The following is a 54,797-nucleotide window of genomic DNA, read 5'->3' on the forward strand; positions in this document are numbered from 1 at the left end:
GCCCTCGCAGTGGCAGCTGCGTTGGGTGTTTCTGCGTTTGCTCAGGCCGACCTCAAGATCGGCGTAGCGGGTCCCATGACAGGCGCCAACGCGGCATTTGGCGAGCAGTACATGAAGGGTGCACAGGCAGCGGCTGACGAGATCAACGCCAAGGGCGGCGTCAACGGCGAGAAGATCGTCCTGGTCAAGGGCGATGACGCCTGCGAACCGAAGCAGGCCGTGGCCGTGGCCAACCGCCTGGTGGACCAGGACAAGGTGGCCGGTGTGGTCGGTCACTTCTGCTCGTCGTCGACCATTCCGGCTTCCGAGGTTTACAGCGATGCGGGCGTGATCGCCATCACCCCGGGCTCCACCAACCCACAGGTCACCGAGCGCGGCCTCTCCGCCATGTTCCGCATGTGCGGGCGTGACGACCAGCAGGGCATCGTCGCCGGCGACTACATCGTCGACGTGCTCAAGGGCAAGAAAGTCGTGGTCCTGCACGACAAGGACACCTACGGCCAGGGCCTGGCGGATGCCACCAAGGCCCAGTTGAGCAAGCGCGGCGTGACGCCCGTGCTGTACGAAGGCCTGACCCGCGGCGAGAAAGACTTCAGCGCCGTGGTCACCAAGATCCGCGCTGCCGGTGCCGATGTCGTCTACTTCGGCGGCCTGCACCCGGAAGCCGGTCCGCTGGTACGCCAGATGCGCGAGCAGGGCCTCAAAGACGTCAAGTTCATGTCCGACGACGGTATCGTCACCGACGAACTGGTGACCACCGCCGGCGGTCCGCAATACGTCGATGGCGTGTACATGACCTTCGGCGCCGACCCGCGCCTGCTGCCGGACAGCAAGACCGTGGTCGACGCTTTCCGCAAGGCCGGCACCGAGCCTGAAGGCTACACCCTGTACGCCTACGCCTCGGTCCAGGCACTGGCCGCCGGCTTCGGCGGGGCCAAGTCCAACAAGGGCGAGGACGCCGCCAAGTGGCTCAAGGCCAACCCGGTGAAAACCGTGATGGGCGAGAAGACCTGGGATGCCAAGGGCGACCTGAAAGTCTCCGACTACGTGGTTTACCAGTGGGACAAGGACGGCAAATACCACCAGCTGGAAAAACAGAAGTGACATGAGCGTCTGGGCAGGCCGGCCCTTCCTCCAGGGGAGGGCGCAGGCCTGCTGCATGCGTGTCCGTGCAGTACCTGTCTTTTCTCGTAGAGCTGCACAACTGTCGTGTTGCGCGGGTGGGTGAACCCCAAGGCCGTCGTATCCGCTGTGTGCAGTCTCTCAAATGCGTGAGATTGCGTTATGGATGGTATTTTCCTGCAGCAACTGATCAATGGACTGACCCTCGGGTCCGTCTATGGTCTGATCGCCATCGGCTACACAATGGTCTATGGCATCATCGGCATGATCAACTTCGCCCACGGCGAGGTTTACATGATTTCCGCTTACCTCGCGGCAATCAGTCTGGCTCTGCTGGCCTACTTCGGCATCGAATCCTTCCCGCTACTCATTCTCGGCACCCTGGTCTTCACCGTCGTCGTGACGGGGATCTATGGCTGGGTCATCGAGCGCGTCGCCTACAAACCCCTGCGTAACTCCACCCGCCTGGCGCCGCTGATCAGCGCCATCGGTATCTCGCTGATCCTGCAGAACTACGCGCAGATCAGTCAGGGCGCCAAGCAACAAGGTGTACCGACGCTGCTGGCCGGCGCCTGGAAGGTCGACATCGGCACCGGTTTCGTCCAGCTCACCTACACCAAGATCTTCATCCTGGTGGCGGCATTCGCCGGCATGGCGGTGCTCACCTACATCATCAAGTACACCAAGCTCGGCCGCATGTGCCGCGCCACCCAGCAAGACCGCAAGATGGCCTCGATCCTCGGGATCAACACCGACCGGGTGATTTCCTACGTGTTCATCATCGGCGCCGCCATGGCGGCGCTGGCGGGCGTACTGATCACCATGAACTACGGCACGTTCGACTTCTATGCCGGCTTCATCATCGGCATCAAGGCGTTCACCGCGGCGGTACTCGGCGGCATCGGCTCGCTGCCGGGCGCGATGCTCGGCGGGATCATCCTCGGGATCTCCGAGTCGCTGTTCTCCGGTCTGATCAACTCCGACTACAAAGACGTGTTCAGTTTCTCGCTGCTGGTGCTGATTCTGATCTTCCGTCCCCAAGGCCTGCTGGGTCGCCCACTCGTGGCGAAGGTATAAGTATGTCTGCTGCCAATAAACCGATTGATATCAAAAAGAGCCTCATCGACGCCGTACTGGCCGGGCTGATCTCGCTGATCGTGTTCGGTCCTATCGTGGGCGTGGTACTCGAGGGCTACAGCTTCAACCTGCAACCAGCCCGCGTCGGCTGGCTGGTGGCGATCGTGATGATCGGCCGTTTCGCCTTGAGCCTGTTCCTGCAGACGCCCAAAGGGTTGAAGATCCTCCAGGGTTTCGAAAGCACCGGTTCCGGTGTGCATGTGCTGGCGCCGGACTACAAGTCGCGGCTGCGCTGGATCATCCCGGCGCTGATCGTGATCGCCATCGTCTTCCCGTTCTTCGCCAACAAGTACCTGCTGACCGTGGTCATCCTCGGCCTGATCTACGTGCTGCTCGGCCTGGGGCTGAACATCGTGGTCGGCCTGGCCGGGCTGCTCGACCTGGGGTATGTGGCGTTCTACGCCATCGGTGCCTACGGCCTGGCGCTGGGCTACCAGTACCTCGGCCTGGGTTTCTGGACCGTGCTGCCCCTGGCGGCCCTCGCCGCGGCGCTGGCGGGATGCATACTCGGCTTCCCGGTGTTGCGCATGCACGGTGACTACCTGGCCATCGTGACCCTGGGCTTCGGCGAGATCATCCGCCTGGTTCTCAACAACTGGCTGTCCTTCACCGGCGGCCCGAACGGCATGCCGGTGCCGTCGCCGAGCATTTTCGGCCTGGAATTCACTCGGCGGGCGAAGGATGGCGGGGTGCCGTTCCACGAGTTCTTCGGTCTGGAATACAACCCCAACCTGAAGTTCCTGTTCATCTACATCGTGCTGTTCATCGTTGTACTGCTGGTGCTCTACATCAAGCATCGCCTGACCCGCATGCCGGTCGGCCGGGCCTGGGAAGCGCTGCGCGAAGACGAGATCGCCTGCCGCGCCATGGGCCTGAACCACGTGCTGGTGAAACTCTCGGCCTTCACCATCGGTGCCTCCACCGCGGGCCTGGCCGGGGTGTTCTTCGCCAGCTACCAGGGCTTTGTGAATCCCTCGTCCTTCACCTTCTTCGAGTCGGCGCTGATCCTGGCCATCGTGGTCCTGGGCGGCATGGGGTCGACCGTGGGCGTAGTGATCGCGGCGTTCGTCCTCACCGTGGCGCCGGAACTGCTGCGCAGCTTCTCCGAGTACCGGGTGCTGCTGTTCGGCATTCTCATGGTGTTAATGATGATCTGGCGGCCGCGAGGCCTGATTCGTATCAGCCGTACCGGGGTGACCCCGCGTAAAGGTGCCTTGGTCGAGAGGAGCGCGCCATGAGCGATGAAGTCATTCTCAAGGTAGAGAACCTGATGATGCACTTCGGTGGCATCAAGGCCCTGAGCGACGTCAGCCTGGAGGTCAAGCGCAATTCCATCTTCGCCCTGATCGGCCCCAACGGCGCCGGCAAGACCACGGTGTTCAACTGCCTGACCGGTTTCTACAAGGCCACGGGCGGGCACATCGCTCTCAATACCCGGGGCAAGCCGACCAACGTCATCAAGCTGCTGGGCGAGCCGTTTCGCGCGACCGACTTCGTGTCGCCCAGGCGCTTTGCCAGCCGGCTGTTCTACAAGATGTTCGGCGGTACCCATCTGGTGAACCGGGCGGGCCTGGCGCGGACCTTCCAGAACATTCGCCTGTTCAGGGAAATGTCGGTGCTGGAGAACCTGCTGGTGGCCCAGCACATGTGGGTCAACCGCAACCTGGTGTCCGGCATCCTCAACACCAAGGGTTACCAGAAGGCTGAAAGCGACGCCCTGGACCACGCCTTCTACTGGCTGGAGGTGGTGGACCTGGTGGACTGCGCCAACCGCCTGGCCGGCGAGTTGTCCTACGGCCAGCAACGCCGCCTGGAAATCGCCCGCGCCATGTGCACCCGGCCGCAGATCATCTGCCTCGACGAACCGGCCGCCGGCCTCAACCCCCAGGAAACCGAAGCGCTCAGCGCGATGATCCGGCTGCTGCGCGACGAGCACGACCTGACCGTGGTGCTGATCGAACATGACATGGGCATGGTGATGAGTATTTCCGACCATATCGTGGTGCTCGACCACGGCAACGTGATCGCCGAGGGCGGGCCCGAAGCGATCCGCAACGACCCGAAAGTGATTGCTGCCTATCTGGGTGCGGACGAAGAGGAACTGGTATGACGACTGCGCCTATCCTCGAACTCAAGGACCTGGACGTGTACTACGGGCCGATCCAGGCCCTGAAGAAAGTCTCGCTGCACATCAACGAAGGTGAAACCGTGAGCCTGATCGGCTCCAACGGTGCCGGCAAGTCCACGCTGCTGATGTCGATTTTCGGCCAGCCGCGGGCCGAGTCCGGGCAGATCATCTATCGCGGTGTGGACATCACCCACAAGTCCTCGCACTACATCGCCTCCAACGGTATCGCCCAGTCGCCGGAAGGGCGCCGGGTGTTTCCGGACATGACGGTGGAAGAGAACCTGCTGATGGGCACCATCCCCATCGGCGACAAGTACGCCAGCGAAGACATGCAGCGCATGTTCGAACTGTTCCCGCGGCTCAAGGAACGTCGAACCCAGCGGGCCATGACCATGTCCGGCGGCGAGCAGCAGATGCTCGCCATCGCCCGCGCGCTGATGAGCCGTCCCAAGCTGCTGTTGCTGGACGAACCGAGCCTGGGGCTGGCGCCGATCGTGGTGAAGCAGATCTTCGCCACCCTGCGCGAGCTGGCCTCCACCGGCATGACCATCTTCCTGGTCGAGCAGAACGCCAACCACGCGCTGAAGCTGTCGGACCGCGCCTATGTGATGGTCAACGGCGAGATCCGCCTGAGCGGCACCGGCCAGGAACTGCTGGTCAACGAGGAGGTGCGTAACGCGTATCTGGGCGGTCACTGAGCCTGAGTACCGTGGATAAGACATGCCCCGCCGGTTCGCGCCGCTGGGGCATTTTTTATCTCCTTGATCTTGTAGGAGCGAGCTTGCTCGCGATGCTCGTCAACGGTGACGCTGGCTGTCTGGATATACGCGTTGTTCTCGGGTTCTTCGCGAGCAAGCTCGCTCCTACAGAGGCTGGATGACCTTCTCCACAGCAGAAAACGCAAATTGTGGAAAACATTCTGCGCAAGCTGGCAAAGCGCGGCATAAAGACGCTGCAAATAGTTGTTTTGCCACGGTTTTGACTTGTCCCCGTTTGCTGTGGAACTGGCTGTGGGTAACGTGGGAGTAGCTGGCTGGACGCCTTGAATGGCGTGGCCTGCAGGCCGGCGATCGTTTTTTGATCAGACGTTTTTGCCTGACCTTGAGCGGCCGTTGTCAACCTTTTTATTGTCGCAGGCAAAGGGCGGAAATCCCCTGGGCAAGCCTGTGGATAAGTCTGTGATTAAACTCTGGAAAGACTCGCCGAGGCAGCGTCGTTACTGGCTTGAAGCCATCCCTTGCTTGACCGTCCGGTCGCCTGTATCGGCCGGGGCTGCATGGACGCCATGCCCAGGTCAAGCAAAAAACTTTCTAAAATCGCCTGCAGCCCCTGTGGATAGCGGCTTGCGGACTTTTGCACTTGCCCCCAAAGACTGTGGAGCGTCCTGTGGATAAGGTGCGTGCATGTGGCTGCGGGCCACGATTTGCCTGGCTTGGCGGTGGTTGGTTGTTTTTTGTACAGTTGCGTCTCTGTAGCCGCTGCCGAAGGCTGCGATAAGGCCCGGAGGGCCTTTCAACGATCTTGAAGAGCACGCCCTCTTCGAACGGAATGCCGCCCAGACCGATCGCAGCCTTCGGCAGCGGCTACAGGGGAGGCTGATAGCCTGGCTCGCACAACCTCCGGTTGCCGCTGCGATTCAGGCCGGGCATGCTGCGAAACGATTTTTCATTTCCACGGCGGTTCGACGCCCAGCAAGGAGAACACCATGACTTCCACCCTGTTTATTACCGGCGCGACCTCCGGTTTTGGCGAAGCCTGTGCCCGTCGTTTTGCCGAGGCCGGCTGGTCGCTGGTGCTGACCGGTCGCCGCGAAGAGCGTCTCAACGCCCTGTGCGCCGAGCTGTCGAAGCAGACCGAGGCGCACGGCCTGGTGCTCGATGTGCGGGATCGCAAGGCCATGGAAGAAGCGATTGCCAACCTGCCGCCGTCCTTCGCCAAGCTGCGCGGGCTGATCAACAACGCCGGCCTGGCCCTGGGGGTCGACCCGGCGCCCAAGTGCGACCTGGACGACTGGGACACCATGGTCGACACCAACATCAAGGGCCTGATGTACAGCACCCGCCTGCTGCTGCCACGGCTGATCGCCCATGGCCGCGGCGCCGGCATCGTCAACCTCGGCTCCATCGCCGGTAACTACCCGTATCCGGGCAGCCACGTGTATGGCGCGAGCAAGGCGTTCGTCAAACAGTTCTCCCTGAACCTGCGTTGCGACCTGCAAGGCACCGGTGTACGGGTGACCAACATCGAGCCGGGCCTGTGCGAAAGCGAGTTCTCCCTGGTGCGCTTCAAAGGCGACCAGGAGCGTTACAACGCTACCTACGCCGGTGCCGAGCCGATTCAGCCGCAGGACATCGCCGACACCATCTTCTGGGTGCTCAACACCCCGGCCCACGTCAATATCAACAGCCTGGAGCTGATGCCGGTGAGCCAGACCTGGGCCGGTTTCGCCATCGAGCGCAACGCCAAGGGCTGAATGCTCCGCCTGTAGCCGCTGCCGTAGGCTGCGATGGTCCGGGCCACGTTGGTCGCAGGACCTTCAGCGATCTTGAGTCCTGCGACCGGTTCCCGGTCGATCGCGGCCCGCGGCAGCGGCTACACTCCGCGTGCCGATGCGTTTGGCAACACAGCCGTTCAGGCCTGAATCAGCCCGTACAAGGTAGACTCCCGCTCCGCAACCCACCGCAGCCTTGCATCAAGGCCGCGAATTCAAAGGTTCTCGAGGAGGAAATGTGAGTAACCGAGGTGAGCAGGTACTGCTCAAACAATCGACCGTCCTGATGTTCGCCGTGGCGATCGCCGCTATCGTCACGGGGTTTTTTTCCGGTTCCCAATCGATTCTGTTCGATGGTTTTTTTTCGCTGATCGCGACCGTCATCAAGGTCTTGATGCTGATCACCGCCAAGCTGATCGCCAAGGAAAGTAACCAGCGTTTTCAGTTCGGCTTCTGGCACCTGGAACCGATGGTGCTGCTGATCGAAGGCAGCTTTTTGTTGCTGATTGCGATCTACGCCTTTCTCAGCGGTATGTTCGGCATTATCAACGGTGGCCGCGAGATCGAACTGGGCCTGGTGATCCCTTTTGCGATGGTGCTTAGCGTCGTCTGTTTCGCCTATTTCTTCTACGTCCGTTATCGCAATCGCACATTGAAATCCTCGTTGATCCAGTTCGACAACATCAGCTGGCTGGTGGACGCGATGCTCTCGGTCGGCTTGCTGGTGAGCTTTCTCATCGCGTTGCTGCTCAAGACCCAGGGGTATGGCCAGTGGGCCGCTTACGTCGACCCGTCAATCCTGATCCTGCTGGCCCTGAGCATGCTCGCGCCGGCCTTCAATATTCTCAAGCCAGCGTTACGCGATGTACTGGGAATTGTCCCGGACCAACTGGATGACAAGGTTCGCCAAGTGATGGACGAGGCGAAAGTCGAGCACGGCTTTGCCGACTACGTCTCGTATGTGCAGAAGCACGGACGGGCGCGGTTTATCGAGATTCACATTGTGCTGCCGCAGGACTATCCATTGCAGGGCGTGGCGACGCTGGACAAGCTGCGCGAGGAGATATCCACACAGCTCGGCAAGGCGGATGCGGCGCGCTGGCTGACCATCAGCTTTACCGGCGATCGCAAGTGGATTGCCTGAGGCCTTCCTGAGCGCAGGCGCGCAATCGCGAGCTTCGCTCCTACAGAGGCATGCTCGTTTTTCTGTAGGAGCGAAGCTTGCTCGCGATAGCGATGTAAAGATCAGCCGAAGTATTCAGCCAGGCCGAGATAACAGGTCGCCAGGTGATAAGGCGTGGTCGACGGCATGTCCCGGCGGCTGAGCACGCCATGGGCGTCCAGGCATTCGTTCCAGCCCTTGGCATGCAGGAAGTGTTGTTGCAGCGCCAGCAATTGGTGTTGCAGGCGTTCGGCGTTGTCCTGGCGCAAGGTCAGGGCGCGCAGGTATTCGGCCTGGGCCCAGATGCGTTGGGTCGGGTCGAGCACATCGCCATCGACACTCAGCATCCCGCTCACCGCATCGCTGGAGTTATCCACACCAACCTGCTCGGCATAGGCAAAGGCCCGCTCCAGCGAGGCGTGCAGCGGGCAGCCACGCAGCAAGGCCGAGGATTGCAGCAGGAAGAACCATTCGAACTGGTGCCCCGGCTCGAACCAGTTATCCACAGCCCCCAGCGGTTTCTCCATCATCAGCCCATGCCGTGGCTCGATGAAGCGCTGCTGCATGGCCGTGCACAGGGCCAGCAGTGCGCTTTGCACGGCGGCGTCGTCACGCACGGCCAGGGTGGCGAGGAAGGCCTCGGCCAGGTGCATCAGCGGGTTCTGCAAGGGGCCGCAAGCCAGGGACGACCAGTCCTCGGCGAGGGCCGCTTCGTACAAGCCATCGCCGCTGGCAAAACGTTCGGCCACCACTTTCAGCGCGGCATTGAGCACCGATTCCACCAGCGGCTCGCGGACCTTGGCCCAGTAATGGGCGCAGGCAAAGACGATGAAGGCGTGGGTGTAGAGGTCCTTGCGCCTGTCCAGCGGCGCGCCCTGGGCATCGATGCTGTAGAACCAGCCGCCGTGCTCGGCGTCGTGGAAGTGCCGTTGCAGGGAACGGAACAGCGCCGCGGCGCGCTCTTCGGCAAGCGGTGTACGGCCATCGCCGATCAGGCTGGAAAACAGGTACAGCTGCCGGGCGCAGGCCATGGCCCGATAACGCTGAGGCGGCAGCGGGGCATGCTCGGCGTCCAGCGCCTCGAAGGGCAGCGCCAGTTCCGGATTCCAGCCCGGCCCCTGCCAGAGCGGCACGATCACGCTGTGGAAATGCTGTTGCACGGCCGTAAACAGGGCGGTCGATTCAGACGGGGAAGTAGGGCTGGAAACATCGGGCATTGGCTGGCGTCGTCACGGCAGGGTGGAATGCGCGACATGGTAGCAGAGAAGGCCCTGGGGATCGTGGTTGGGCCGGAGCCCTTAATCGCGAGCAAGCTCGTTCCTACAGTGGCGGCGTTGTTCCTGCAGGAGCGAGCTTGCTCGCGAAAAAAAGCCTCAAACGACGTGCATCAGCCGGCCAGCAACCACACGCCAGTCGCAGCGGACGCCGCGCCCGCCAGGCGCACCAGCGGCGCAGCGGCTTGTGGCAGGAGCCGGACCACGGCATAACCGACCGCGTGCAGTGCCGCGGTGGCAGCGACGAAGCCTGCGGCATAGGTCCAGGGGCTGGACATGTCCGGCAGTTCCAGGCCGTGGGCCACGCCGTGGAACAGGGCGAACAGCGCGGTGGCGGCCACCGCCAGGCTCAACGGCGGACGCACCGCCAGGGCCACGGCCAGGCCGAGGGCCAGGACCGAGGCGGCGATCCCGCTTTCCAGGGCCGGCAGGTTCAGCCCTGCAAAACCCAGCACGCCGCCGATCAGCATGGTGCCGACGAAGGTGCAGGGCAGTGCCCAGCGCGCCGCGCCTTGCTGCTGCGCGGCCCACAGGCCGACCGCAACCATCGCCAGCAAGTGGTCGAGGCCACCGATCGGGTGGCTGATGCCGGCCATCAGGCCGTTGTCGCCGTGGCCCGGGTGAGCGAAGGCCAAAGCTGGAGTCAGCAGCAGGGCGAGGGTGCCGAGAATGCGTTTGAGTGTCATGGACAGGCTTCCTTGTTGAGCTTTTTGAAAAGAGCGATCAGGCCGCGATCAGCAGTCCCTGGCGTTCGATAAAGGCGATGATTTCCTCCAGGCCCTGGCCGGTCTTCTGATTGCTGAAGACGAACGGCTTGCCACCGCGCATGCGCTGGGTATCGCCGTCCATCATCTCCAGCGAAGCGCCAACCAGGGGGGCCAGGTCGATCTTGTTGATCACCAGCAGGTCGGACTTGCAGATGCCCGGGCCACCCTTGCGCGGCAGCTTGTCGCCCGCCGACACGTCGATCACGTAGATGGTCAGGTCGGACAGCTCGGGGCTGAAGGTCGCCGACAGGTTGTCGCCGCCGGACTCCACCAGAATCAGGTCGAGGCCGGGAAAACGCCGGTTCAGCTGATCCACCGCCTCGAGGTTGATCGAGGCGTCTTCGCGAATCGCTGTGTGTGGGCAGCCGCCGGTTTCCACGCCGATGATGCGCTCGGGCGCCAGGGCCTGGTTGCGCACCAGGAAGTCGGCGTCTTCGCGGGTGTAGATATCGTTGGTCACCACCGCCAGGTTGTAGCGTTCGCGCAGGGCCAGGCACAGGGCCAGGGTCAGGGCGGTCTTGCCGGAGCCCACCGGGCCGCCGATGCCGACGCGCAGAGGTTGTGCGTTCATGTGACTCTCCACAATAAAAGGCACCAAGTAAAAGGCGCCAAACTAAAAGGACCTAGGAACGGAACAGGCGGCTGTACTGGCGCTCATGGGCCATGCACGCCAGGGACAGGCCGAAGGCGGCGCTGCCGTAATGTTCGGGGTCGAGGTTCGAGGCATTGCGCTGGGCCTCTTGCAGCAACGGCAACAGTTCGCTGGTCAGGCGCTGAGCAGCCTGCTGGCCCAGGGGCAGGGTTTTCATCAGCACCGCCAGCTGGTTTTCCAGCCAGCTCCACAGCCAGGCGGCCAGGGCGTCCTGCGGGCTGATCCGCCAGGCCCGCGCGGCCAGGGCCCAGCCCAGGGCCAGATGCGGCTCGGCGATCTGCGCGAGAAAGGCGCGGGCCGGCGGATCCAGCTCCGGCAGGCCGTTCAGCAGCTGTTGCAGGGAATAGCCCATTTGCCGGCTTTCCTGGTGCAGCTCGCGGGTTTCGCGGCTGGCGCGATGTTCCTGGCACAGCTGCAGCAATTGCGCCCAGTCCTCGTCCGCGGCCGCCTGACAATGGGCCAGCAACAGCGGTGCTTCGAAGCGCGCGAGGTTGAGCAGCAACTGGTCGCCGATCCAGCGTCGGGCGCTGTGCGGATCGTTGACCGTGGCCTGTTCCACGGCCATTTCCAGGCCCTGGGAATAGCTGTAGCCGCCAATCGGCAGCTGTGGGCTGGCCAGGCGCAGCAGGGCCCAGGCCGGGTTCATGGGCGCACGCCAAACTGGTGCAGCCGCGGCGCGTAGTTGAAGTCCTCGTCGCCGTGGCGGGAATGATGATGGCCGCCGCCGTAGGCGCCGTGTTCCGGCTGGAACGGCGCCTCGATGGTTTCGGTATTGGCGCCGAGCTGTTCGAGCATGGCCTTGAGTACATAGTCGTCGAGCAGGCGCAGCCAGCCATCGCCGACTTGCAGCGCGACGTGGCGGTTGCCCAGGTGGTAGGCGGCGCGGGTCAGTTCGAAGGCATTGCGGCAGGTGACATGCAACAGGGTTTCCGGACGCGCGCAGACCCGCACGATCCGGCCATCCTCGGCCTGCAGGCATTCGCCGTCGTGCAGCGGCGGCTGGCCACGCTCCAGAAACAGCCCGACGTCTTCGCCGTCGGCACTAAAACAGCGCAAACGGCTTTTGCTGCGGGCTTCGAAGGTCAGGTGCAACTCGGCGGACCAGTCGGGTTGCGGCGCGATTCTGCGATGAATCACCAGCATTGGAAGGCTTCCAGCTATGAGCGATGCAGGGTGTAGAGCAAGTGCCTTGCCAATCGCCCGGTCTGATCGGAAACGGGTGGAAAGCGCCTGAAAATGGGGCGGGCTTATGTTTTATTTTGTTACAAATTCAGGGTGTGCGCTGATTTATAGCACTGACTTGGTGCGTTGTGCTGTTTTTTGATGCGCGGCGAAGCGCCGCTCTGGCGCAAGCCATGGCGGGCAGATGAGGCGGTGGAGGAGGCTGTGCGGTTGAGCACAGCGGCGGGGGGTTATTCGGTGCTGCCCAGCCCTTGCCAGTGCTTGAGGCCGATAAAGATGAAGCGCAGCTGCTGGGTGATTTTCGCCTGCGGCGTAAGGTGCTCGGGCAGGGCTTGCGCGGGCGGGTCGATGATGTCCGGCAAGGTGGCGAACACACTTTTGACGATCAGGTCGGCCATCACCGTCAGGTCGGCGATGTTCAGGTGTTGCAGCTTGGGCATCAGGGTCAGGTCGGCCGCCAGGTCGGCGCTGATGTTTTCCCGCAGGCTGGCGATCGCTTGGCGCACCGGCAGCGAACCGCCGTACTGCTCGCGGGCGAGGAACAGGAACTGCGAGCGGTTGGCTGCCACTACATCGAGGAAGATCCGCACCGAGGCATCGATGATGCCGCCCATGACAAATTCGTTATGGCGCACCAGGCGGATGGTTTCGCGGAAGGTCTGGCCGACTTCGCTGACCAGTACCAGGCCAAGTTGGTCCATATCGTCGAAATGCCGGTAGAAACCGGTCGGCACTATGCCGGCGGTTTTCGCCACTTCGCGCAGGCTCAGGCTGCCGAATCCGCGGCCGCATTCCATCAGGTGGCGGGCAGCGTCCATCAGAGCGTTGCGAGTCTGTTGTTTCTGTTCGGCGCGGGGCAGCATCGGCGGGCTGGTTTTCTGATCAAGAGAGCGGCGCACTCTAGCAAATCAACTTTGCCGGCGTCGAACCTGGTGGGGGCGGTGAGCTGAAGGCGAGACCTGGATCGGAGCGGTGGACGCAGAAAAAAACGGCGCGGCTCAGGAAAAAACAAAGCCCGATCCAGGGACCGGGCTTTTCTGTAGAGGCATCATAGGCTTGACTCACAGCTGGGTTGCGTTAGGCCAAACGGTCGTTGCCGTCTTAAACCAGACCTTTCTCTTCCAGGCGATCACGGCCGCCTTCGGCTACAGCCTGGCCCAGGGGAGTGCGATCGAAGCCGTCTTCAGCCAGGGTCTGACCTTGTGGGGTACGGTCGCCGCCATCGGAAGCCAGGGTTTGGCCTTGTGGGGTGCGGTCGCCGCCATCGGAAGCCAGGGTCTGACCTTGTGGGGTACGGTCGCTACCGTCGGAAGCCAGGGTCTGGCCTTGTGGAGTGCGGTCGCTGCCATCGGAAGCCAGGGTTTGGCCTTGTGGAGTGCGGTCGCCGCCATCGGAAGCCAGGGTTTGGCCTTGTGGAGTACGGTCGCCGCCATCGGAAGCCAGGGTTTGGCCTTGTGGAGTGCGGTCGCCACCGTCGGAAGCCAGAGTCTGGGTGAATACCGAGGTGCTGGCTTTGACTTGTGGGGTAGCCTGTTCAGCGGCTGGCAGGGCGAAAGCGTTGGCTGCCAGGATCGAGAGGGTCAGGCTAAGCAGTAATTGGCGTTTCATGATGGGTTGCTCCTTGGGAGGGCGATAAAGTGGGTACGGAGCCAATGTTACGCGCGCAAAATCGATATAAAAGTTCATAAAGACAATGGTAATAATCAACAGAATTGATTGTTCTGCCCGAGGGCTCTAGAACGGGCGTTTCCGAAGAGAGGTTTTGCACCGGGGTGGGTATTTTCGACCCATCTGCGCCTCGCAAAAGTGCGGCGGCGGTAACGCCAAGCTGGCGCTTCGGTCAGGAAAAACCGTGCTTTTGTGTCTGATTCGCGGCTTTGGGTTAAACCTGCGGGCCGTTTGTCAGTCCTAGTTTTCATGACCGGTGGATTTCAACCCCGGCCGTTCACAGGGGCGTCGTTATCCCGGCGTCCTTCAGTAGTCAGGAGCCCTGTGCATGACGCGCACTCGTAAAATTCTCGCCTGGACAGTCGGTAGCCTTTTCCTGCTGCTGGCCGTGCTGGTACTGATCATCGCGTTCTTCGATTGGAACCGGATCAAGCCGCCACTCAATGCCAAAGTCTCCGAAGAACTGCGTCGCCCCTTCGCCATCAACGGCAACCTGGCGGTGATCTGGCAGCGCGAGCCCGACGAAGGCGGCTGGCGGGCCTGGGTGCCGTGGCCGCATGTGGTGGCCGAAGACCTGACCCTGGGCAACCCCGACTGGTCCAAGGCGCCGCAGATGGTCAGCCTCAAGCGCGTCGAGTTGCGCATTTCACCCCTGGCATTGCTGGCGCAGCGCGTGCGCATTCCGCGTATCGACCTCACCGAGCCGAACGCCGCCCTCGAACGCCTGGCCGACGGCCGCGCCAACTGGACTTTCCAGTTCGACCCAAAAGACCCGAACGCCGAACCCTCCAACTGGGTGGTGGACATCGGCGCCATCGGCTTCGACAAAGGCCATGTCATCCTCAATGACCAAAGCCTGAAAACCCGCCTCGACCTGCTGATCGACCCGTTGGGCAAGCCGATTCCGTTCAGCGACATCGTCGGCGACAAGGCAGCGAAGAAAGCCGAGGAGAAGGGCGCAGCTCCCCAGTCCTACGCCTTTGCCTTCAAGGCCAAGGGGCAATATCACGGCCAGGCGCTCACCGGCTCCGGCAAGATCGGCGGCTTGCTGGCGCTGCAGGACGCGAGCAAGCCGTTCCCGCTGCAAGTCCAGGCAACGATCGGCGATACCCGCGTCGAACTGGCCGGCACCCTGACCGACCCGCTCAACCTTGGCGCGCTGGATCTGCGCATGAAGCTCGCCGGCACCAGCCTGGGCAACCTGTACCCGCTGACTGGCGTGACCCTGCCGGACTCGCCGGCCTATGCCACCGATGGCCACCTGAGCGCGCAGTTGCGCGACCCGGCCGGGGCGAAGTTCCAGTACCAGGATTTCAACGGCAAGATCGGCGACAGCGACATTCACGGCAACCTGACCTACGTCGCCAGCCAGCCGCGGCCCAAGCTGACCGGTGCGCTGGTGTCCAATCAGTTGCTGTTCAGCGACCTGGCGCCGCTGATCGGCGCCGACTCCAACGCCGAGCAGAAGGCCCGTGGCGGCGACAGCAAGCAGCCGGCGGACAAGGTGCTGCCGGTGGAAGAGTTCCGCACCGAGCGCTGGCGCGACATGGACGCCGATGTCGAGTTCACCGGCAAGCGCATCGTCCACAGCGCCGATTTGCCCTTCACCGACCTGTACACCCATCTAGTGCTCGACGACGGGCGCCTGAGCCTGGAGCCGCTGCGTTTCGGTGTGGCCGGCGGCAAGCTGGATGCGCAGATTCGCCTCAACGGCCAGGCCACGCCGCTGGAAGGCCGGGCCAAGCTGACCGCGCGCAACTTCAAGCTCAAGCAGCTGTTCCCGACCTTCGAGCCGATGAAAACCAGCTTCGGCGAACTCAATGGCGATGCCGATATCGCTGGGCGCGGCAACTCGGTGGCGGCCCTGCTCGGCAGCGCCAACGGCGAGCTGAAGATGCTGATCAACGACGGTGCCATCAGCCGCAGCCTGATGGAGATCGCCGGGCTCAACGTCGGCAACTATGTGATCGGCAAGATGTTTGGCGACAAGGAAGTGAAGATCAATTGCGCCGCCGCCGACTTCGGCATCAAGACTGGCCTGGCCACCACTCGCCTGTTCGTGTTCGATACCGAGAACGCGATCGTCTACATCGACGGCACCGCGAACATGGCCAGCGAGCAGCTGGACCTGACCATCACCCCGGAATCCAAGGGCTTGCGCCTGTTCTCCCTGCGCTCGCCGCTCTATGTGCGAGGCAAGTTCATCAAGCCGGAGGCCGGGGTCGAGGCCGTGCCGCTCATGTTGCGCGGCGCCGGCATGGTGGCGCTGGGGGTGATCGCCGGGCCGGCGGCCGGATTGCTGGCGCTGGTGGCGCCGAGCGGCGGCGAGCCGAACCAGTGCGCGCCGCTACTCGAGCAGATGCGTTCGGGCAAGGCGCCGGTGGCGGTCAAACCGACGCGTTGAGAGCAAACGGAGTTTTCCTGTAGGAGCGAGCTTGCTCGCGATAGCCGCGAAGCGGCGACCTGTCTGCCAAAACTGGTCATCCTTGGCGATCTTTTCGCGAGCAAGCTCGCTCCTGCCTGGTCCCTGGGGCATTAGCCAGCGGCGAGCATCGGATGCCCGGCTGCCTGGGCCTCTTCGCGCAACCACTGGAAAAATGCCCGCACCGGCGGATGCCGTTCGCGCCCGGGCACGCACAAGGCGCTGTAGCCCGCGCCGTCGACATGGATCTCCGGGTGATACGGCAGCAGCAGGCCGCTGGCCACGCTTTCCGACACCAGGATATTGCTGGCCAGCACCAGGCCCTGGCCGGCAATGGCCGCCTGCAGGGCGTAGTGTTCCTCGTCGTATTCACGAATCACCGGACGGCCCTGCATCCAGCTTTCCTGCGCCTTGTCGCACCAGGCCTCCCAGCCATGGGCGTAAAGCTTGGAATTGTGCCAGCGCACGCTGATCAGTGTCGGCGTTTGCTCGCGGGCCAGGGCCACCTGCTCCGGCGAGCCGTAGACCGCGAAGCACTCGTCGAACAGGCACAGCCCATAGAGATTCGGGTAGTCGTCCAGGCTGTAGCGGATCACCAGGTCGACGCTGGCATCCTGCTGCAGGTCGATGACCTCGCAGTTAGTGTCCAGGCGCAGGTTGATGTTCGGGTGCCGGGCATAAAAACGCCCCAGGCGCGGCACCAGCCACAGCGCGGCGAAGGCCGGCGTGGTGGAGATCATCAGGTTCGCGCCGCTGCGTTGCGGGCGCAGGCTGTCGACGCTCTGCGCCACTTCCAGCAAGGCGCCGTGCAGGCTGTGGAACAGCCGTTCGCCGCATTCGGTCAGGCGCACCTGGCGCGGCAGGCGCTGGAACAGCGGCACGCCCAGCCAGCTTTCCAGGGAGCGGATCTGGTGGGAAATCGCCGTGGGTGTAACCGACAGTTCCTCGGCGGCGGCCTTGAAACTCAGGAGCCGGGACGCCGATTCGAAGGCGCGCAGGGCGGTCAGCGGCAGGTTGGCAAACATACTGGGTCACCTTATGGGTGAAATGGATTCATCCTGATCAACTATTGCTCATTTGTTCCAGGGGGCCTGCATCAATAGCTTTATTCCTCGCCCAGGAAGGCTTTTACGGTCTTCCAGAATGATCCAGGATGAGGAATGACAGATGAGCAGAATTCTAGCAGTACATGGCAGCCCCCGTGGCGAACGCTCCCATTCGCGGCGGCTGACGGAGCGCTTTCTCCAGGCCTGGCTCGAGGCCCATCCCCAGGGCCGGTTGACCCGTCGGGAAGTCGGCCGTGCCTCGCTGCCCCACGTCAGCGAAGCCTTCGTCGCCGCGGCGTTTTATCCCGAACCCCAGGCACGGCCCTTGTCGATGCAGGCCGACCTGGCCCTGAGCGACGAGCTGGTGACGGAGTTGCTGGAACATGAGCTGCTGGTGATCTCGGCGCCGATGTACAACTTCAGCGTGCCCAGCGGCCTCAAGGCCTGGGTCGACCAGATCGTGCGCCTGGGCCTGACCTTCAATACCGTCCAGGACAACGGTGTCGCCCAGTACGAGCCGCTGGTGCGGGGCAAGAAAGCGCTGATCGTCACCAGTCGCGGCGGCTTCGGCTTCGGCCCGGGCGGCGAACTGGAAGCCATGAACCATGCCGATCCATGGTTACGCACGGCGCTGGGCTTTATCGGTATCGACGATGTCACGGTGATCGCGGCCGAAGGCGAGGAATCGGCCGAGCGCACGTTCCAGGTGTCCTGCGCCGAAGCCGAGCAGCGCCTGCTGGCACTGGCGCGGACCTTCTGAGGAGGCGACATGGCCTGGCTGTTCTTGCTGATCGCCGCCGCCTTCGAAGTCACCTTCGCCATGGGCATGAAGTACGCCGAGGGGTTCACCCGGCTCTGGCCGTCGCTGCTGACGGTGGTGGCCGCGCTGGGCGGCATCTACTTCCTGACCCTGGCGATGCGTGAACTGCCGGTGAGCATCGCCTACCCGATCTGGACCGCCATCGGTTCCCTGGGCACGGTGTTCCTCGGTTTCGCCTTGCTGGGGGAGAGCCTGACGCTGGTCAAGCTGCTGTCGGTGGGGCTGATCGTGGCCGGGGTGGTGGGGTTGAAGTAGAAGGGATGGAGCCCGGGGAATGTCATACAGTGGTCGTGAAGCTGTCATCTTGGCTGTCGATGCTCTTGGCTGCTGTCTGCATCCAGCCTTGGGCGCCGCGGTCCCTGATACAAGTCCGATCACAAGGATGTTCCCATGTCCCAAGAGCTTGCCACGCGTTACCCGCTGGTCCTGGTCCCCGGCATGCTGGGGTTTATCCGGCTGGTGCTGTACTCCTACTGGTTCGGCATCGAGTCGGCGTTGCGCCGCGGCGGGGCCACGGTGATTGCCGTGCAGGTCTCGCCGCTGCACTCCACCGAGGTGCGCGGCGAGCAATTGCTGGCGCGGATCGAGGAGATCCGCCGCGAAACCGGCGCCGACAAGGTCAACCTGATCGGCCACAGCCAGGGCTCGCTCACCGCCCGCTATGCCGCGGCCAAACGGCCGGACTGGGTGGCCTCGGTGACTTCGGTGGCCGGGCCCAATCATGGCTCGGAGCTGGCCGACTACATCGAACGCCACCATTCCATCGACACCCTGCGCGGGCGCGTGCTGAGTTTTATCCTGCGGGTGATTGCCGTGCTGATGAGTTGGCTCGACACCGGCTATCGTGGGCCGAAGCTGCCGGCGGATATCCATGCTTCGCACCGCTCGCTGACCAGCGAGGGCGTGGCGCTGTTCAACCGCCAGTATCCCCAGGGCCTGCCGGACACCTGGGGCGGGCAGGGGCCGGAAGAGGTCAACGGGGTGCGCTACTACTCCTGGTCCGGCACCTTGCAGCCGGGCAAGACCAATCGCGGGCGCAACCTGTTCGACGGCACCAACCGCACCTGCCGGCTGTTCGCCAGGACCTTTGTCCGCGAGGCCGGGCAATGCGATGGCATGGTCGGCCGCTACAGCTCGCACCTGGGCACGGTGATTGGCGACGATTACCCCCTGGACCACTTCGATATCGTCAACCAGTCGCTGGGGCTGGTGGGCAAGGGCGCCGAGCCGATCCGGCTGTTCGTCGAGCATGCGCAGCGGTTGAAGGCGGCGGGGGTATAGCCAGAGAGGGATGTGGCGGTCTTGAGATTTATCGCGAGCAAGCTCGCTCCTACAGGATCGAGCGGTCCCTGGCGAGCTTGCTCGCGATGACGATCTGTCAGACGACGCTGGCCTTGCGCCCCAGCGCGGTGGTCCAGCGTTCCGACAGGATCACCCCGCCCAGGGTCAGCACCCCACCCACCAGGTGATACAGCGCCAGCTGTTCATGCAGCACCACGGCGGCGATCAGCGCGGTGATCAGCGGCAGCAGGTTGAAGAACAGTGTGGTGCGGCTCGGTCCCAGGCGTACCACCGCCTGCATCCAGGCCAGCGGCGCGAGCATCGAGGCCAGCAGGCAGGCATAGAGCACCAGGGGAATGTTGTGCAGGGTCAGGCCGGTTTTCGGCGAGGCCAAAAACAGCGGGAACAGCACCACCACGGCCACCAGCACCTGCAGGTACAGCAGCACCAGCGGCGGCAGGCGCAGCTGCCATTTTTTCAGCAGGGTGCTGTAGATCGCGTAGGCCAGGGTGGCGATCAGCATCATCGCGTCGCCCAGGTTCACCCCCTGTTCCAGCAGCACCTCGAGGCTGCCGGACGACACCACCACCAGCACCCCGGCAAACGACAGCACGGCACCGGCCAGGGCGCCGGCCGTCAGGCGCTGGCCGAGGCTGGCGATGGCCATGGCCAGCGACATCAGCGGCATCAGCGAGAGGATGATGCCCATGTTGGTAGCCGAGGTCAGGGTCGCGGCGAAGTAGGCCAGGCTCTGGTACACCGCCATGCCCAGCACGCCGAGGATGAAGATCTTGCCCAGGTTCGGGCGGATCACCGCCCAATGGGCGACCACTGCCTTGAGCATGAAGGGCGTGAACAACAGGCCGGCCAGCAGCCAGCGATAGAAACCGATCTCCGCGGGGAAGATCGCCCCGACCGCCAGCTTGTTGATGACGGTATTGCCGGCCCAGATAAAGACGGCCAGTAACGGATAAGCGTATTGCATGAGGAAAAACCAGAACGTTGATGAAGGGTGATTATCCCTCTGTCTGGATCCAGGCCTATACTTCGATCCAGACAACCCACCCCTGAATCCGGACAGCATGAGCAAAAAACACATCGACCTGCTGCCCTTCAGCGGTCTGCCGGCGCCGGTGTACTTCCGCTATGCCGATTTCGACGCCCACAGCCATGCGCTGGAACATCGCCACCCCTGGGGCTGCCTGGAATATTCGGCCCATGGCGTGATGCACATGGAAATCGCCGGCCAGCGCTTTATGTCGCCGCCGCAGTACGCCATCTGGATTCCGCCGGGCACCGAGCATAGTTTCTACAGCCCGCAGCCGATCGTGTACCGCGCCGTGTGCCTGGCCCCGCAGTTGTGCCAGGCGCTGCCGCAGCAGGCCTGTACCCTGGCCATCAGCGATATCCTCAAGGCGATCCTCAAGGACTTCGCCGCGCGCGATGTGCAGATCCCCGAGCAGGAAGCGGACAGCCGCCTGGCCCAGGTAATGCTCGACCAGTTGCAACAGGCGCCGGTGCATGACGGTTACCTGCCGTATGCCAGCAGCCCGGCCTTGCTCGGTGTGCTGGAAGCATTGCAGGCCGCCCCGGGGGATAACCGCGCGCTGGCCGATTGGGCGCGGCAGATCCACGTCAGCGAACGCACCCTGGCCCGGCAATTCGTGCGCGAGCTGGGCATGAGTTTCGGCGAGTGGCGCCAGCGCCTGCGCTTCCTGGCATCCATCGAGGCGCTGGACAGCGCGCGCAGTGTCCAGGAAGTGGCGTTCGACATGGGCTACAGCAGCGCCTCGGCATTTATCGCGATGTTCCAGCGCCAGGCCGGTTGCACCCCCGAGCAGTACCGGCGCACCAGCCTACAGAACAGGTGAACCTGTAACAGGGTTTGTCTACACTGCGCTGGAGGCCGCGCCCGTCGGTGCGGTAACAAGGAGAAAACTCCATGAAGATGCTGCGTATCCCTTTGTTGATGGTTGGTCTGCTGCTCTGTTCCCAAGGATTTGCCGCCACCGCCCAGCAGAACAAGATGACCACTTGCAACGCCGACGCCACCGCGAAAGCCCTCAAGGGCGATGAGCGCAAAGCCTTTATGAGCACCTGCCTGAAAGCCACCCCGGCTGCCGCGGCAACCCCGCAGGAACGGATGAAGACCTGCAACGCCGACGCCACTGCCAAAGCCCTCAAGGGCGATGAGCGCAAGACCTTCATGAGCACGTGCCTGAAGAAGCAATAACCTTCTCCTTCGCAGGCGCGAGCTTGTTCACGATCCGGTCGCGGCGGTTTGCCTGACACACCCTGTATCGTTGATCGCCAGCAAACCCGCGCCTGTCGGCCTCGCATCGCCAGTGCAACGCTGGCAGACTGCCAATCCTTTCACGCTGTTTGTTTGAGGCTGTATGCCAACGTTTTCTCAGCGTCATCTGTTGTTGTTCAGTTGGGTGATTATCTTCGGCGGCCTGTTGCTGGTAATCCCGTTGCGGCTATTACCGAGCCTGCTGGCGGGCCTGCTGGTGTTCGAACTGGTCAACATGCTCACCCCGCAACTGCAACGGTTGATCGAAGGTCGGCGGGCGCGCTGGTTGGCAGTGGCCCTGCTCGGCACCCTGGTGGTCAGCGTGCTGACGCTGCTGTTCGCCGGCGCCATCAGCTTCCTGCTGCACGAAGCGGAGAACCCGGGGGCTTCCCTGGACAAATTCATGACGGTGGTGGACAAGGCGCGCGGCCAGTTGCCGCCGTTCCTCGACTCCTATCTGCCGGCCAGCGCGGCGGAGTTCCAGGTGGCCATCGGCGCCTGGGCCAGCAAGCACCTGAGCGAGTTGCAACTGGTGGGCAAGGACGCGGCGCACATGTTCGTGACCTTGCTGATCGGCATGGTGCTGGGGGCGATCATTGCCTTGCAGCGCGTGCCCGACCTGACCAAGCGCAAGCCGCTGGCGGCCGCGCTGTTCGACCGCCTGCACCTGCTGGTCCAGGCCTTTCGCAACATCGTGTTCGCGCAGATCAAGATTTCCCTGCTCAACACTTTCTTCACCGGGATCTTCCTCGCGCTGATCCTGCCGATGTTCGGGGTCAAGCTGCCGCTGACCAAGACCCTGATCGTGCTGACCTTCCTGCTGGGGCTGTTGCCGGTGATCGGCAACCTGATCTCCAACACCCTGATCACCATCGTTGGCATGTCGCTGTCGATCTGGGTGGCCGCGGCGGCGCTGGGCTACCTGATCTTTATCCACAAGCTGGAATACTTCCTCAACGCGCGGATCGTCGGCGGGCAGATCAGTGCCAAGTCCTGGGAGTTGCTGTTGGCGATGCTGGTGTTCGAGGCGGCGTTCGGCCTGCCGGGGGTGGTGGCCGGGCCGATCTACTACGCCTACCTGAAGAGTGAATTGAAGCAGGCGGGGTTGGTTTGACCTGACGCTATCCCTGTAGCCGCTGCCGCAGGCTGCGATCGGCCGAAGGCCGTAGCGATCTCAAAATCGCTGAAGGTCCTGCGGACCTTATCGCAGCCTGCGGCGGCGGCTACAGGCGATGCTTTTTTAGCCGTAGCGTTTCTTCGCTTCGATCGCCAGGCCGCTGCCGATGCTGCCGAAGATGTTGCCTTCGACGTGGCGCGCGTTGGGCAGCATGTCCGCGACGCTCTGGCGCAGGGCCGGAATGCCGCTGGAACCGCCGGTGAAGAACACCGTATCGACCTGGCCGACGCCGACATTGGCATCGCCCAGCAGTTGCGTGACGCTGCCGCGGATGCGCTCCAGCAGGCTGTCGATGGACGACTCGAACAGCGCCCGGCTCAGGTCCACGCTCAGGCCGGCCTCGATACGGTCCAGGGGTACCACGCGGTTGTCGGCGTGGGTCAGCTGGATCTTGGTCTCTTCCACCTCCATGGCCAGCCAGTGCCCGGCGCGCTGCTCGATCAGCTTGAACAGGCGGTCGATGCCGCCGGTGTCTTCGATGTCGTAGCGCATGCTGCCCAGGGCCAACTGGGACTTCTGCGAGTACACCGAGTTGATGGTGTGCCAGGTCGCCAGGTTCATGTGGGTGCTGGTGGGCATGTAGGCGCCGCTCTTCATCCGGCTGCCGTAGCCGAACAGCGGCATCAGGCCCTGCAGACTCAACTGCTTGTCGAAGTCGGTCCCGCCGATGTGCACGCCGCCGGTGGCGAGGATGTCCTCGTGGCGGTTGTCCAGGCCACGGCGCTCGGGCGACAGGCGCACCAGGGAGAAGTCGGAGGTACCACCGCCGATGTCGACGATCAGCACCAGCTCTTCGCGCTCGATGGTCGACTCGTAGTCGAAGGCCGCGGCGATCGGCTCGTACTGGAAGGAGACTTCCTTGAAGCCCAGCTTGCGCGCCACTTCCACCAGGGTGTCCTGGGCCTCCTGGTCGGCGGCGGCGTCGTCATCGACGAAAAACACCGGACGACCCAGCACCACTTCCTCGAACTCCCGACCGGCGGCGGCTTCGGCGCGGCTCTTGAGCTGGCCGATGAACAGGCCCAGCAGGTCCTTGAACGGCATCGCCGTGCCCAGCACGCTGGTGTCGTGCTTGATCAGCTTGGAACCCAGCAGGCTCTTCAGCGAGCGCATCAGCCGGCCTTCGTAGCCTTCCAGGTATTCGTGCAGCGCCAGGCGGCCATACACCGGACGGCGTTCTTCGAGGTTGAAGAAGACCACCGACGGCAGGGTGATCTTGTCGTCTTCCAGCGCAATCAGCGTTTCCATGCCGGGGCGCAGCCAGCCGACCGTGGAGTTGGACGTGCCGAAGTCGATACCGCAGGCACGGGCCGCAGATGCGTTTTTCATGTCTTTCGAGTTCCGGTTGGAAAAAACGGCCGCGCAGTGTATGCCAGTCGTTCGCAGAATCGAAGGCCGACTATCCGCTAAATCGTAACCCGCAAGCCTTGAAAGACTATTCTTCACCCCAAACTTGCAGGCATGGGCCGGGCAGCCATCGGGCGGTCGCAAGAACCGCCGCCAGCTGCCGATAAACTTCTGCTGCGCCGCGTGAGTCACAGTATTGAGATCGATCAGCCTTGACGCTGTTCAAGAGTGCATGCTGTACATCCCGCCGCGCCACATTGATAACGGATGGTGATCCTTAGATGGACTTCAAAGACTATTACAAGATTCTCGGGGTGGAGCCGACGGCGGACGACAAGGCGATCAAGGCCGCCTATCGCAAGCTGGCGCGCAAATATCACCCGGATGTCAGCAAGGAAAAAGACGCCGAAGCCAAGTTCAAGGACGCGTCGGAAGCCTACGAAGCGCTGAAAAGCGCGGACAAGCGGGCCGAATACGACGACCTGCGGCGTTATGGCCAGCACGGCCAGCCGTTCCAGGGCCCACCGGGCTGGAAGGGCCACGCGGATGCCGGCGGTTTCGGCGATGGCGGGGATTTTTCGGACTTCTTCAGTTCGATCTTCGGCAACCGCGGGCCGGGTTTCGGCGGTGGACAATCGCGCAGCGCCGGGCGCAGGGGGCAAGACGTGGAAATGGAATTACCGATCTTCCTGGAAGAGACCCTGTCGGCCGAGTCGAAAAAGGTCAGCTTCAAGGTGCCGCAATACAACGCTGCCGGCCAGCACGTCAGCAACACCAGCAAGAGCCTGAACGTGAAGATCCCGGCCGGCGTCACCGACGGCGAGCGCATCCGCCTCAAGGGCCAGGGCGCGCCGGGTGTCGGCGGCGGGGCCAATGGCGACCTGTACCTGACCATTCGTTTCGCGCCCCATCCGAAGTTCGATATCGAGGGCGAGAACCTGATCATCACCTTGCCGCTGGCCCCTTGGGAGCTGGCGCTGGGGACCGAGGTCGCGGTGCCGACCCTGACCGGCAAGATCAACCTCAAGGTGCCGGCCGGCAGCCAGAACGGCCAACGCATGCGCGCCAAGGGCCATGGCCTGCTGAACAAGGCCGGGCATCGCGGTTATCTGTTCGTGCAGCTCAAGGCCGTGATGCCCAAGGCTTCCGGCGACGACGTCAAGGCGCTGTGGCAGGAGCTGGCGAAAAAGGCCGCCTTCAATCCGCGGGAGCATTTCTGATCTGCAACCCATTCTGATCTGAAACAAGGAGTCGCTAACCATGAGCACCCTGATCGTTCAGCTGGATATGGAAGAGTTCTGCGAGGTGGCCGATCTGCCGGCCGCCTATGTGATGGAAATCGTCGAGCACGGGATCCTCGATCCCCATGGCTCGGCGCCACGGGACTGGCGTTTCACCGATTACGAACTGGCGGTCGCCAAGCGCGCCGCCAAGTTGCGGCGCGATCTGGAATTGGAGTGGGAAGGCGTCGCCCTGGCGCTGGAACTGCTCGACGAAGTCCGCGAGTTGCGCACGGAAAACCAAATGCTCAAGCAACGCCTGGGGCGTCTGCTCAGCGACTGACGAGCGTCTGTAGCCGCTGCCGAGCCTGCGAGGCTGCGTTCGAGGACGCAGTCCTCGCAAAACTTGCATTAGCGGTTTACCTGAAGGAAAGCAGTGCCCGGTTTACGACCGCTTCGCGGTCGAGCGCAGCCTCGCAGGCTCGGCAGCGGCTACAGATGTGTCGGCAGTTTGCTCTCTACGACTATTCGGCGTGGGACACCCGCGGCAGGGTCACGGTGAAGGTGGTGCCATCGGCCTCGCTGGAGCTGACCTCGATGCTGCCCTGGTGGGCGGTGACCACTTCCTTGACGATGAACAGGCCCAGGCCGAGGCTGGTGGAGGGGCTGCCGAGTTCTTCGTTGGCGCTGCGCACCAGCGGATCGAAGAGGCTACTCAAGGCTTCCTTGGGTATCGGCGGGCCGTAGTTGTGGATGGTCAGCAGCACCTGTTCGGCGCCACCCGTGAGGGTAACGGTCACGGTGCGGTTGCCGTTGCCGTGCTGCAGGGCATTGCCGATCAGGTTCTGCAGCATCTGCTCGATGCGCCCGCGATCCCAGATGCCGTGGCTGTCGCCATGGAAGTTCAGCGCTGGCGTGCAGTCCGGCTGGCCGGCGCAGGCTTCGTCCATGGCTGCCTTGATGGCACTGGCCATGTCCATGGGCGCCGGCTCGATGGGCAGGCTGCTGCCCAGGCGGCTGCGGACGAACTCCAGCAGGTCGCCGACCATCGCCGCCATGTGCCTGGCGCCACTCTTGATCCGCGACACATAGGCCAGCGCATCGGCATCCAGCGCGACTTTGCGCGCCAGCATCTCGGTGGACATGCTCACCGCCTGCAAGGGGGTACGCAGGTCGTGTCCGAGAATCGCCAGGAAAATATCCCGCGAACGGTTGACCTGTTCGGCATAGGCCGCGGTGGACTCGGCCAATGCTTCGTCGATGGCTTCGTTGAAACGGATCATGTCCTGGAAATAGGCCAGTTCCGGCGACTCCAGGCTGGCGACCCAGAGGCGGATCACGCAGGCGCGCAGGTGGCGGAATTCCGAGGTCATCTGCACCAGGTCGAAGCCCACGTTGTGGCGCAACTCGCCATGGCTGGCGGCGGCTTCGTCGAGGCTTGGGCTGTTCTCCGGGCCTTCGCCCCTGGCCTTGGCCGCCTGTTCGCTGGCAGTCTGGGCGGTGCGCATGTCGCGAGCGGCGGCCAGCAGGATGGACTTGGCGTGGTCACGCAGTTGCAGGCGGGTCAGGGAGTCGGTTTCGGGGGCGATGGATCGGGCGAATTGCTCCCACTCATCAACGATTCGATCAACGTGTTGCACGATGAAGTCGGGTAGACGCATGGCCGGGAACCTTGTCAGGCAGCAAGAGTGAGGACGGCCTGTCGAATTCTAGCCGCGATTGAGCCGTTCAACACAGCAAGACGTCCGGCTTTGCTGACCGTTGGGCGGCCCGGATGGGCGCCCGTTGGATCCAGGTTTCTAGAACAGCCAGCTTTCTAGAACAGGAAGTAGCGCTGCGCCATCGGCAACACGTCCGCCGGTTCGCACCAGAGCAGCACGCCGTCGGCCTTGACCTGATAGGTCTGCGGGTCGACCTCGATATCCGGCAGGTAGTCGTTGTGGATCAGGTCGCTCTTTTGCACGTTCCGGCAACCCTTGACCACCGCGATCTGCTTTTTCAGCCCCAGTTGCTGCGGCACCCCGGCCGCCAGCGCGGCCTGGCTGATAAAGGTCAGGCTGGTGGCGTGCCGGCTGCCGCCGTAGCTGGCGAACATCGGCCGGTAATGCACCGGCTGCGGGGTCGGGATCGAGGCGTTGGCATCGCCCATCAGGCTGGCGGCGATGGCCCCGCCCTTGAGGATCAGCGTCGGCTTGACCCCGAAGAACGCCGGCCGCCAGAGCACCAGGTCGGCCCATTTGCCGATTTCGATGGAGCCCACTTCGTGGCTGATGCCGTGGGTGATCGCCGGGTTGATGGTGTATTTGGCGATGTAGCGCTTGACCCGGAAGTTGCTGTTGCCGGCGCCGTCGCCCGGCAGCGGGCCGCGCTGGCGGTGCATCTTGTCGGCGGTCTGCCAGGTGCGGGTGATGACCTCGCCGACCCGGCCCATGGCCTGGCTGTCGGAGCTGATCATCGAGAAGGCGCCCAGGTCGTGGAGGATGTCTTCGGCGGCGATGGTCTCGCGGCGGATGCGGCTTTCGGCGAAGGCCACGTCCTCGGCGATGCTCGGGTCGAGGTGGTGGCAGACCATCAACATGTCCAGGTGTTCGTCGATGGTGTTGCGGGTGAACGGCCGGGTCGGGTTGGTCGAGCTCGGCAGCACGTTGGGCAAACCGCAGGCCTTGATGATGTCCGGGGCGTGGCCGCCGCCGGCGCCTTCGGTGTGATAGGTGTGGATGGTGCGGCCCTTGAAGGCGCCGAGGGTGGTTTCGACGAAGCCCGATTCGTTGAGGGTGTCGGTGTGGATCGCCACCTGTACGTCGTACTGGTCGGCGACGTTCAGGCAGTTGTCGATGCTGGCCGGGGTGGTGCCCCAGTCTTCGTGGAGCTTGAGGCCGATGGCCCCGGCCTTGACCTGCTCGATCAAGGGTTCCGGCAGGCTGGCGTTGCCCTTGCCGGTGAAGCCGATGTTCATCGGGAACGCGTCCGCCGCCTGGAGCATGCGCGCCATGTGCCACGGCCCCGAGGTGCAGGTGGTGGCGTTGGTGCCGGTGGCCGGCCCGGTGCCGCCGCCGATCATGGTGGTGACGCCGCTCATCAGCGCCTCTTCGATCTGCTGCGGGCAGATGAAGTGGATATGGGTGTCGATGCCGCCGGCGGTGAGGATCATGCCCTCGCCGGCGATCACTTCGGTGCTGGCGCCGACGGCGATGGTCACGTCGGGCTGGATGTCCGGGTTGCCGGCCTTGCCGATGGCGGCAATGCGCCCATCCTTGAGGCCGACGTCGGCCTTGACGATGCCCCAGTGATCGATGATCAGCGCGTTGGTGATCAGGGTGTCGACCACCTCGGCCGCCAGCAGCTGACCCTGGCCCATGCCGTCGCGGATCACCTTGCCGCCGCCGAACTTCACTTCTTCGCCGTAGGTGGTGAAGTCCTTCTCGACTTCGATCCACAGCTCGGTGTCGGCCAGGCGCACCTTGTCACCGACGGTGGGGCCGAACATGTCGGCGTAGGCTTGGCGGGAAATCTTCATTGCACCTTCCTAAGAATTGAGTCGGGCACCTGTAGCCGCTGCCGAAGGCTGCGCTAAGGGCCGAAGGACCTTCGTTCGCTTTGAAATGCAGGGGCCGCTGCGCAGCCATCGCAGCCTGCGGCAGCGGCTACCGGGATTGCATCAGTCCAGGTCGCCCATGACCCGCCCGGCAAACCCGAACACCCGGCGATGCCCGGCCAGGTCCACCAGTTCCACCTCGCGGGTCTGCCCCGGCTCGAAGCGCACGGCGGTGCCGGCCGGGATGTTCAGGCGCATGCCACGGCTGGCGGCGCGGTCGAAGGTCAGGGCGTCGTTGGTTTCGAAAAAGTGATAGTGCGAGCCCACCTGGATCGGCCGGTCGCCGCTGTTGGCGACGCTCAGGCTGAGGGTGCGGCGGCCGGCGTTGAGTTCGATGTCGCCGGGCTGGATCTGGTATTGGCCTGGAATCATACGGGTTGCCCCAGAGTCTTGAAGTAAATGGCGGTCGGGCTGTAGGTGCCGTCCGGGCTTTGGCAGTAGTTCGGCAGTTCGCCGACGCGGGTATAGCCTAGGGCGCTGTAGAAGGCTTCGGCGTCCGAGCCGGCCTGGGTGTCCAGGTACAGCAGGCCGCGCTTGTGCTGGCGCGCCGCCTGTTCCACGGCGTGCATCAACTGCTGGCCCATGCCACGGCGGCGGGCGTCGTGGCGCACCTGCAGCTTCTGTACCTCGGCGCGATTGAGGCCGTTGGGCTTCTGGCACAGCGCCAGTTGCACGCTGGCCAGGACCCGCTCGTCCTGCACCACCACCCACAGCAGCAGGCTGCCGTCGGCCACGCTGGCCTGGACGCTGTTGACGTAGGCGCGGGCCTGTTCCTCGTCGAGGTCGGCCATGAAACCGACCGAGGCGCCGTGGCCCACGGCGTCGAACAACAGATCAATCAACCCCTGGCGATAGTGGGCAAAGCTCTCCGCATGGACTCGACGCAGTTGGGCGGCGTTCATCGGGTATCACTCCTTGTGGATGGTGGGCGGTGGCGCCCCCGGATCGAGGGTCAGCTGCATGAACGTCAGGTCCAGCCAGCGCCCGAACTTGGTGCCCACTTGCGGCATCTGTCCGGTGGTGACGAAGCCCAGGCGTTCGTGCAGGCGGATCGAGGCGGCATTGCCGCTTTCGATGGCCGCGACCATCACGTGCTTGTCGCAGCTTTTGGCGCGTTCGATCAGCGCTTGCATCAGGCGCGGGCCGAGGCCGTTGCCGCGCTGGTCGTTGCGCACATAGACCGAGTGCTCGACGGTATGGCGGAAGCCGTCGAAGGGCCGCCAGTCGCCGAACGAGGCATAACCGAGCACGCTTTCGTCGGCGTCGACCGCCACCAGGATCGGATAACCCTGGGCCTGGCGGGCGCTGAACCAGGCCTGGCGATTGCCCAGGTCCACGGCCTGTTCGTTCCAGATCGCCGTGGTGTTGAGCACGGCGTCGTTATAGATATCGCGGATCGCCGGCAGGTCGGCATGCACCGCATCGCGGATGGAATACGTCATGGGCGGCCTCAGGCGATCGGTTGGTGGACGGTGACCAGCTTGGTGCCGTCGGGGAAAGTCGCTTCCACCTGGATTTCCGGAATCATCTCCGGGATGCCTTCCATTACCTGTTCGCGGGTCAGCAGGGTGGTGCCGTAGTGCATCAGCTCGGCCACGGTCTGGCCGTCGCGGGCGCCTTCGAGCAGCGCCGCGGAGATGTAGGCCATGGCTTCCGGGTAATTGAGCTTTACGCCACGGGCCAGGCGCCGTTCGGCCACCAGGCCGGCGGTGAAGATCAGCAGTTTGTCTTTTTCGCGTGGGGTCAGGTCCATCGTTCAAAATCCGTTGTTGAGCAGTTGAAAGAGGGCATGGCGCGATGCATCCGTAGCCGCTGCCGCAGGCTGCGATCGGCTCCGCAGGAGACGCACCCTGGTTGACACGATCTGCCTGATACGCCGCGGCGTCTGGTTTGGCGCCCGCTACGCGGACGATCGCAGCCTGCGGCAGCGGCTACAGGAAAGTCGTGTCGCTGTGTCATGTGTTCCAGATCCTCGGCGGCAGCGCCTCGCGCCCCAGCAGGGCCGGGCGCAACAGGCGCCACAGGTCGATCAGCCAGGCGCGGGCCAGCAGCGCTTCGCTGGCCAGGCAGCGGGCCACCAGCAGGCCGGGCAGTTGCGTCAGGTCGCCGTGCACGGCATGAGGCAGCGAACGGCAACGCTCCAGCAGCTGGCTGTCGATCTCGCCGGTGGCCAGCAGGGTGGCGAAGACCGGCTGGCCGTCCAGGCCGATCGGTGAGTCGAGCAAGCCGTCGCCGCCGCCGATGCGCTGGCGTTCGTGCCAGAGCAACTGGCCCTCGCGGCGGATGTCCAGGTGCGACTGGAAATGCCCGAGGTCGAAGCGCTCGTCGCTGGCCGGGCGGCCGAGCGCCACCACGTCCCAGTAGAACAGCCGGGCGTCGCCTTGCAGCTCGATACGGGTGCTCAGTTCGGCCTGGGCGGCGCTGAACACGATGGTTTCCTGGGGCAGCCATTCCAGGGTGGCGCCGGCGGCAACGTTCAATTCCAGGGTCTGATAGGCGGGCCCGTTGGCGCGATACCACTTGGCGGCGCCGGGGCTGGTCAGCTGCGCCCAGGCATCGCGGTCGACGCTGGCGCGGATCTGCAGGCGGTCGCCGCCGGCAATTCCGCCGGGCGGATGCACGATGATGTGCTGGCAGACTTCGGGGCCTTCGGCGTACAGGTGCTTCTGCACCCGCAGCGGGCCCTTGTGCCGGCGCTGCACCGGGCGTGTGCTGTCGCCAAAGCGGGCGTAGCCGAGTTCCAGCTCGGCGTGCCAGCTGGGGGTGAACAAGGCGGTGTGGGCTGGCAGGTTCATGGTTTGTGCTTAGTGTCTGGACGTTACAGGCTAGATCGTAACTTAGATGGTAACCAGGCCGCGTACACCCTCGGCTTGCATATTTTCACCGCGGCCCTGCTGGACGATTTCGCCCCGGGACATCACCAGGTACTGGTCGGCCAGTTCGGCGGCGAAGTCGTAGAACTGCTCCACCAACAGGATCGCCATATCGCCGCGGGCCGCGAGTTTCTTGATCACCGTGCCGATTTCCTTGATCACCGACGGCTGGATGCCCTCGGTGGGTTCGTCGAGGATCAACAGCCGTGGCCGGCTGGCCAGGGCCCGGCCGATGGCCAGCTGCTGTTGCTGGCCGCCGGACAGGTCGCCGCCGCGCCGCTGTTTCATTTGCAGCAGCACCGGGAACAGCTCGTAGATGAAGGCCGGCACTTCCTTGGCCTCTTTCGCGCCAAAACGGGAAAGCCCCATCAACAGGTTTTCTTCCACGGTCAGGCGGCCGAAGATCTCCCGGCCCTGGGGCACGTAGGCGATGCCGGCATGCACCCGTTGATGGGGCTTGTAGGCGGTGATGGCCTGGCCTTCCCAGTTCACCGTGCCTTCCTTGGCCGGCAGCAGGCCCATCAGGCATTTGAGCAAGGTGGTCTTGCCCACCCCGTTGCGCCCGAGCAGGCAGGTGACTTCGCCGACCTTCGCCTCGAAGCTCAGGCCCCGCAGGATGTGGCTACCGCCGTAGTACTGGTGCAGCGTGTCGACTTGCAGCATGTCTGGTTTTTCCTTCAATTCTTTTTGTAGGAGCGAGCTTGCTCGCGAAGAGCCTGAGAACGGCGCGCTCATCCAGGTAGCGCGCGTTATCGTTGACCTCCATCGCGAGCAAGCTCGCTCCTACAAGGAGCCGTCAGCGGCCGAGATAGACCTCGATCACCCGTTCGTTTTCCTGCACCTGTTCCAGCGACCCTTCGGCCAGCACGCTGCCCTGGTGCAGCACGGTGACGTGGTCGGCGATCGAGCCGACGAAGCCCATGTCGTGCTCCACCACCATCAGCGAATGCTTGCCCGCCAGGCGTTTGAACAGCTCGGCGGTGAACTCGGTCTCGGCATCGGTCATGCCCGCCACCGGCTCGTCGAGCAGCAGCAACTGCGGGTCCTGCATCAGCAGCATGCCGATTTCCAGGAACTGCTTCTGGCCGTGGGACAGCAGGCCGGCCTGGCGTTCCACCGAGGCGGTCAGGCGAATGGTTTCCAGCACTTCGTCGATGCGGTCTTTCTGCTCGCCGGAGAGTTTCGCCCGCAGGCTGGCCCACACCGACTTGTCGGTGTTCTGCGCCAGCTCCAGGTTTTCGAACACGCTCAGGGCTTCGAACACCGTGGGCTTCTGGAACTTGCGGCCGATGCCGGCCTGGGCGATCTGCACCTCGCTCATCTGCGTCAGGTCCAGGGTTTCGCCGAACCAGGCCTTGCCGTGGGTGGGCCGGGTCTTGCCGGTGATCACGTCCATCAGGGTGGTCTTGCCCGCGCCGTTGGGGCCGATGATGCAACGCAGCTCGCCGACGCCGATGTACAGGTTCAGATCGTTGAGCGCCTTGAAGCCATCGAAGCTGACGCTGATGTCTTCCAGGGTCAGGATGGTGCCGTGGCGGGTGTTCAGGCCCTTGCCGGCGGCCTGGCCGAGACCGATGGCGTCGCGGCTGCTGCCGGCGTCTTTGTTGGGCTCAAGGATAGGTTCGAGCATGAATTCGGCCGTCGCTGTGATTCTCATGATTCGCCCCTTTTCTTCAGCAAGCCGATGATGCCTTTGGGCAAATACAGGGTGACGATGATGAAGAGCGCCCCAAGGAAGAACAGCCAGTATTCCGGGAAGGCCACGGTGAACCAGCTCTTCATGCCGTTGACCACGCCGGCGCCGAGCAGCGGCCCGATCAGCGTGCCGCGACCGCCCAGGGCGACCCACACGGCGGCCTCGATGGAGTTGGTCGGCGACATTTCGCTGGGGTTGATGATGCCCACTTGCGGTACATACAACGCCCCCGCCAGGCCGCAGAGCACCGCGCTCAGCACCCAGACGAACAGCTTGAAGCCGCGTGGGTCGTAGCCGCAGAACATCAGGCGGTTCTCGGCATCGCGCAGCGCGGTCAGCACCCGGCCGAACTTGCTCCGGGCCAGGCGCCAGCCGATGTACAGGCTGGCCACCAGCAACAGCACGGTGGCCAGGAACAGCACCGCGCGGGTCCCAGGCTCGGTGATGCCGAAGCCGAGGATGGTGCGGAAGTTGGTGAAGCCGTTGTTGCCGCCAAATCCGGTCTCGTTGCGAAAGAACAGGAGCATGCCGGCGAAGGTCAGGGCCTGGGTCATGATCGAGAAATACACGCCCTTGATCCGCGAGCGGAAGGCGAAGAAGCCGAACACCAGTGCGAGCAAGCCTGGCGCCAGCACCACCAGGCACAAGGCCCAGAGGAAGCTGCCGGTGCCGCTCCAGTACCAGGGCAGCTCGGTCCACGAGAGGAAGGTCATGAACGCCGGCAGGCTGTCCCCCGCGGCCTGGCGCATCAGGTACATGCCCATGGCGTAGCCGCCGAGGGCGAAGAACAGGCCATGGCCCAGGGACAGCAGCCCGGCATAACCCCAAACCAGGTCCAGGGCCAGGGCGACGATGGCGTAGCAGAGGATCTTGCCCACCAGGGTCAGGGTGTAGGCCGAGACGTGCAGCGGGTTGTCCGGCGCCAGCAGCGAGAGCAGCGGCAGGGCCAGCAGCACCGCCAGGATCAGCGCGCCGACGGCGACCGAGACCTTGGGCCCGGCCTTTTGTGTAGCGGTAACCAATAGAGGCTGATTCATCAGTCGATCACCCGTCCTTTCAATGCGAAGAGGCCTTGCGGACGTTTCTGGATAAACAGAATGATCAGCGCGAGGATCAGGATCTTGCCGAGCACGGCGCCGATCTGTGGCTCCAGAATCTTGTTGGCTACCCCCAGGCCGAACGCGGCGAACACGCTACCGGCCAGTTGGCCGACACCGCCGAGCACCACCACCAGGAACGAGTCGATGATGTAGCTCTGGCCCAGGTCCGGGCCGACGTTGCCGATCTGGCTCAGGGCCACGCCACCAAGGCCGGCGATGCCGGAACCGAGGCCGAAGGCGAGCATGTCGACCCGTCCTGTCGGTACGCCGCAGCAGGCGGCCATGTTGCGGTTCTGGGTGACCGCGCGCACGTTCAGGCCCAGGCGGGTCTTGTTCAGCAGCAGCCAGGTCAGCACCACCACAAACAGCGCGAAAGCGATGATCACGATGCGGTTGTAGGGCAGCACCAGGTTGGGCAGCACCTGGATCCCGCCCGACAGCCAGGCCGGGTTCGACACCTCGACGTTCTGCGCGCCGAATACCAGGCGCACCAGCTGGATCAGCATCAGGCTGATGCCCCAGGTGGCGAGCAGGGTTTCCAGCGGCCGGCCGTAGAGATGGCGGATCACCGTGCGTTCCAGGGCCATGCCGATGCCGGCGGTGACGAAGAACGCCACCGGCAGGGCGATCAGCGGGTAGAACTCGATGGCCTGCGGGGCGTAGCGCTGGAACAGCAGCTGCACCATGTAGGTGGAGTAGGCGCCGAGCATCAGCATCTCGCCGTGGGCCATGTTGATCACCCCGAGCAGGCCGAAGGTGATTGCCAGGCCCAGGGCCGCCAGCAGCAGGATCGAGCCCAGGGACATGCCGCTGAAGGCCTGGCCGAGCACCTCGCCCACCAGCAGTTTGCGCTTGACCTGGGCCAGGCTGGTTTCGGCGGCGGTGCGCACCCCGGCATCGGCTTCCACGCCGGGTTCGAGCAGGCCCTCGAGGCGGGTGCGGGCCAGCGGGTCGCCGGTTTCACCCAGCAGGCGCACCGCGGCCAGGCGCACGGCCGGGTCGCTGTCCACCAGTTGCAGGTTGGCCAGGGCCAGGCTCAGGGCGTCGTGTACGGCCTGGTCCTGCTCAGCGGCCAGGCTGGCATCGAGGAATTTCAGCTGCGCCGGCTTGGCGCTTTTCTGCAACTGCTGCGCGGCGGCCAGACGGATCTTTGCGTCGGCGGCGAGCAGTTGGTGGCTGGCCATGGCGGTGTCGATCAGACCCCGCAGGCGATTGTTCAGGCGCAAGGTCTTGGCTTGCCCATCGACGGTCAGCTGGCCTTGCTGCAAGGCGCCGAGCAGTTCGAGGCGCGCCGGGTCGGGCTGCGCGGCCCAGCTTTCCAGCAGCCTGGCCTGTTGCGTGGCGTTGGCCGCGACGAAGTCTTCGGCGTCGCCGGCCCTGGCGGCCAATGGCAGCAACAGCAGGCAGGCGAGGATGAAACGGTAGAGGGCAGTGGGCATGTCAATGGCCTTGCGCGGAGCGTGGGTCTGTAGCCGCTGCCGCAGGCTGCGATCGGCCTCGCAGAGGACGTGCTCTTGAGGGCCTCAAGGTCCTGCGGACCTGTCGCAGCCTGCGGCAGCGGCTACAGAGGTTGTGCCGGACGCGGGAGCGGCGGCCGGCATCCATCCGTTGCTTAGTTGCTCTTCACCGCGTAGTCCGGCTTCTTGTCGTTGCCCGGGATGAACGGGCTCCACGGCTGGGCGCGGATCGGGCCTTCGGTCTGCCAGACCACGTTGAACTGACCGTCCGGCTGGATCTCGCCGATCATCACCGGCTTGTGCAGGTGGTGGTTGGTCTTGTCCATGGTCAGGGTGTAGCCCGACGGCGCGGCGAAGGTCTGGCCGGCCAGGGCTTCGCGGACCTTGTCGACGTCGGTGGACTTGGCTTTCTCCACCGCCTGGGCCCACATGTGGATGCCGACGTAGGTGGCTTCCATCGGGTCGTTGGTCACGGCTTTATCCGCGCCCGGCAGCTTCTTGGCCTTGGCGTAGGCTTTCCAGTCGGCGACGAACTTCTGGTTCACCGGGTTCTCCACGGACTCGAAGTAGTTCCAGGCCGCGAGGTTGCCCACCAGCGGCTTGGTGTCGATGCCGCGCAGTTCTTCCTCGCCCACGGAGAAGGCCACCACCGGTACGTCGGTGGCTTTCAGGCCCTGGTTGGCCAGCTCTTTGTAGAACGGCACGTTGGAGTCGCCGTTGACCGTGGAGATGACCGCGGTCTTGCCGCCGGCGGAGAACTTCTTGATGTTGGCGACGATGGTCTGGTAGTCGCTGTGGCCGAACGGGGTGTAGACCTCTTCGATGTCCTTGTCGGCCACGCCCTTGGAATGCAGGAACGAGCGCAGGATCTTGTTGGTGGTGCGCGGGTAGACATAGTCGGTGCCGAGCAGGAAGAAGCGCTTGGCGCTGCCGCCGTCTTCGCTCATCAGGTATTCCACCGCCGGGATCGCCTGCTGGTTAGGCGCCGCGCCGGTGTAGAACACGTTCGGCGACATCTCTTCGCCTTCGTATTGCACCGGGTAGAACAGCAGGCCGTTGAGTTCCTCGAACACCGGCAGCACCGATTTGCGCGATACCGAGGTCCAGCAGCCGAACACCACGGCGACCTTGTCCTGGGTCAGCAGCTGGCGGCCTTTCTCGGCGAACAGCGGCCAGTTCGACGCCGGGTCGACCACCACCGCCTCGAGCTGCTTGCCGTTGACGCCGCCCTTGGCGTTGATCTCGTCAATGGTCATCAGCGCCATGTCCTTGAGCGAGGTTTCGGAGATCGCCATGGTCCCCGATAGCGAATGCAGGATGCCGACCTTGATGGTCTCGGCGGCCTGGACGGTCCAGGTCATGCCCATCGCGGCAATGCTTGCCGTGAGTGTGAAAGCCTTGATCAAGCTGCGACGCTTCATTGTGCGATCTCCATGAACTTATGAGTTTTCTTGGTTGGCAGATGCGGACTACTGAAGGGCTGTTTTGCAAGGGGTGTGCCTAGTCGGCACAGGGCATGAAAACGTCGCTTTTACGGAGCAGGGGAGAGGGCTGGCGCACCAATGCGGGGCCATCAGGCGTCTTTGGTGCGCACGAATGCGCCGCGCTGGTGCCAGTGATGACCTGTAGCCGCTGCCGCAGGCTGCGATCGCGACCGAAGGGCGCGCACGGCTTCAAGATCGCCAAAGGCCTTCGGCCTTATCGCAGCCTGCGGCAGCGGCTACAGGGCTGCGTCGGACATTGTTCTTCTGTAGGACGCCTTTCAGCGGCGGCGCATCAGGCCGATAAAGAACAGCCCGCCAATGGCTGCCGTGGCCACGCCTATGGGCAGGTCTTCGGGGGCGATCAGGGTGCGGGCGGCGACGTCGACCCAGACCAGGAACACGCTGCCCAGCAGCACGCACACCGGCAACAGCCGACGATGCTCGGCACCCACAAGGCGCCGGGCAATGTGCGGCACCATCAGCCCGACGAAACCGATGGAGCCGCTGATGGACACCAGCACCCCGGTCATCAGCGAAGCGATCAGGAACACCCGCAGCCGCACGTTGCGGGCATTCAGGCCGAGGGTCACCGCGGTCTGCTCGCCGGCCATCAGCGCGTTCAACGGCCGCGCCATGCCCAGCAGCAGGACCAGCCCGAGCAGCACGCTGGCCGCCGGCACCGCGAGCAGTTCCCAGCGCGCCAGGCCCAGCCCGCCGAGCATCCAGAACATCACCGCCGAGCTGGCGCGGTGGTCGCCCATGAACAGCAGCAGGTTGGCCACCGCCATCATCACGAAGGACACCGCCACCCCGCACAGCAGCAGGCGGTCGCTGTCGAGCCGGCCGTGGCGCGCGGCGATGCCGAGTACCAGCAGCATGCTCGCCAACGCGCCGATAAAGGCGGCGATGGGCAGGGTCAGCAGGCCGACGATTTCACCCACATGCAGTACCACGATCACCGCGCCCAGGGTGGCGCCGGAGGTCACGCCGAGCAGGTGCGGGTCGGCCAGCGGATTGCGCGTCACCGCTTGCAACACCGCGCCGATCAGCGCCAGCCCGGCGCCAACCAGGGCCCCGAGCAACATGCGCGGCACGCGGATCAGCCAGACGATATGCTCCTGCCCGGCGCTCCAGTCCGCCTCGCCCAGGTCGAGGGTCTTGTGCAGCAGGATCCGCCACACCACGTCCACCGGCACCCGCGCCGAGCCGAAACCCAGGGACAATACGCAGGACGCCAGCAGCAACGCGCCGAGGGCAGTCAGCAACAAGGCATAACGACGATCGATCATGCGCCGTGGAAACCCTTGGCCAGGGTTTGCACCGCTTCGACGTTATCGATGCCCGGCGTGGCCTGCACGTAGGGGATCACGATGAAGCGCTGGTTACGGATCGCATCCACCGATTGCAGCGCCTTGTTGTTGAGCAGGAACTGCTGTTTCTGTTCGGCAGTGACTTCGCTGTAGTCGACGATCACGATCACCTGCGGGTTGCGTTCGACCACGGTTTCCCAGTTGACCCGGGTCCAGCTGGCCTCGACGTCGTCGAGGATGTTGCGCCCGCCGGCGGCATCGATCAGCGCCTGGGGCATGCCCAGGCGGCCGGAGGTCATGGCGCGGTCTTCGCCGCTGTCGTAGAGGAACACCCGCGGTTTTTCCGTGGGCAGGTCCTGCTGGATCGCGGCGACCTGTTGCTGCATCTCGGCGATCAACTGGTTGGCACGGTCCTGCACATCGAAGATCCGCCCGAGGTTGCGCAGGTCGTTGTAGGTGTCGTCGAGGCTGGCGGCCGGGCGCTTCATCACGAAGGCGCAGGACTCGGTCAGCTCCAGCACATTGATGCCCAGCGGCGTCAGGGTCTGTGGGGTCAGGTCGCCGCCAACGCGCATGCCGTAGTCCCAGCCGGCGAAGAAGAAATCGACATTGGCGTCGAGCAGGGTTTCCACCGACGGGTACTTGGCCGCCAGCTCCGGCAGGCCGTCGAGGATGGCCTGCATCTCGGGCGTCACCGCCTTCCAGCCGCTGATGCCGCTGTAGCCGACCATGCGCGACTTGAGGCCCAGGGCGAGCATCATCTGGGTCATGTTGATGTCGTGGCTCAGGGCGTGCTTGGGTGCTTCCTTGAAGGTCACCTCGCGGTTGCAACTGTGGACGGTCAGCGGGTAACGGGTGGCTTCGGCGCAGGCCTGGCCGGCGAGCAGCGACAGGGCCAGGCCGGCAGGGATCAGGCAGTTGAGTGAGACGCGCGGGGTCATGGTTGGGTTATCCAGGTGATTCGTGGGTAGCCGGACAGCGGGTGTTGGTCGACCAGGGCGTCGACGCCGAACACCTCGCGCAGCAGCGTGACCGTCAGCACTTGCTCGGGTGTGCCGCTGGCGACGATGCGTCCGTGATCGATCACGTACAGGCGATCGCAGAAGGCGGCGGCCAGGTTCAAGTCGTGGATGCTGGCGAGGGTGCCGATGCCCAGGCGCTTGACCCGTTGCAGCAGCTCCAGCTGGTAGCGCGGGTCGAGGTGGTTGGTCGGTTCGTCGAGGATCAGCAGTTGCGGTTGCTGGGCCAGGGCGCGGGCCAGGATCACCCGCTGCTTTTCCCCGCCGGACAAGGTGGCGAAGGCATGCGCCTCGAAACCCAGCAGGCCCACCGACTCCAGCGCCTGGCGGGCGATGGTGCGGTCTGCGGTGCTGTCGCCGTCGAACAGGCCCTTGTGCGGGGTGCGGCCCATGGCGACCACTTCTGCGACGGTCAGGCCGAAGGCCTCGGGGAACTCCTGCAACACCACGGCAATGCGCTGCGCGCACCAGCGCGGCGTCTGCTTCCAGACGTTGTAGTGATCGAGCCGGACTTCGCCCTGGTCCGGCCGGCTGAAGCGATAGCTGCAGCGCAGCAGGCTGGTCTTGCCGCTGCCGTTGGGCCCGATCAGCCCGACGAACTCCCCCGGCGCCACGCGCAGGCTGGCCTCACGCAGCTGGAACTGGTGATGACAGTGGCCCTGGCCCAGGGGTGTCCAGGCCAGGTTGGTGAGGTTCAGCGAGGTCATGCGGGGTCCATATGATTCCTTGTAGCCGCTGCCGAAGGCTGCGATAAGGCCGAAGGCCTTCGGCGATCTTGAGGCCTTGCGCGCCCTTCGGTCGCGATCGCAGCCTTCGGCGGCTACAGGTATTGGTTAAAAGGTGTAATCGGCGGTCACGAAAAACGACCGTGGTTCGCCGAGGATCCATTGCTGGCCCTCATTGTATTGGCTTTGCGCGTACTGCCGGTCGAACAGATTGTTCAGCTGCAAACCGAAGGTGGTGTCGCGCAGGGCTTTCCACGACAACACCGCGTCGACCACGGTGTAGCTGGGCAGCTCGTTGCGGTTGGCCAGGTCGGCGTAGCGGGCATCGACATAACGCACCCCGGCGCCGGCCCGCAGGTTATCGGTCACCGCCTTGTTCAGCCACAGGTTGGCGGTACGCCGTGGCACGTCCACCGGGCGATTGCCGCTGCGCGAGACGAACTGGTTGCCGACCTGCTCTTGGAAGTCGTCGTACCGGGCCTTGACGATGGCGGCATTGGCTTGCAGTTGCCAGGCGTGGGGCAGTTGCAGGTCGAGGCTGGCCTCCAGGCCGCGGGACGACTGCTGGCCGACCTGCTGCTTGAGCGTCGGGTTGCCCGGGTCGTCGGTCAGCAGCTTCTTCTTGACGATGTGATAGGCCGCCAGGGTCCATTCGCCGCGCTGGTCCCAGAACATCTGCTTGAGGCCGATCTCGCTCTGCCGGGCGCGGGCCAGGTCGTATTGCTGCTGGCTCGGGCTCAGGGAAATCAGGCCGCCGACGCCGTCGGTGCTGGTGGCGTACTGGCCGTAGAGCGAGGTGTCCGGCGTCAGCGCGAACACTAGCCCGGCCTTCCAGTTGTTGCCGGTCAGGGTCTTGTCGCTCTGGCTGCCGTCCACCAGGTTGTCGCGATCCACCTGCACGTAGTCGCGGCGCACGCCGGTCACCAGCGACCAGCGCTCGCTCAACTGGGTACGGTTTTCGGCGAAGGCCGACATCTGTTTGGTGGTGCTCTGGAATTGCGGGCGATAGGCCGAGGCGCTGTCGAAGCGGCCCTTGTCCGGGTGTTGCAGATCCAGTGGCTGGCCATCCGGCAGCGCATCCTTGAACGGTGAGTTGCTGTTGAGCTGGAAGCGGATGCGGTTGTAATCGACCCCGGCCAGGGTCTGGCTGTCGAGGCCGAACAGGCTGTGCTTGAAGGTGAAGGTCTGGCGATCGCCGACCTGCTCCTGCTGGTGCTTGATGGCGAAATTGCCGCTGCGCAGAAGCTGCTGGCCGGCGGTGTCCCAGCTGTAGTTTTCGGCGTTCTGCCAGCGGCGCTGGGCCTTGAGGTAATACAGCTCGTTGCTGGCGCTGACGGCGTCGGAGAGCTGCCACTCGCTGGTCAGGCGCGTCCACTGATCGTTGTAGTGCTGCTTGTCGTTGCCGATGTTGTAGTTCTTGTCCCGCAGGCCCTCATGGAAGCGGCCATTGACCAGCGGGGTGCCGAAATCATTCATCGGCTGCTGGTCGCCGTAGTCGTGGGCGAGGGTGAACGCCAGGTCGTCCGTGGCCTGCCAGCGCAGCGCCGCGCTGATGAAGTCGCTGGCGCTGTCGCCGCGATCGATCCAGCCATTGCTGCGCAGGCGGTTGAGGTTCAGGCGATAGCTCAGCGTGTCGCTCAGCGAGCCGCCGCTGTCGAGGGCCTGCTGCTGGCTGTCGTAGGAACCGTAGCCGAGGCGCAGGTGGTTTTCGATCTCGCCGGTGAAGGGTTTCTTCGGGATCACATTGACCACCGCGCCGGTGGCGCCTTCGCCATACAGCACCGAGGCCGGGCCGCGCAGCACATCCACCCGTTCCACCGACCAGGTGTCCACCGGGAAAGTCACGGTGCCCATGCCGCTGTACAGGCGATTGCCGTCATACAACTGCATCACCGAACCCTGGCCGGTAAAGCCGCGCGCCGACAACGAAGTGCCGCCGTCGCCGGGTGTGCCGGTACGGCTGATCCCGGTGCCGCGCGACACCGCGTCCTGCACGCTGCGGTCGCCACGCTGGCGAATGCGCTCGCCGCTCAGGCTCTCGGTGCTGGCCGGGGTTTGCAGGGCGCTCAGGCCCAGGCGCGAACCGGCAGTGGTCGGGGTGTGCAGGCTGATGTCCTGCGCGTCGATGGCGGGCGCGCTGATGGTGCCGGTGGGCAGCGTCAGGGGCGCGTCGTCGGCCTGGGCGGGGTGATTCAGGGCCAGCAGGCAGAGGCTGGACGCCAGGAGCTTAGTTGTCGGGCGGTTCATCGGGGCGGCTGAGTCGCTTCTTCGAGAGGGTTACCCGCAGCATGGGTGGCTGCGGGTAGGGGATCTTACACTTTAATGTTACAAAGTAACATTATGTGTGTCGGAAATTGAACCGACAGCAGTCTACAGATCCCTCTAAACCGCGCATCTCGCCTGATTCATGATGAAGATGAGGCCGATTCAGTCGAGCGGTTCCAGCGCGACAACAGCACGCGATCCAGCAGCCACACGGCCACCAGCGAGGCCCCGACCAGGGGAAAGGCCACGGCCAGCGCGAGCATGATCGCCATCGCGGTTTTCCATTTCGGCAGGTCATGGCGCAGCGGCGGTACACCGAGGCGCCCCTGGGGACGACGCTTCCACCAGATCACCAGGCCGCTGACGGCGCTCAGCAGAATCATCAGGCAGATCAGCAGCACCACGATCTGGTTGAACGGGCCGAACATCTTGCCTTCGTGCAGCATCACCCCGACTTCGGTGGCGCGGGCGACGTTGCTGTACTGCTGCCAGCGCACATCGGCCAGGACCTTGCCGGTGTACTGGTCGACATGCAGGGTGGCGTCGTTGCGTGGGTCGTCGGCGAACACGGCAATGGTGAACACGCCGCTGGCGCTGGTCGGCAAGGTGATGCTGTAACCGGCTTCGACCTGGCGCTGGGTGGCGATGTCCTGCACCTGCTGCAGGCTGACCGCGGGCGCCGCCGGACCTTCGTGCGCGGCGCCGTGGGCCATGTGTTCGGCATGGTCGCCGGACATCGGCAGCGGAGTGTTTTCCATGGCCCAGGGTACGGTCTGGCGGCTGGCGGTGTTGAGTTCGCCGGCCTGCTGGTCGGACTTGGGCACGTCGTTCCACATCGCCGCCGGGAAGCGATTCCACAGCTCGGCGTATTGCTTGCCCCAGAAGCCGGTCCAGGTCATGCCGCTGAGCAGCATCACCAGCAGGAACGCCGCGCCCCAGAAGCCGACCACGGCGTGCAGGTCGCGCCACAGCACACGGCCGCGGCTGCTGAACCGCGGCCACAACACCCCGGCCGAAGACTTGCCGCGCGGCCACCACAGGTACAGCCCGGACACCACCAGGACGATGCCCCAGCCCGCCGCCAGCTCTACCAGCCGGTCGCCGAGGGTGCCGATCATCAGCTCGCCATGAATGGCCCGGGCGATGGCTTGCAGATTGTTCTTGGCGTCTTGCTCGCCAAGGATATTGCCGTGGTAAGGGTCGACGAACGCATTGAGTTCGCCACCTTCCTTCTGCACCACGAACTGCGCGCTGCGTCCGGCTTCGAGCGGCGGCAGGTACTGTTTGACATGGCCTTGGGGATACGCGGCCCGGACCCGCTGGAGCTGCTCATCGGCGCTGAGCATGTGGTGCCCCGCTGGCACCTGCAGCAGGTGGCCGTACATCAGCGGGTCGAGCTGGGGTTTGAACAGGTAGATGATCCCGGTCAGGGACAGCATCACCATGAAAGGGGCCACGAACAGCCCGGCATAGAAATGCCAGCGCCAGGCCAGGTTGTAGAAAGACACTTTCGGTTGGCTCATCAGGGAACGCTCCGCATGGGCAATTATTCTCTGTAGCCGCTACCGATAGGCGGCGATCGGCCGGAACGGCCGCAACGTACTCAATAGCGCTGAAGGCTTTCGGCCTTATCGCAGCCCTTCGGCAGCGGCTCCATTTGTTGTTGTGTTTAGAAGCTCAGATCCACCTTGGTCCAGAGCGTGCGCCCCGGTTCGTTGATGGCTTGCGGGTCATTGGCCGGGTAGCCGAACCCGGCGTTGCCGGCCAGGTTCAGGTGCTCGGCGTAGGCCTTGCCGAACAGGTTGTCGACGCCGGTACTGACCTTCAGGTTCTTGTTGATCCGGTAGGCGCCGTTGAGCGAGAACACCCCGAAGCCGCCGCTCTTGCCGAAGTCCTTGCCGACCACGTTGCCCTTGTTTTCATCGATGCGGTTCTGCGCCGCCACCACCCGCCACAGGGCACCTGCGCTCCAGTTGTCCGCGCTGTAGGTCAGGCCGAAACGCGCGTCCAGCGGCGGCATCTGCGGTAGCGGCGAGCCGTCGCTGCTGTTCTTGCCCCAGGCGTAGGCGAGGGTGGCGTCGGCCTTCCAGTTGTCGGTCAGCTTGTAGGCCGCGCCGAGCTCGCCGCCCATGATGCGCGCGTCGATGTTCTCGGCTTGCGAGGTCATGCCCATCATCCCGGGGCGGTAGTTGAACAGGATGTAGTCGCGTACCTGGCCGATGTAGCCCGAGGCCCAGGCTTCCAGTTCCGCGGTCTTGTATTGCAGGCCGAAGTCGAGCTGGGTGGTCTTTTCCGGCTTGATCGAATCGAAGGCGTTGACCGATCCGGCCGGCCCCATCTTCGGCGAGAACAGCTCCCAGTAATCCGGGAAGCGTTGCGCGTGGCCGAGGCCGGCATAGACCGTGGTCGGGCTGTCGGCCAGGTCATGCTCGTAGCGGATGAAACCGCTGGGCAGGGTGTCGGCGCGGGTATTGCCGGCGGTCGGATTGGGCCGGGTCATCATTCCGGAACCGATGCTCTGGCGGTAGTCCTTGGCCGAGGCGCGGTCCACTCGGGCGCCGCTGATCAGCCGGTCTCGGTCGGCGGCGTACCAGGTCAGTTCGCCGAATGCGCCGTAGTTGTGGAAGTCGGCGTCCTTGGTGCGTGGCTGGTCCTTATAGGTGTCGATCCCCATGCCTTTGCGCTGACGGTGCTCGTTGGTCTGCGCATCGATACCGCTGATCAACTGCACATCGGCCCAGCGCCAGGTGGCCTTGATTCGCGCGCCGAGGGTGCGGCGGTCGACGTTGCTGGCCATGGGGCCGGCCATCATCCCGGTGCCGGACGGCGTGCGCAGGCTGTAGTTGTCCATCACGTGGTCGGCGTAGTTGTAGTAGACCTGCGCCTCGACCTTATCCAGCACCTCGCCGATATTGGAACGCTCGAAACGCAGGCCCAGGCTTTCCCGCTTGAACTGCGAGCCGTCCATGCCGCGCCCGGCGTAACGCGCTTCGCCGTCGCCCTTGCCGGCGGTGAGTTCCAGCAGGGTGTCGGCGTCCGGGGTCCAGCCCACGGCGACGTCACCGTTCCACTTGTCGTAGCGCGACGGCACGGTGTCGTTGTTGCCGTCCTTGTAGTCGTCGGAATGGGCCTGGTTGCCGATCACCCGCACGTAACCCAGTGGCCCACCGGCGGCGGCATCCATCACCTTGTCGAAGCGGCCGTTGGAGCCGGCCAGGACGCTGGCGTTGACCCGGGTACCCAGCTCGCCGAAGTTTTCCGGCTCGCGGTCGAAGAGGATGGTCCCGGCCGAAGCGCCCGGGCCCCAGAGCACGGTTTGCGGACCCTTGATCACCGTCAGCTTGTCGTAGGTTTCCGGCGAGATATAGGAGGTCGGCGCGTCCATGCGGCCGGGGCAGGCGCCGAGCATCATGCCGCCGTTGGTGAGGATGTTCAGGCGCGAGCCGAACATGCCGCGCAGCACCGGGTCGCCGTTGGTGCCGCCGTTGCGCACCAGGGCGAAGCCGGGAATGGTCTTCAGGTAGTCGCCGCCATCGCTGGCCGGGACCGGCTGGCGCGGATCCTTGGGGTTGGTGACCACGGTCAGCGGTGAGCTGGGGGCGATGGCGGTGATCACCGTCGGGCTCAGTTCTTCGCCATGCTGGCTGTGATCCACCGGTTGCTCGGCCGCCAGGGCCAGCGGCGTGAGCAGGGCGCCGCAGAGCAGGGCGATGGCGTGGTTGAAACGTACGCGAGGTTGGTTCAGGGCAAAGGTAGCGGGGGCCTGGGCGGAGCACAGGCGAGTGTCAGCAGAAAACCTGGACATAAAGGTTCCATCAATCATTTCGTAAACAACACGGCCAGCAGCCTGCGGCTGTCTTTTCTACAGTCGGCCGGGTGAAGTGCGGTTGAGGGGTTTACGCAATGACTGGCGGGGCGCGGGTCCGGGCGCCGGGGAACACCGTCTGCCGGGCATGGCCCAGACGCGGCGAGGGGGTGAGGAAGTGGCTGGACGGCGAACTGTCGAGCGCCGTGAACGACAGGCTGCCAGGCAGTGCCGGGCAGTTGAACAGCAGGCTGCAATAGCCGCATTTTTCCCAGAGCGCATGGTGTTCGCCCTGGACCTTGCCGTGCTCCGCGCCGTGAGGGTTTTCACCGTGGCAGCCGGGCTCGCCCATGTTCATGTCCATCGACATGGACAGGTTCATCGGCATGGCCTGATCCATCGGCATCGACTGGGAAATCAGCGGACCGATAAAGATCATCAGCATGGCGAACAGGCTGATCCAGCTGCCGCGCCGTACTTTCACGGGCGTGCGCACGGATCGCCGGGTGCCAGGCGAGCGCAAGGCGTTCACGGTAACGATGGCCGGGGCTTATTGGGCGTGCATGTGTTCCTGGCTGCCCGCGGGCGCCTGCTTCTGCACCGCCACTTCGACCGTGACGTCGCCGGATTTCTCGAAGTGCAGGGTCAGCGGGAAGCGCTTGCCGTCGCTGAGCAGGTTGCGGTCTTTGAGCTCCAGCAGCATCACGTGATAGGCCATGGGGGCGAAGGTGACGGTCGCGCCCGGGGCGATCGCCACGTTGGGCACCTGCTGCATTTTCATCAGGTCGCCCTGCTGCACGTGTTCATGCAGCTCGGCCTTGCCCGAGATCGGCGAGTCGACGCCGAGCAGGCGGTCGGCATTCTTGCCGGTGTTGTGAATGACGAAATAGGCCGCCACCGTCGGTGCGTTGGGCGGCAGCTCCTGTGACCAGGGGTGGGCAATCTGCAACTCGCCAGCCTGGTATTCATGGGCGGCGGCAAAACCAGCGGGCAACAGCAGGGCGGCCAGCAGCAGGGCTTGCAAGGCCTGTACGGATTTCAACATGGCAGTTCTCCAGAACGATTCGACACGCAGATCAATTGCGAGGTGGAATCAGACCAGAGGTGAGGCGCGGGGATTGAGGCTCGGCCATTGCTGGCGTGGCGTGGGCATGACCTGCGCGGGTGGCGCGACGCTGCGGTTGGACTCGAAACGGGTGAAATACAACTGCGGCGCATGGCCTGGCAGGGCGACCAGGGGCGCCGAGCCGGAACAGCACCAGCAGTGCTGCATGGTGGAGTGATCGTCGTTCTGTGGGGCTTGCTGTTCCAGCTTGCCCAGGGAGATCGCCACCAGCTTGGTGCCGCTGGAGGAACAGAAACTGCCCCACAACAGTTGCTCGGCAGGTGCTCGATCGCTCTGCTGCATGGCTCCCGAAAGCGGCATGGCAAGCATGTTGAACAGCACTGCGAAGCAGGCGATCCAGGCAAATGCGAGCCGTTGTCGGGACATGGTGACGATCCGTCAGGTTGAGCGAACAGGGGGGTATTTAGCCTGATCGCTGTGGATAAGTAAAAAGGCGCCGTGCGGTGTGGTGTCGCAGAGCCACCTGGATTGGCCGTTCCTCAGTGAGCCGGTACCGCGCGGACCTCGATGGCCACGCCGAGCTTGGCGCGGATGGCGGCGAAGATCGCGGCCAGGTTGTCCATGCTCGGGTTGCCGCTGGCGGACAGCATGCGATGCAGGCTCTTGCTGGGCTTGGCGGTCTCGCGGGCCAGGGCTTCGAAGCCGACGGTGGCGTTGACCAGGTCGCGCAGAATGATCCGCGACATCTCCGGTTCGCCGTTGAGAAACAGCGTAGCAGCCTCGTCCAGCAGCGCCTGGGAAAACGCCGGGTCGCGCTCGGCGCGTTCGGCAATGCTGTGCTTGAAGCTTCGAGTCAGTGCCATGGGTGTCACCTCGTTTTCAGTTCGGCCTTCTTGCGGTGATGGAATTCGGCGATCAGTTTCTTCGCCTGCCTGATGTCGGCCTGCTGGGTGGACTTGTCGCCACCGCCAAACAGGATCACCAGGTGCCGGCCTTCCTGGATCAGGTAGATCCTGTAGCCGGGGCCCCAATCGATGCGGTATTCGCCAAGCCCGTCGAACCACTTGATGTTGGATGTGTTGCCCATTTCCAGGCGCAGCAGCGCGGTGGAAACCTTGACGGCTGCCTGGGTATCCAGCGTTTCGAACCAGCGACCGAAGGGGCTGCGCTGGTTCTCTTGCTGGTATTCCTCGACTGTAATCATCGTCGGCCTTAAAGGTAACAAATAAGTTACTATATGGGTAGGCCTTTGATCGTGCCGCAAAGCCTGTCCGTGGCCAACGCCGCAAGTGTTTCCTCTGTCTTCAATACGCGAAGGTCCCGTGGCGCGGCGGCCAGGGCTGCGTCCTACCGTTCAGCGGGGGACTTGGTAACTCGATGTATCGGCCGGGTTTTGCGCGGCCAGGCGGTCAGCGCAGGGCCTGGAGCAATTCGTCCAGGTCATGGAATTCCCGATCGACGGCTGGCAACGACGGCCGTTGCAGGATCAGCACCGGCACCCCACGCTCGCGCGCCACTTCCAGCTTGGGTTCGGTGGCGCTGCTGCCGCTGTTCTTGCTGATCAGCACGTCGATACGGCGGCGTTCGAACAGCTCGCGTTCGCTGTCGATCAGGAAGGGGCCGCGTGCGCCTATCACTTCGCACCGGTCATTGCCGGGGTATTGGTCGAGGGCGCGCAGGGTCCAGAACTGTCCGGCGGGGATCTCATGCAGATGCTGCAAGGGCTCGCGGCCCAGGGTGAACAGCGGGCGCTTGAAGGGTTCGAGTGCCTGGACCAGCTCGGCCCAGTCGCGGACTTCGCGCCAGTCGTCACCGGCCTGCGCTTGCCAGGCCGGTCGGCGCAGGGCCCAGCAGGGGATGTCACACAGCTGCGCGGCTGTGGCGGCGTTCTGGCTGATCCTGGCGGCGTAGGGATGAGTGGCGTCCAGCAGCAGCTCGATGCCTTGCTCGCGGATGAACCGGGCCAGGCCCTCGGCGCCGCCGTAGCCGCCGACCCGCACCTGGCAGTCCAGGTCAGTGGGCACGCGCCCGATGCCCGCCAGGCTATAGATGTGCTCCGGCCCCAGGGTCCGGGCGATGGCCAGGGCTTCGGTCACGCCGCCCAGCAGCAGTACGCGCTTCATCGAAAAGCGCCGGCATGGCCGACGATGCCGCCCTGGCGATCGATGGCGAAGACTTCGACCTGGACCTGTGGCGGCACCACGCTGCGCGCAAAGTCCAGGGCGTGCAGGCACACCGCGTCGCCCAGGGCGATGCCGGCGGCGCTGGCCATGGCCAGCGCTTGCTGGCTGGTGTTGGCGCCACGGATGGCGCTTTGCAGCACCGAGTCGGCGCCGACCGCCGCGGCCCATTCGGCCAGTTGCGGCAGGTCGATGCTGGAGTGGCGGCTGTGCAGGTCCATGTGCCCGGCCGCGAGCTTGCTGATCTTGCCGAAACCGCCGCACAGGCTGAGTTTGTCCACCGGCACTTTGCGCAGGTGCTTGAGCACGGCGCCGACAAAGTCGCCCATTTCGATCAGGGCGATTTCCGGCAGGTCGTAGACGCGGCGCATGGTGTCTTCGCTGGCATTGCCGGTACAGGCGGCGATGTGCAGGTAGCCGTTGGTCTTGGCGACATCGATGCCCTGGTGGATCGAGGCGATATAGGCCGCACAGGAAAACGGCCGCACGATGCCGCTGGTGCCGAGGATCGACAGGCCGCCGAGAATGCCCAGGCGCGGGTTCATGGTTTTCAGCGCCAGGGCTTCGCCATCCTCGACGTTGACCGTGACCTCGAAGCCGCCCTGGTAGCCGCGTTCCCGGGCCAGCGTCGTCAGGTGCTCGCTGATCATCCGGCGCGGTACTGGATTGATCGCCGGTTCGCCCACACCCAGCACCAGCCCCGGCCGGGTCACGGTGCCCACGCCTTGGCCGGCGATGAAACGAATGCCGCTGTCCGGGCTCAGGCGCACCTGGGAATAGAGCAGGGCGCCGTGGGTCACGTCGGGGTCGTCGCCGGCATCCTTGATCGTGCCGGCTTCGGCGCCGGTGTCGGTGAGGCGGCAGAACTCCAGGCGCATCTGCACCTGCTTGCCCTTGGGCAGGACGATCTCCACGGCGTCGCTGCTGGCGCCGCCGAGCAACAGGCGCGCCGCCGCCAGGCTGGTGGCGGTGGCGCAGCTGCCGGTGGTCAGGCCGCTGCGCAGCGGGGCGGGTTGTTCCGCCGTTTCTTCACGCATGCCGCGCGGCCTTGTGTAGGAGCGAGCTTGCTCGCGATAGCGTTCGCCAGACGGACCGTGTGGTCTGGATCGCGAGCAAGCTCGCTCCTACAGGGGAGGGCAGGGTGCTCATAGCGGTTTGACGAGGTCGAGCAAGGTAATGGGCAGGGCCTGGCGCCAGGTGTCGAAGTCCCCCAGGGGCAGGGCCTGGGCAACATGGATGCGGGTCAGCTCGCCGCCATGCCGTTCGCGCCAGGCCATCAGGGTCGTTTCGCTTTGCAGGGTCACGGCGTTGGCCACCAGCCGGCCACCGGGCTTGAGCCGGGCCCAGCAGGCGTCGAGCACGCCGGGGCGGGTCACGCCGCCGCCGATGAAGATCGCGTCCGGGGCTTCCAGGCCATCCAGCGCCTGGGGCGCGCTGCCGCGAACCAGTTGCAGGCCGGGCACGCCGAGGGCGTCGCGGTTGTGTTCGATCAGTTGCTGGCGGCCTGGGTCGGCTTCGATGGCCAGGGCCCGGCAGCTGGGGTGTGCGCGCATCCACTCGATGCCGATCGAGCCGCTGCCGGCGCCGACATCCCACAACAGTTCGCCAGGAACAGGCGCCAGGCGGGCCAGGGTAATGGCGCGGACGTCGCGCTTGGTCAGCTGGCCGTCATGCTGGAAGGCCGAGTCGGGCAAGCCGGCCAGGCGCGACAGGCGCGGCGTATCGGGCTCGGCCAGGCATTCGATGGCCACCAGGTTGAGGTCGGCGATGGCCGGGTCGCTCCAGTCGTTGGCGGTGCCTTCGGTCCGTCGCTCGGCCTCGCCGCCCAGGTGCTCGAGCACGCTGAGCCGGCTTGGGCCGAAGCCGCGTTCGCGCAGCAGCGCGGCGATGGCCGAGGGGCTGAGGCCGTCATTGCTCAGGACCAGCAGGCGCACGCCGCTGAACAGCTGGGCGCTGAGGGCGGCCACGGGGCGGGCGACCACCGAGAGCGTCACCACCTCTTGCAGCGGCCAGCCCAGGCGCGCGGCCGCCAGTGAATAAGAGGAAGGCGCGGGCAGGACGTGCATTTCCTCCCGGGCCACCTGCCGCGCCAGGCTGGCGCCGACGCCGAACAGCATCGGGTCGCCGCTGGCCAGCACGCACACCGGCTCGCCGCGCTTGGCCAGCACCGGCTCCAGTGAGAAAGGGCTCGGCCACAGTTGCCGCTCGCCGCGGATGCACACCGGCAACAGGTCCAGTTGCCGCTGGCCGCCGACGATCCGCGAAGCGCCCATCAGGGCCCGCCGGGCGTTCTTGCCCAGGCCCTTGAAGCCGTCTTCACCGATTCCCACTACTGTCAGCCAGGGCGACATCGCTATTCCTCGAGGGTAAAACCTGTTCTTCCGACAGGCAGGCTTTTCATGCCTTCGGACAAAGCAGGCATAATACCGCGCCTTCGCCCGCGAAGCGCCTTTCCCACACAGCCGGTCACCCCCTTGAACGAACGCCCGATGTCCACCGCCTTACGCCCCTCGGCCTGTCCGGGGTTGCTGCGTATCGTCCCGGCACTGGACGGCGGTATCTGCCGGATCAAGCTGGCCGGCGGGGCGATCAGCGCCGCCCAGGCCCGCGCGGTGGCCGCTGCGGCCGAGCGGTATGCCGGCGGGGTGATCGAGGCGACTAACCGCGCCAACCTGCAGATTCGCGGAATCGGCGCCGAACATCAGGCGCTGATCGCCGATCTGCTGGCCGCCGGCCTGGGGCCGACCAGCGCGGCCGGCGATGACGTGCGCAACCTGATGCTCAGCCCCACGGCCGGGATCGACCGCACGATGATCCTCGACACCCGTCCCCTGGCCGGGCAGATTCTCGCCACTGTGCAAAGCCATCCGCGCTTTCATGAGTTGTCGCCCAAGTTCGCCGTGCAACTCGACGGTGGCGAAGCCCTGGCCATGCTGGAACATCCCCATGACCTGTGGCTTTCGGCGTTCGAAGGCGCGGGCGAGCCCTGGCTGGCCTTCGGCCTGGCCGGCTGCCCAGGGGACCGTCCCCTGGCCAGCGTGGCGCTGGAGGATGGGCTGGCTCTGGTGGTGGCGGTGCTGGAGCTGTTCCTCGACCTGGCCCGCCCCGAACAGACCCGCATGCGCCAGCTGTTGGCGGAGCACTCGGCGGACGCGCTGCTGGCGCAGGTGTCCGCGCGCTTGCCGGGGCCGGTGATCAGGGTGGGCGATTGGCAGCGCGTGGCCCCTTCCGAGCCGCTGCATATCGGCACTTATCCACAGCGGCAACCGGGCCAGGTCTATGTCGGTGCCGTCACGCCCCTGGGGCGGCTGGCCCCGTCGATGTTGCGCGGCGCGGCGCAGTTGGCCGAGCAATGGGGCGATGGCAGCCTGAGGTTCACCCCCTGGCAGAGCCTGCTGCTACCGAACCTGCGGGCCGAAGACGCGCCTGAAGTCACGCGCTGCCTGCAACAGCTGGGGTTTCTCTGTTCGCCGCAGCAGGCCCTGGCCCATATGGTTGCCTGCACCGGTTCCAGCGGCTGCGGCAAGGCCCTGGCCGACACCAAGGGCGACGCGCTGAAGCTGGCCGCCTTGCTCCAGCGCCACGGCCATCAGCTGGACGTGCACCTGTCCGGCTGCTTGCGTTCCTGCGCCGCCGCCCATGTGGCACCGGCTACCTTGCTGGCCGTCGCCCCCGGTCGTTACGACCTCTATTTTCGCGATGCCGCGCAGCCGGGTTTCGGCACGCTGCACGCATGCAACCTTTCCCTTGAAGCGGCCGGCGCATTGCTCGATGCCCGCCCACGGAGCAACACCCATGATTGATTACATCCGCGACGGTCAGGAGATCTATCGCAACTCCTTCGCGATCATTCGCGAGGAGGCCAGGCTCGATCGCATCCCCGCGGACCTGGAAAAGCTCGCGGTGCGGGTGATCCATGCCTGCGGCATGGTCGATGCCATCGACGGCCTGCAGTTCTCCGAAGGCGCGGGTAAGGCCGGGCGCGCTGCCCTGGCCGCTGGCGCGCCGATTCTCTGCGATGCGCGCATGGTGGCCGAAGGCATCACCCGCGCCCGTCTGCCGGCGAACAATCAGGTGATCTGCACCCTGCGCGACGAAAGCGTGCCGGAGCTGGCCCGCGAGCTGGGCAACACCCGCTCGGCGGTGGCCTTGGAACTGTGGCGGCCGTACCTGGAAGGCAGCGTAGTGGTGATCGGCAATGCCCCGACCGCGCTGTTCTACCTGCTGGAAATGCTCGACGCCGGTGCGCCGAAGCCGGCGCTGATCCTCGGCTTCCCGGTAGGCTTCGTCGGCGCGGCCGAGTCCAAGGCGATGCTCGCTGCCGACAGCCGCGGCGTGCCTTTCGTGATCATGCAAGGTCGCCTGGGCGGCAGCGCCATGGCCGCCGCCGCCGTCAACGCCCTGGCCACGGAGATCGAATGATGCAGCAACCTGGACGTTTGATCGGCCTGGGCGTCGGCCCCGGTGATCCGGAACTGATTACCGTCAAGGCCCTGCGCCTGCTGCGCGAATCGCCGGTGGTGGCGTACTTCGTCGCCAAGGGTAAAAAGGGCAATGCCTTCGGCATCATCGAAGCGCATTTGCAAGGCGCGCAGACCCTGGTGCCGCTGGTCTACCCGGTGACCACCGAAGTGCTGCCGGCGCCGCTGTCCTACGAGCAAGTGATCAGCGACTTCTACGACAGCGCCGCCGAAGACTTGGCCAGGCATCTGGACGCCGGCCGCGATGTGGCGGTGATCTGTGAAGGCGACCCGTTCTTCTACGGCTCCTACATGTACCTGCACGACCGCCTGGCCGAGCGTTACCCCGCCGAAGTGGTGCCGGGGGTGTGCTCGATGCTCGGTGGCGCCTCGGTGCTGGGCGCGCCGCTGGTGTATCGCAACCAGAGCCTGTCGGTGCTCTCTGGCGTGTTGCCCCATGACGAACTCAAGCGCCGCCTGGCCGATGCCGACGCGGCGGTGGTGATGAAGCTGGGGCGCAACTTCCCCAAGGTGCGCCAGGTGCTCGAAGAGCTGGGCCTGGCCGAGCGCGCG

Annotated in this window: 55 protein-coding genes and 1 pseudogene (2 of these 56 cut by a window edge); 19 read left to right on the forward strand and 37 right to left on the reverse strand. The window is 64.7% G+C overall.

Features of this window, described 5'->3' with window-relative positions:
• The 7 genes from BMY68_RS27050 to BMY68_RS27085 form a co-directional block, all read left to right on the forward strand.
• Positions 1-1,104 carry the 3' portion of a branched-chain amino acid ABC transporter substrate-binding protein gene (locus tag BMY68_RS27050; protein WP_007925216.1) on the forward strand. 33 nt of this gene lie to the left of the window's left edge, so only the last 1,104 of its 1,137 coding nucleotides appear in the window; the start codon falls outside the window, past its left edge; the stop codon is at positions 1,102-1,104.
• Between the two features lie 180 nt (positions 1,105-1,284).
• Positions 1,285-2,199 carry an ABC transporter permease subunit gene (locus BMY68_RS27055; RefSeq protein ID WP_007925218.1) on the forward strand — a complete coding sequence of 305 codons (915 nt, stop codon included), beginning with the start codon at positions 1,285-1,287 and terminating at the stop codon, positions 2,197-2,199.
• A gap of 2 nt (positions 2,200-2,201) precedes the next feature.
• Positions 2,202-3,497, forward strand: a complete 1,296-nt coding sequence (gene livM / locus BMY68_RS27060) for a high-affinity branched-chain amino acid ABC transporter permease LivM (RefSeq protein ID WP_085533650.1) — start codon at positions 2,202-2,204, stop codon at positions 3,495-3,497.
• A complete protein-coding gene (locus tag BMY68_RS27065) occupies positions 3,494-4,369 on the forward strand; it encodes an ATP-binding cassette domain-containing protein (protein WP_009041928.1) in 876 nt (291 codons plus the stop codon). Before livM ends, BMY68_RS27065 begins: the two co-directional genes overlap by 4 nt.
• Complete coding sequence (locus BMY68_RS27070; protein ID WP_007925221.1) at positions 4,366-5,085, forward strand: ABC transporter ATP-binding protein; 720 nt, start codon at positions 4,366-4,368, stop codon at positions 5,083-5,085. Before BMY68_RS27065 ends, BMY68_RS27070 begins: the two co-directional genes overlap by 4 nt.
• Positions 5,086-6,092: 1,007 nt before the next feature.
• Complete coding sequence (locus tag BMY68_RS27080; protein WP_085533652.1) at positions 6,093-6,860, forward strand: SDR family oxidoreductase; 768 nt, start codon at positions 6,093-6,095, stop codon at positions 6,858-6,860.
• 256 nt (positions 6,861-7,116) lie between these two features.
• Positions 7,117-8,022, forward strand: a complete 906-nt coding sequence (locus BMY68_RS27085) for a cation diffusion facilitator family transporter (RefSeq protein ID WP_062823821.1) — start codon at positions 7,117-7,119, stop codon at positions 8,020-8,022.
• A gap of 101 nt (positions 8,023-8,123) precedes the next feature.
• Here BMY68_RS27085 and BMY68_RS27090 read toward each other — a convergent pair whose 3' ends face one another.
• From BMY68_RS27090 to BMY68_RS27120, 7 genes are all read right to left on the reverse strand, one after another.
• Positions 8,124-9,257: an AGE family epimerase/isomerase gene (locus BMY68_RS27090; RefSeq protein WP_085533654.1), complete on the reverse strand. Its 1,134-nt coding sequence runs from the start codon at positions 9,255-9,257 to the stop codon at positions 8,124-8,126.
• A 170-nt stretch (positions 9,258-9,427) separates the two neighbouring features.
• The gene (locus tag BMY68_RS27095) at positions 9,428-10,000 is read right to left on the reverse strand and encodes a HupE/UreJ family protein (RefSeq protein ID WP_007925225.1); all 573 of its coding nucleotides are present in this window, start codon (positions 9,998-10,000) and stop codon (positions 9,428-9,430) included.
• Positions 10,001-10,037: 37 nt separating this feature from the next.
• Positions 10,038-10,652: an urease accessory protein UreG gene (gene ureG, locus BMY68_RS27100; protein WP_007925234.1), complete on the reverse strand. Its 615-nt coding sequence runs from the start codon at positions 10,650-10,652 to the stop codon at positions 10,038-10,040.
• A gap of 52 nt (positions 10,653-10,704) precedes the next feature.
• Positions 10,705-11,379 (reverse strand): urease accessory protein UreF, encoded by a 675-nt coding sequence (locus BMY68_RS27105; protein WP_085533656.1) that lies wholly within the window; start codon positions 11,377-11,379, stop codon positions 10,705-10,707.
• Complete coding sequence (gene ureE, locus BMY68_RS27110) at positions 11,376-11,876, reverse strand: urease accessory protein UreE (RefSeq protein WP_062823818.1); 501 nt, start codon at positions 11,874-11,876, stop codon at positions 11,376-11,378. The genes BMY68_RS27105 and ureE overlap by 4 nt, the downstream gene beginning before the upstream one ends.
• A 269-nt stretch (positions 11,877-12,145) precedes the next feature.
• Positions 12,146-12,778, reverse strand: a complete 633-nt coding sequence (locus tag BMY68_RS27115; RefSeq protein ID WP_009041936.1) for a TetR family transcriptional regulator — start codon at positions 12,776-12,778, stop codon at positions 12,146-12,148.
• A 238-nt stretch (positions 12,779-13,016) separates the two neighbouring features.
• The gene (locus BMY68_RS27120; RefSeq protein WP_085533658.1) at positions 13,017-13,523 is read right to left on the reverse strand and encodes a WD40 repeat domain-containing protein; all 507 of its coding nucleotides are present in this window, start codon (positions 13,521-13,523) and stop codon (positions 13,017-13,019) included.
• A gap of 388 nt (positions 13,524-13,911) precedes the next feature.
• On the opposite strand from BMY68_RS27120, the gene BMY68_RS27125 reads away from it, so the two are divergent.
• Entirely contained in the window at positions 13,912-15,987 is a 2,076-nt protein-coding gene (locus tag BMY68_RS27125; RefSeq protein ID WP_085533659.1) for an AsmA family protein, read from the forward strand.
• A 131-nt stretch (positions 15,988-16,118) separates the two neighbouring features.
• Here the strand turns inward: BMY68_RS27125 and BMY68_RS27130 are convergent, their stop codons facing one another.
• Positions 16,119-17,030 carry a LysR substrate-binding domain-containing protein gene (locus tag BMY68_RS27130; RefSeq protein WP_085533661.1) on the reverse strand — a complete coding sequence of 304 codons (912 nt, stop codon included), beginning with the start codon at positions 17,028-17,030 and terminating at the stop codon, positions 16,119-16,121.
• Between the two features lie 142 nt (positions 17,031-17,172).
• Here BMY68_RS27130 and BMY68_RS27135 point away from each other — a divergent pair, with 142 nt between their 5' ends.
• The 3 genes from BMY68_RS27135 (at position 17,173) to BMY68_RS27145 (ending at position 19,152) form a co-directional block, all read left to right on the forward strand.
• Positions 17,173-17,811 (forward strand): FMN-dependent NADH-azoreductase, encoded by a 639-nt coding sequence (locus BMY68_RS27135; protein WP_085533663.1) that lies wholly within the window; start codon positions 17,173-17,175, stop codon positions 17,809-17,811.
• Between the two features lie 9 nt (positions 17,812-17,820).
• Positions 17,821-18,126, forward strand: a complete 306-nt coding sequence (locus BMY68_RS27140) for a DMT family transporter (RefSeq protein WP_007932767.1) — start codon at positions 17,821-17,823, stop codon at positions 18,124-18,126.
• A gap of 135 nt (positions 18,127-18,261) precedes the next feature.
• Positions 18,262-19,152 carry an esterase/lipase family protein gene (locus BMY68_RS27145; RefSeq protein ID WP_053259454.1) on the forward strand — a complete coding sequence of 297 codons (891 nt, stop codon included), beginning with the start codon at positions 18,262-18,264 and terminating at the stop codon, positions 19,150-19,152.
• Positions 19,153-19,249: 97 nt separating this feature from the next.
• On the opposite strand, the gene BMY68_RS27150 is transcribed toward BMY68_RS27145, so the two are convergent.
• The gene (locus BMY68_RS27150; RefSeq protein ID WP_085533665.1) at positions 19,250-20,137 is read right to left on the reverse strand and encodes a DMT family transporter; all 888 of its coding nucleotides are present in this window, start codon (positions 20,135-20,137) and stop codon (positions 19,250-19,252) included.
• 97 nt (positions 20,138-20,234) lie between these two features.
• Here BMY68_RS27150 and BMY68_RS27155 point away from each other — a divergent pair, with 97 nt between their 5' ends.
• From BMY68_RS27155 to BMY68_RS27165, 3 genes are all read left to right on the forward strand, one after another.
• A complete protein-coding gene (locus tag BMY68_RS27155) occupies positions 20,235-21,023 on the forward strand; it encodes an AraC family transcriptional regulator (protein WP_085533667.1) in 789 nt (262 codons plus the stop codon).
• 71 nt (positions 21,024-21,094) lie between these two features.
• Entirely contained in the window at positions 21,095-21,385 is a 291-nt protein-coding gene (locus BMY68_RS27160) for a PsiF family protein (RefSeq protein WP_007932771.1), read from the forward strand.
• Positions 21,386-21,548: 163 nt separating this feature from the next.
• Positions 21,549-22,559 carry an AI-2E family transporter gene (locus BMY68_RS27165; RefSeq protein WP_009041944.1) on the forward strand — a complete coding sequence of 337 codons (1,011 nt, stop codon included), beginning with the start codon at positions 21,549-21,551 and terminating at the stop codon, positions 22,557-22,559.
• 126 nt (positions 22,560-22,685) lie between these two features.
• On the opposite strand, the gene BMY68_RS27170 is transcribed toward BMY68_RS27165, so the two are convergent.
• A complete protein-coding gene (locus BMY68_RS27170) occupies positions 22,686-23,951 on the reverse strand; it encodes an Hsp70 family protein (RefSeq protein ID WP_085533668.1) in 1,266 nt (421 codons plus the stop codon).
• Between the two features lie 299 nt (positions 23,952-24,250).
• Between BMY68_RS27170 and BMY68_RS27175 the strand changes: the two genes are divergently transcribed.
• A complete protein-coding gene (locus tag BMY68_RS27175; RefSeq protein ID WP_009041946.1) occupies positions 24,251-25,189 on the forward strand; it encodes a DnaJ C-terminal domain-containing protein in 939 nt (312 codons plus the stop codon).
• A gap of 40 nt (positions 25,190-25,229) precedes the next feature.
• The gene (locus tag BMY68_RS27180) at positions 25,230-25,532 is read left to right on the forward strand and encodes a chaperone modulator CbpM (RefSeq protein WP_009041947.1); all 303 of its coding nucleotides are present in this window, start codon (positions 25,230-25,232) and stop codon (positions 25,530-25,532) included.
• 181 nt (positions 25,533-25,713) lie between these two features.
• On the opposite strand, the gene BMY68_RS27185 is transcribed toward BMY68_RS27180, so the two are convergent.
• From BMY68_RS27185 to cbiE, 27 genes and pseudogenes are all read right to left on the reverse strand, one after another.
• Complete coding sequence (locus tag BMY68_RS27185; RefSeq protein WP_085533669.1) at positions 25,714-26,850, reverse strand: sensor histidine kinase; 1,137 nt, start codon at positions 26,848-26,850, stop codon at positions 25,714-25,716.
• 155 nt (positions 26,851-27,005) lie between these two features.
• Entirely contained in the window at positions 27,006-28,706 is a 1,701-nt protein-coding gene (gene ureC / locus BMY68_RS27190) for an urease subunit alpha (protein ID WP_009041949.1), read from the reverse strand.
• Between the two features lie 141 nt (positions 28,707-28,847).
• Positions 28,848-29,156: an urease subunit beta gene (locus BMY68_RS27195; RefSeq protein ID WP_009041950.1), complete on the reverse strand. Its 309-nt coding sequence runs from the start codon at positions 29,154-29,156 to the stop codon at positions 28,848-28,850.
• A complete protein-coding gene (locus tag BMY68_RS27200) occupies positions 29,153-29,686 on the reverse strand; it encodes a GNAT family N-acetyltransferase (RefSeq protein ID WP_009041951.1) in 534 nt (177 codons plus the stop codon). Before BMY68_RS27200 ends, BMY68_RS27195 begins: the two co-directional genes overlap by 4 nt.
• Before the next feature lie 6 nt (positions 29,687-29,692).
• The gene (locus tag BMY68_RS27205) at positions 29,693-30,226 is read right to left on the reverse strand and encodes a GNAT family N-acetyltransferase (protein WP_062823807.1); all 534 of its coding nucleotides are present in this window, start codon (positions 30,224-30,226) and stop codon (positions 29,693-29,695) included.
• An 8-nt stretch (positions 30,227-30,234) separates the two neighbouring features.
• Positions 30,235-30,537, reverse strand: coding sequence for an urease subunit gamma (gene ureA / locus BMY68_RS27210; protein ID WP_007927275.1), 303 nt, complete (start codon positions 30,535-30,537; stop codon positions 30,235-30,237).
• 202 nt (positions 30,538-30,739) lie between these two features.
• Positions 30,740-31,579 (reverse strand): urease accessory protein UreD, encoded by an 840-nt coding sequence (locus BMY68_RS27215; RefSeq protein ID WP_085533670.1) that lies wholly within the window; start codon positions 31,577-31,579, stop codon positions 30,740-30,742.
• A 42-nt stretch (positions 31,580-31,621) separates the two neighbouring features.
• Positions 31,622-32,320, reverse strand: a complete 699-nt coding sequence (urtE, locus tag BMY68_RS27220) for an urea ABC transporter ATP-binding subunit UrtE (RefSeq protein WP_085533671.1) — start codon at positions 32,318-32,320, stop codon at positions 31,622-31,624.
• Positions 32,321-32,345: 25 nt separating this feature from the next.
• Positions 32,346-32,423: pseudogene (locus BMY68_RS30230) on the reverse strand (transcriptional regulator); the annotation flags it as partial.
• Positions 32,424-32,453: 30 nt separating this feature from the next.
• Positions 32,454-33,314: an urea ABC transporter ATP-binding protein UrtD gene (gene urtD, locus BMY68_RS27225; protein WP_009041955.1), complete on the reverse strand. Its 861-nt coding sequence runs from the start codon at positions 33,312-33,314 to the stop codon at positions 32,454-32,456.
• Complete coding sequence (gene urtC, locus BMY68_RS27230) at positions 33,311-34,390, reverse strand: urea ABC transporter permease subunit UrtC (RefSeq protein WP_062823804.1); 1,080 nt, start codon at positions 34,388-34,390, stop codon at positions 33,311-33,313. The genes urtD and urtC overlap by 4 nt, the downstream gene beginning before the upstream one ends.
• Complete coding sequence (urtB, locus tag BMY68_RS27235; RefSeq protein WP_085533672.1) at positions 34,390-35,892, reverse strand: urea ABC transporter permease subunit UrtB; 1,503 nt, start codon at positions 35,890-35,892, stop codon at positions 34,390-34,392. The genes urtC and urtB overlap by 1 nt, the downstream gene beginning before the upstream one ends.
• Before the next feature lie 173 nt (positions 35,893-36,065).
• On the reverse strand, positions 36,066-37,331 hold the full coding sequence (gene urtA, locus BMY68_RS27240; protein ID WP_007930955.1) for an urea ABC transporter substrate-binding protein: 1,266 nt from the start codon (positions 37,329-37,331) through the stop codon (positions 36,066-36,068).
• Positions 37,332-37,672: 341 nt separating this feature from the next.
• A complete protein-coding gene (locus BMY68_RS27245; protein WP_085533673.1) occupies positions 37,673-38,683 on the reverse strand; it encodes a FecCD family ABC transporter permease in 1,011 nt (336 codons plus the stop codon).
• Positions 38,680-39,645 carry an ABC transporter substrate-binding protein gene (locus BMY68_RS27250; RefSeq protein WP_009041959.1) on the reverse strand — a complete coding sequence of 322 codons (966 nt, stop codon included), beginning with the start codon at positions 39,643-39,645 and terminating at the stop codon, positions 38,680-38,682. Before BMY68_RS27250 ends, BMY68_RS27245 begins: the two co-directional genes overlap by 4 nt.
• Positions 39,642-40,430, reverse strand: coding sequence for an ABC transporter ATP-binding protein (locus BMY68_RS27255; RefSeq protein ID WP_085533674.1), 789 nt, complete (start codon positions 40,428-40,430; stop codon positions 39,642-39,644). The genes BMY68_RS27250 and BMY68_RS27255 overlap by 4 nt, the downstream gene beginning before the upstream one ends.
• A gap of 126 nt (positions 40,431-40,556) precedes the next feature.
• On the reverse strand, positions 40,557-42,695 hold the full coding sequence (locus tag BMY68_RS27260) for a TonB-dependent receptor (RefSeq protein WP_085533675.1): 2,139 nt from the start codon (positions 42,693-42,695) through the stop codon (positions 40,557-40,559).
• Between the two features lie 158 nt (positions 42,696-42,853).
• Entirely contained in the window at positions 42,854-44,236 is a 1,383-nt protein-coding gene (locus tag BMY68_RS27265; RefSeq protein ID WP_085533676.1) for a PepSY-associated TM helix domain-containing protein, read from the reverse strand.
• A gap of 146 nt (positions 44,237-44,382) precedes the next feature.
• Entirely contained in the window at positions 44,383-46,518 is a 2,136-nt protein-coding gene (locus BMY68_RS27270) for a TonB-dependent copper receptor (RefSeq protein ID WP_085533677.1), read from the reverse strand.
• A gap of 91 nt (positions 46,519-46,609) precedes the next feature.
• A complete protein-coding gene (locus BMY68_RS27275) occupies positions 46,610-47,014 on the reverse strand; it encodes a DUF2946 domain-containing protein (RefSeq protein WP_085533678.1) in 405 nt (134 codons plus the stop codon).
• 54 nt (positions 47,015-47,068) lie between these two features.
• Complete coding sequence (locus BMY68_RS27280; RefSeq protein ID WP_085533679.1) at positions 47,069-47,563, reverse strand: copper chaperone PCu(A)C; 495 nt, start codon at positions 47,561-47,563, stop codon at positions 47,069-47,071.
• A gap of 48 nt (positions 47,564-47,611) precedes the next feature.
• Positions 47,612-48,010 carry a DUF2946 domain-containing protein gene (locus tag BMY68_RS27285; RefSeq protein ID WP_085533680.1) on the reverse strand — a complete coding sequence of 133 codons (399 nt, stop codon included), beginning with the start codon at positions 48,008-48,010 and terminating at the stop codon, positions 47,612-47,614.
• 113 nt (positions 48,011-48,123) lie between these two features.
• The gene (locus BMY68_RS27290) at positions 48,124-48,447 is read right to left on the reverse strand and encodes a helix-turn-helix domain-containing transcriptional regulator (RefSeq protein WP_007932872.1); all 324 of its coding nucleotides are present in this window, start codon (positions 48,445-48,447) and stop codon (positions 48,124-48,126) included.
• Positions 48,448-48,452: 5 nt separating this feature from the next.
• On the reverse strand, positions 48,453-48,788 hold the full coding sequence (locus BMY68_RS27295) for a type II toxin-antitoxin system RelE/ParE family toxin (protein WP_009041967.1): 336 nt from the start codon (positions 48,786-48,788) through the stop codon (positions 48,453-48,455).
• A gap of 205 nt (positions 48,789-48,993) precedes the next feature.
• Positions 48,994-49,707 (reverse strand): cobalt-precorrin-6A reductase, encoded by a 714-nt coding sequence (locus tag BMY68_RS27300; RefSeq protein WP_085533681.1) that lies wholly within the window; start codon positions 49,705-49,707, stop codon positions 48,994-48,996.
• The gene (locus BMY68_RS27305; RefSeq protein WP_085533682.1) at positions 49,704-50,801 is read right to left on the reverse strand and encodes a cobalt-precorrin-5B (C(1))-methyltransferase; all 1,098 of its coding nucleotides are present in this window, start codon (positions 50,799-50,801) and stop codon (positions 49,704-49,706) included. Before BMY68_RS27305 ends, BMY68_RS27300 begins: the two co-directional genes overlap by 4 nt.
• A 108-nt stretch (positions 50,802-50,909) precedes the next feature.
• Positions 50,910-52,115, reverse strand: coding sequence for a precorrin-6y C5,15-methyltransferase (decarboxylating) subunit CbiE (cbiE, locus tag BMY68_RS27310; protein ID WP_085533684.1), 1,206 nt, complete (start codon positions 52,113-52,115; stop codon positions 50,910-50,912).
• Between the two features lie 138 nt (positions 52,116-52,253).
• Here cbiE and cobG point away from each other — a divergent pair, with 138 nt between their 5' ends.
• The 3 genes in view from cobG to BMY68_RS27325 are tightly spaced (each overlapping or abutting the next) and all read left to right on the forward strand, a layout consistent with a single transcriptional unit that may run on beyond the window.
• A complete protein-coding gene (gene cobG / locus BMY68_RS27315; protein WP_345788663.1) occupies positions 52,254-53,567 on the forward strand; it encodes a precorrin-3B synthase in 1,314 nt (437 codons plus the stop codon).
• Positions 53,560-54,186, forward strand: coding sequence for a precorrin-8X methylmutase (locus BMY68_RS27320; RefSeq protein ID WP_085533686.1), 627 nt, complete (start codon positions 53,560-53,562; stop codon positions 54,184-54,186). Before cobG ends, BMY68_RS27320 begins: the two co-directional genes overlap by 8 nt.
• On the forward strand, positions 54,186-54,797 hold the 5' portion of the coding sequence (locus tag BMY68_RS27325; RefSeq protein WP_085533687.1) for a precorrin-2 C(20)-methyltransferase. The gene runs 120 nt beyond the window's last position; 612 of the gene's 732 nt are visible here — the first part of the coding sequence; the start codon lies at positions 54,186-54,188; the stop codon falls past the right edge of the window. The genes BMY68_RS27320 and BMY68_RS27325 overlap by 1 nt, the downstream gene beginning before the upstream one ends.

Source organism: Pseudomonas sp. NFACC41-3 (assembly GCF_900109505.1).
Classification (GTDB): Bacteria; Pseudomonadota; Gammaproteobacteria; order Pseudomonadales; family Pseudomonadaceae; genus Aquipseudomonas; species Aquipseudomonas chlororaphis.

Bases quoted from the DNA above. Each gene is read 5' to 3' on its own strand.
- BMY68_RS27255 (WP_085533674.1), bottom strand. From the start codon at position 40,430: ATGACCTCGCTGAACCTCACCAACCTGGCCTGGACACCCCTGGGCCAG.
- livM (WP_085533650.1), top strand. From the start codon at position 2,202: ATGTCTGCTGCCAATAAACCGATTGATATCAAAAAGAGCCTCATCGAC.
- BMY68_RS27130 (WP_085533661.1), bottom strand. From the start codon at position 17,030: ATGTTTGCCAACCTGCCGCTGACCGCCCTGCGCGCCTTCGAATCGGCG.
- BMY68_RS27295 (WP_009041967.1), bottom strand. From the start codon at position 48,788: ATGATTACAGTCGAGGAATACCAGCAAGAGAACCAGCGCAGCCCCTTC.
- ureC (WP_009041949.1), bottom strand. From the start codon at position 28,706: ATGAAGATTTCCCGCCAAGCCTACGCCGACATGTTCGGCCCCACCGTC.
- BMY68_RS27180 (WP_009041947.1), top strand. From the start codon at position 25,230: ATGAGCACCCTGATCGTTCAGCTGGATATGGAAGAGTTCTGCGAGGTG.
- ureG (WP_007925234.1), bottom strand. From the start codon at position 10,652: ATGAACGCACAACCTCTGCGCGTCGGCATCGGCGGCCCGGTGGGCTCC.
- cbiE (WP_085533684.1), bottom strand. From the start codon at position 52,115: ATGTCGCCCTGGCTGACAGTAGTGGGAATCGGTGAAGACGGCTTCAAG.
- BMY68_RS27270 (WP_085533677.1), bottom strand. From the start codon at position 46,518: ATGTCCAGGTTTTCTGCTGACACTCGCCTGTGCTCCGCCCAGGCCCCC.
- BMY68_RS27320 (WP_085533686.1), top strand. From the start codon at position 53,560: ATGATTGATTACATCCGCGACGGTCAGGAGATCTATCGCAACTCCTTC.
- BMY68_RS27145 (WP_053259454.1), top strand. From the start codon at position 18,262: ATGTCCCAAGAGCTTGCCACGCGTTACCCGCTGGTCCTGGTCCCCGGC.
- BMY68_RS27155 (WP_085533667.1), top strand. From the start codon at position 20,235: ATGAGCAAAAAACACATCGACCTGCTGCCCTTCAGCGGTCTGCCGGCG.
- urtA (WP_007930955.1), bottom strand. From the start codon at position 37,331: ATGAAGCGTCGCAGCTTGATCAAGGCTTTCACACTCACGGCAAGCATT.
- BMY68_RS27055 (WP_007925218.1), top strand. From the start codon at position 1,285: ATGGATGGTATTTTCCTGCAGCAACTGATCAATGGACTGACCCTCGGG.
- BMY68_RS27290 (WP_007932872.1), bottom strand. From the start codon at position 48,447: ATGGCACTGACTCGAAGCTTCAAGCACAGCATTGCCGAACGCGCCGAG.
- BMY68_RS27170 (WP_085533668.1), bottom strand. From the start codon at position 23,951: ATGAAAAACGCATCTGCGGCCCGTGCCTGCGGTATCGACTTCGGCACG.
- BMY68_RS27245 (WP_085533673.1), bottom strand. From the start codon at position 38,683: ATGATCGATCGTCGTTATGCCTTGTTGCTGACTGCCCTCGGCGCGTTG.
- BMY68_RS27135 (WP_085533663.1), top strand. From the start codon at position 17,173: ATGAGCAGAATTCTAGCAGTACATGGCAGCCCCCGTGGCGAACGCTCC.
- BMY68_RS27205 (WP_062823807.1), bottom strand. From the start codon at position 30,226: ATGACGTATTCCATCCGCGATGCGGTGCATGCCGACCTGCCGGCGATC.
- BMY68_RS27200 (WP_009041951.1), bottom strand. From the start codon at position 29,686: ATGAACGCCGCCCAACTGCGTCGAGTCCATGCGGAGAGCTTTGCCCAC.
- BMY68_RS27175 (WP_009041946.1), top strand. From the start codon at position 24,251: ATGGACTTCAAAGACTATTACAAGATTCTCGGGGTGGAGCCGACGGCG.
- BMY68_RS27090 (WP_085533654.1), bottom strand. From the start codon at position 9,257: ATGCCCGATGTTTCCAGCCCTACTTCCCCGTCTGAATCGACCGCCCTG.
- BMY68_RS27300 (WP_085533681.1), bottom strand. From the start codon at position 49,707: ATGAAGCGCGTACTGCTGCTGGGCGGCGTGACCGAAGCCCTGGCCATC.
- BMY68_RS27095 (WP_007925225.1), bottom strand. From the start codon at position 10,000: ATGACACTCAAACGCATTCTCGGCACCCTCGCCCTGCTGCTGACTCCA.
- BMY68_RS27185 (WP_085533669.1), bottom strand. From the start codon at position 26,850: ATGCGTCTACCCGACTTCATCGTGCAACACGTTGATCGAATCGTTGAT.
- ureA (WP_007927275.1), bottom strand. From the start codon at position 30,537: ATGGACCTGACCCCACGCGAAAAAGACAAACTGCTGATCTTCACCGCC.
- BMY68_RS27215 (WP_085533670.1), bottom strand. From the start codon at position 31,579: ATGAACCTGCCAGCCCACACCGCCTTGTTCACCCCCAGCTGGCACGCC.
- BMY68_RS27305 (WP_085533682.1), bottom strand. From the start codon at position 50,801: ATGCGTGAAGAAACGGCGGAACAACCCGCCCCGCTGCGCAGCGGCCTG.
- BMY68_RS27280 (WP_085533679.1), bottom strand. From the start codon at position 47,563: ATGTTGAAATCCGTACAGGCCTTGCAAGCCCTGCTGCTGGCCGCCCTG.
- urtD (WP_009041955.1), bottom strand. From the start codon at position 33,314: ATGAGAATCACAGCGACGGCCGAATTCATGCTCGAACCTATCCTTGAG.
- BMY68_RS27080 (WP_085533652.1), top strand. From the start codon at position 6,093: ATGACTTCCACCCTGTTTATTACCGGCGCGACCTCCGGTTTTGGCGAA.
- BMY68_RS27195 (WP_009041950.1), bottom strand. From the start codon at position 29,156: ATGATTCCAGGCCAATACCAGATCCAGCCCGGCGACATCGAACTCAAC.
- BMY68_RS27165 (WP_009041944.1), top strand. From the start codon at position 21,549: ATGCCAACGTTTTCTCAGCGTCATCTGTTGTTGTTCAGTTGGGTGATT.
- BMY68_RS27260 (WP_085533675.1), bottom strand. From the start codon at position 42,695: ATGAACCGCCCGACAACTAAGCTCCTGGCGTCCAGCCTCTGCCTGCTG.
- urtC (WP_062823804.1), bottom strand. From the start codon at position 34,390: ATGAATCAGCCTCTATTGGTTACCGCTACACAAAAGGCCGGGCCCAAG.
- BMY68_RS27065 (WP_009041928.1), top strand. From the start codon at position 3,494: ATGAGCGATGAAGTCATTCTCAAGGTAGAGAACCTGATGATGCACTTC.
- BMY68_RS27125 (WP_085533659.1), top strand. From the start codon at position 13,912: ATGACGCGCACTCGTAAAATTCTCGCCTGGACAGTCGGTAGCCTTTTC.
- BMY68_RS27150 (WP_085533665.1), bottom strand. From the start codon at position 20,137: ATGCAATACGCTTATCCGTTACTGGCCGTCTTTATCTGGGCCGGCAAT.
- BMY68_RS27160 (WP_007932771.1), top strand. From the start codon at position 21,095: ATGAAGATGCTGCGTATCCCTTTGTTGATGGTTGGTCTGCTGCTCTGT.
- cobG (WP_345788663.1), top strand. From the start codon at position 52,254: ATGTCCACCGCCTTACGCCCCTCGGCCTGTCCGGGGTTGCTGCGTATC.
- BMY68_RS27120 (WP_085533658.1), bottom strand. From the start codon at position 13,523: ATGAAACGCCAATTACTGCTTAGCCTGACCCTCTCGATCCTGGCAGCC.
- BMY68_RS27115 (WP_009041936.1), bottom strand. From the start codon at position 12,778: ATGCTGCCCCGCGCCGAACAGAAACAACAGACTCGCAACGCTCTGATG.
- BMY68_RS27250 (WP_009041959.1), bottom strand. From the start codon at position 39,645: ATGACCCCGCGCGTCTCACTCAACTGCCTGATCCCTGCCGGCCTGGCC.
- ureE (WP_062823818.1), bottom strand. From the start codon at position 11,876: ATGCTGGTGATTCATCGCAGAATCGCGCCGCAACCCGACTGGTCCGCC.
- BMY68_RS27265 (WP_085533676.1), bottom strand. From the start codon at position 44,236: ATGAGCCAACCGAAAGTGTCTTTCTACAACCTGGCCTGGCGCTGGCAT.
- urtB (WP_085533672.1), bottom strand. From the start codon at position 35,892: ATGCCCACTGCCCTCTACCGTTTCATCCTCGCCTGCCTGCTGTTGCTG.
- BMY68_RS27070 (WP_007925221.1), top strand. From the start codon at position 4,366: ATGACGACTGCGCCTATCCTCGAACTCAAGGACCTGGACGTGTACTAC.
- BMY68_RS27285 (WP_085533680.1), bottom strand. From the start codon at position 48,010: ATGTCCCGACAACGGCTCGCATTTGCCTGGATCGCCTGCTTCGCAGTG.
- BMY68_RS27140 (WP_007932767.1), top strand. From the start codon at position 17,821: ATGGCCTGGCTGTTCTTGCTGATCGCCGCCGCCTTCGAAGTCACCTTC.
- BMY68_RS27105 (WP_085533656.1), bottom strand. From the start codon at position 11,379: ATGAACCCGGCCTGGGCCCTGCTGCGCCTGGCCAGCCCACAGCTGCCG.
- urtE (WP_085533671.1), bottom strand. From the start codon at position 32,320: ATGCTGCAAGTCGACACGCTGCACCAGTACTACGGCGGTAGCCACATC.